This window comes from Sulfitobacter sp. 1A12157, from assembly GCF_043557345.1.
Lineage (GTDB): Bacteria > Pseudomonadota > Alphaproteobacteria > Rhodobacterales > Rhodobacteraceae > Sulfitobacter.
This window is the reverse complement of the sequence record NZ_JBIFFV010000003.1, coordinates 109809-164206: the sequence shown is the minus strand read 5'-3', so window position 1 is coordinate 164206 and position 54398 is coordinate 109809. Positions and strand designations below refer to the sequence as shown.

Sequence of the window (54398 nt, the reverse complement as noted above, 5' to 3'; positions counted from 1 at the left end):
GGGTGGAATTGCACGCCGTGTAGCGGCAACTCGCGGTGTTGCAGCCCCATAATCGTGCCGTCCTCAAGCGCTGCGGTGATCTCAAGGCAATCGGGCAGGCTCGCGCGTTCGACCACCAGCGAGTGATAGCGCGTGGCCCCAAAGGGCGAGGGCAGCCCCGCGAAAACCCCGCGCCCGTCGTGCTGCATCTGCCCCAATTTGCCATGCACGATATCATCCGCGCGCACGACCTTACCGCCGAAGGCTTGGCCCAGCGTCTGATGGCCAAGGCAGACCCCCAGAAGCGGCACGCGCGCGGCGGCGGCGGCATGGGTCAGCTCTAGGCAAATTCCCGCTTGGTCAGGGTCACAGGGGCCGGGAGACAGCAGGATACCGGCGGGGTTCATCGCCATCGCTTCGCCCACGCTGAGCGCATCGTTGCGGTGCACCTGCACATCCGCCCCGAGGCTGCCCAGATAGTGGACTAAGTTATAGGTAAAGCTGTCGTAGTTATCGATGAGCAGCAGCACAGGCAGGCATTTCTTTGTATTAGGACTGGAGAAACCGCGCCGGAGCGCGGTATAGGTTTTCGCATACATGTTCAGGCTTGAACCCCATCGTCAAGAGTTTGGGGCAAGCCAATTGAGGGGAACGCCGGGCTTTCTGGCCATGGCGCAGACAGCAGGAGTAGCGCAGATGGCACGCGGAGTTCTGAGCGGGCTGATTTGGGGCGGTGTGGCAAGCATCGGTGTGGCCGGTGCGGTGTCGCTGATGATGCCTTTGCCGCTGCCGCCGCAGGTGGGCGATGCGCCCGGATCCGGCCCCGCCCCGGCGCGGATCAATGTGACGGACGCAGGCGAGCGGGCGCGCAGCCGCGATAGCGCGCCGGTGTTGAACGCCCCCGCACCGCGCGCGGATGTGCCGCAGCAAGACAGCCTTGCCGCGCTCGACCCCGACACACAAACCTCGGCCAGCCTGCCGGAGACCGGGGGTGCCGAGGGGCTCAACACCCCCGCAGCTCCCGAGGGGCAGACGCCGATGTCGCCCGGCGCGGAAGAGCCTGTGCTGCCCAATCCGCAGGCCGCAGCGCCGGATGCCCCGCCTGCGGCGGATGAGCTTTCGATCAGCACCGAACCCGCGCAGCCGCCCGCGCCGGATGTGGCGAATATCGAAGGAGCCTTTGATGCGCCTGAGGGCATGGCCGCACCGGAGGTCGAAGAGGAAGAGGCGATCACCCTGCCAGCGGAGGAGGTCGTGATCGAAGAGCCGGAGGCTGAAGCCGGTGCGCTTGAAGACCTGCCTCGCGCTGAGGCGGAGGCCGCTGAAGCTGACCTGGCATCCCCGGCCCCTGAACCGGAGGCCACGGAAGCGGAGAGCCCCGCGCCGCCGGAAGAGGCGGAAGTTGCCGAAGCCACTCCAGAGCCTGCTGAAACAGAAACCGACAGCCGCCCGGCCATCGGCACACCTGCGACCAGCCTGTCCGATCGGGCCACGGGCGTCGTGATCAACCGCCCGGGCGCAGAGGTGGTGGCAGAGCCCGCTGAAGCTGACGAAATCGTGAATGAAGACCCGCGCCCTGTGGTGGTCAACAGCCGCGCCGTTGACCTGCCCGAGGGCAAGCCGCTGATGAGCGTGGTGCTGATTGACGATGGCACCTCGGTCACCGCAGGCAGCGCCGGGTTGGCCGCGTTGCGCAGCTTTCCCTATCCGCTGAGTTTCGCCGTAGATAGCACCCTGCCGGATGCCGCCGCGCGGGTGGCAACCTACCGCGAGGCCGGGTTCGAGGTTTTGGCCATGGTTGACCTGCCGCAGGGCGCGCAGCCCCGCGACGCCGAGACCACATTCGCCGCCACGCTCGACCAGATCGGCCCGGTGGTAGGGGTGTTGGAAGGCACCGAAAGCGGCTTTCAGGGCAGCCGCGCGCTGGCCGATCAGGTGACCGATATCCTCGCGCAATCCGGCCACGGGCTGATCACGCAGGACAAGGGGTTAAACACCATGCCCAAACTGGCGCGCAAGGCGGGTGTGCCCGCCGATCCGGTGTTTCGCGATTTCGACAGCAAGGATCAGTCGGCGCGGGTGATCCGGCGTTTTCTGGATCAAGCGGCCTTCAGAGCAGGGCAGGAGGGCGCGGTGATCATGCTGGGCCGCCTGCGCCCCGATACCGTCTCCGCCCTGTTGCTCTGGGGCTTGCAGGACCGCGCGAGCGATGTGGCTTTGGTCCCGATCTCGGCGGTGCTGCTGCGCGAGGAGTGACCCCGCGCAAAGCGCGCTTTGGCGCTAGATGATCTCGTCTTCGTCGAAGAGCGGGTCTTCTTCCAACTGACTGGCAAGTTCGTCCACCGTCGCCTCCGCCGCGCGGGGGCTGAGTTTGGCAAGATGAAAGATCGCATCGCCTTCGTTGACGATGGGCAGCATCGCCCGCCCGATGAGGATGCCGGGCGCATCGGCCAGAAGCTCGGCCTCCTCCTTGCCGAAAGGGTCCGAGACGATGGCCAGAAGATCGCCTGCGGCGACGGTTTCCCCCTCAGCCCGGAAGGTGCGCAACAGCCCGCCTGCCGGGGCGCGCAGCCAATGGGAAGCGGTGCAGATATAGGGCGCGCTGCGGGCGCGGGCGATGCCCTTGGCAGGCAGCATGTCTTGGCCGCGCATCACCCGCAGAATGCCCGCCAGACCCGCCCGCACGGCCATCTCGTCAAAGCGGAGCCCTTCGCCCGCCTCATACAGCAGGATCGGCGTGCCTTGTTTCGCGGCGACCGCGCGCAGCGATCCATCGCGCAACGGGGAGGTCAGCACCACCGGCGCGCCGAAATCCAGCGCCATTTTCTGGGTCACCTTATCCGCCGGAGAGACGCGCACCTGCGGCAGGTTGGTGCGGTGGATCGCCGCCGAATGCAGATCAATGCCGAAGTCGCAGCGCAACACCACCTCCTGCAGAAAGATATGCGCGAGCCGCGCGCCGAGGCTGCCGGTAGGCGAGCCAGGGAAACAGCGGTTCAGATCGCGCCGGTCAGGCAGGTAGCGCGAGCGGTTGAGGAAACCGAAGGAATTGACCACCGGCACCACGATCAGCGTCCCGCGCAATGCGCTGAGGTGGGGGGCGCGCAGCAAGCGGCGCGTGATCTCAACGCCAATCACCTCATCGCCATGGACCGCCGCCGAGACGAACATCGTCGGCCCGGGCCGTTTGCCGTGGAAGATTTCCAGCGACAGATGCACCGGCGTGTGATCGGGTAGGATCGAGACGGGCAGATCGACGGCAAGGCTGCTGCCGGGGGCGACGGAATGCCCCGCGATCTGGAAGGGCGCGCGGGGGGCCATGGTCAGCCGTTGCCCTTGCCGCCGAAACGCGACGCATCCGCAGCCGCGCGGCGGATCGCGCCGGATTTGTGAACCGTCTCCATGAACTCGGCTTCGGGGTCGCTGTCATAGACCACGCCGCCGCCTGCTTGGATGTAGAGCGTTTCGTCCTTCACCACGGCGGTGCGCAGGGCGATGCACATGTCCATGTCGCCACCCGCGCTGAAATAGCCCACGCCGCCGCCATAGACGCCGCGTTTCTCGGGCTCCAACTCGTCGATGATCTCCATCGCGCGGACTTTCGGCGCGCCCGAGACGGTGCCCGCGGGCATCCCGGCAAAGAAGGCATCGAGCGCGTCTTTGCCCTCTTTCAATTCGCCCACCACGTTGGAGACGATGTGCATGACGTGGCTGTAACGCTCGACGATGAACTCCTCCGTCGGGCGCACGCTGCCAATCTTGGCGACCCGGCCCACGTCGTTGCGGCCGAGATCGAGCAGCATGAGGTGCTCGGCCAATTCTTTGGGGTCGCTGAGCAAATCGGCTTCCAACGCGCGGTCCTCTTCCGGGGTGGCGCCGCGCTTGCGGGTGCCTGCGATGGGGCGGATGGTCACTTCGTTGCCGAAAACCCGGACGAGGATCTCGGGGCTGGCGCCCACCACATGGAAGCCGCCGAAGTTGAAGTAGAACATGAAGGGCGAGGGATTGGTGCGCCGCAGGCTGCGGTAGAGCGCGAAGGGCGGTTGGGTGAACCCTTGTGCCCACCGCTGGCTTGGCACCACCTGAAAGATATCGCCCGCCTTGATATAGTCGCGCGCCTTTTCCACGGCGGATTTATAGCCCTCGCGGGTGAAATTGCTGACCGGCTCCGGCGCGTCTTCCGCCTCTCCCAAATCGCGGGAGGTCTGCGGCATGGCGCGTTCCAGATCGCGCACGGCGTCCATCACCCGCTCGGCGGCTTGGGCATAGGCCGCGCGGGCGGTTTGGCCCTCGGACACCCAAGCGGGGGAGACGATGGTCACCTCGCCTTTGACCCCGTCGAGGACCGCGACGACCGAAGGGCGTACCATCACGGCGTCGGGCAGGCCCAGAGGGTCGGGGTTCACATTGGGCAGATGCTCGACCAGCCGGATCATGTCATAGCCGAGGTAGCCGAAAAGCCCGGCGGCGGCTTGCGGCAGATCGTCGGGCAGGGTGGTGCGCGATTCCGCGATCACGTCGCGCAGACGGTCAAGCGGGTCGCCGGGCATATCCACGAAGGCGTCGGCATCATAGCGCGCCGCACGGTTCAGGGCGGAGGTCTTGCCCCGGCAGCGCCAGATCAAGTCGGGCTTCATGCCGATGATCGAATACCGCCCGCGCACATCCCCGCCGGTGACGGATTCAAGCACAAAGGCATTCTCCGCCGCGCCGGTGAGTTTCAGCATCAAGGACACGGGCGTGTCGAGATCGGCGGCAAGGCGGGTGTAGACGATCTGGTTTTCGCCCGCCTCATAGGCGCGGGCGAAACTATCGAAATCCGGGGTCAGGGCCATCAAATTTGCCTATCAGGGAAAGTTCACATGCACGGCATTGATCGCGCGCTGGTCAATCTGGGGATCGGCGTCGCGCATGACGGCATTGCTGTAGATATCGAAAAGACCTTGGGCCAGCGCCTGATCCAACTGCTGCGACAAGCGGTCCATCAGCGCTTGGGTCTGGTCGTCTTCGCCCGCCGGTGTCACGGCATCGAGGCGCAGAACCACGACGCTATCGCCTGCGGGCAGAACGGCCACACCGCCTTCGGCGAGGTCAAAGACCTGATCCATGAAGTTGCCCGGCGTGCCGTCTACATAGGAGCTGCGGGTCATGCCTTCGCCAAGCTGCGGCGTGAGACCGGCGGTCTCGAACCCTCCTTCGTCGGCCAGCGTCTCGGTCAGGCTCTCGGCCTTCTCGGTCAGCGCCTCGACGATCTGGGCGTCGCGCCATGCGGCTTCGACCGCGTCGCGGGCCGCTTCGAAAGGTTCGGGGCGCGCGTCCTTGGTTTCATCCAGACGCATGGCAAAGATGCCGCCGTCTTCCAGCTGGTCGATCTGCGGGAAGTCATTCGCGCTCAGCCCCGCTGCGGCCTCGCGGAAGGCGCCATAGGCGGCGATGCTCTCGCTGCTGTCTTGGGTCCAGTCGATGGTGCCGAGGCGCATCTTGGTCTCTTGGGCCAAGTCTTCGAGCGTGGCCCCCCCGGCAAGCTGGTCGTCAATCTCCTGCGCGCGGGCTTCGACGGCGCGGGTGGCGCGGGAGATGGCGAGGGTCTCTTCCAGCACGTCACGGGCCTCTTCGAACGGCACATGCTGCGCGGGGAGGATGGCGTTCACGCGAAACAGGGCCGGCCCAAGCGTGCTGGGCAGCGGGCCTACGATGTCACCGCTTTCGGCGGCAAAGACGGCATCGCCTGCGGCATCGAGGTCGGATTTCGCAACATCGCCGAGATCGACATCCGCCAGAGCCAAGCCGCGCTCTTCAACCAGCGCTTCGAAAGTTGTGCCGTCGACCTCAAGCGCCGCGGCGGCGCGGTCTGCGGCCTCCTGATCGGCAAAGACCAGACGTTCCACCAAACGCCGCTCGGGCTGGTCGTATTCGTCGCTGCGGGCGTCATATTCGGCGCGCAGTTCTTCTTCGGGCACTTCGACTTCGTCCAGCAGGTCTTCGGGCGCGAGCCAAGCGTAGGTGATGCTTTTGCTGGCGGGCAACATGAAATCATCGGTGTTGGCGTCGTAATAGGCGCGCAATTCGTCTTCGCTGGGGGCGGGCAGGGGCGCGTCGAGGTCATCCTCGCTCAGCCGGGCCCAAGTGAAGCTGCGCTCTTCGGCGACGTAGTCGACCAGCGTGCGGGCATAGGTGTCGGGCATGGAGACGCCGCCCAGAATGGCGCGTTGCAGCAGACCACGCGCGGCTTCTTCGCGGATCGAGCGCTCGAACTCGGCCTCGCTCATCCCGCTTTGCTGGAGGGCAAAGCGATAGCCTTCGCGGTCAAAGTTACCGTCGATCCCTTGAAAGGCCGAGATCGCCACGATCTCATCGCGCAGGGTGGCGTCCCCGATGGAGATGCCCATCTGGTCGGCTTCGTGATCCAGCGCTCGGTTGCGCACGATCCGTTGCAGCACGGCGCGGTCCAGCCCCATCTCTTGGGCGCGGGCAAAGGGCAGGCTCTCACCGGTCTGCGCTTCGATCGCGCGGATCTCCTGCTGCAATTGGCGGGCGTATTGATCGACCGAGATCGACTTGTCGCCCACCGTGCCGATGCTGCGCAGATTGCCGCTGAGATTGATCGCGCCAAAGCCGCCCAGACCCAGGATCAGAAGGGCCATCAAGGCCCAGACGGCGGTTTTCGAAAAGCTGAAGCCCTTTTTGGCCATGACACGGTCCCTCGTTGATTTCGGACCTGTCTATGCGTTGCGTGGCAGGGCTGCAAGCCTGTCGAAAAGCACCTTCAGACCGGCGGCGTCGAGGTTGGCAAAGGCGATGCGCAGCTGGCTTTCACCGCGCGCGTCGCCCTCGGGTTGGAACATCGTGCCGGGCAGGCAGAGCACGCCCGCGTCGCGTACCAGATCGCGCGCCAGATCGGCCGAAGAGACCTCGAAGGGATGGCGCATATAGGCGAAATAGCCGCCCAGACCCAGAAGCTCCCAGCCCTGTGGTTCGAGCGTGGGCATCAGGTCGGCGATGGCGGCGCGGCGCGACAGGATTTCCTCGCGCTCCTCGGCCAACCATGCGCTGAGGTTCTGCATCCCCCAAAGCGCGCCGTGCTGGCCGATCTGCGCGGGGCAGATCGCGACGGTGTCGAGGAACTTCTCGACCTCGGCGAGCCGTGCGCGGCTGGCGATCAGCGCGCCGACGCGGTGGCCGGTGAGGCGGTAGGCCTTGGAGAATGAATAGAGATGGATGAGGGTGTCATGCCAGTCGGGGTCGCGGAACAGCGCATGCGGCGCGCCGGGACGGCTGTGGAAGTCGCGGTAGGTCTCGTCGAGAATGAGGGCGATGCCGTGGCGGCGGGCAAGCTCGAAGAATTCCTGTACGAGGGCGGCTGGATATTCCACCCCACCGGGGTTGTTGGGCGTGACCAGCGCGATGGCCCGGGTGCGCGGGGTGATGGAAGCGGCGGCTTTCTCGGGGTCGGGCAGCATGTCGGCCTCGACCGGCAGCGGCACCGCTTTGACGCCGCTCATGTCGAGCCACATCTTGTGATTGAAGTACCACGGCGTCGGGATGATGACCTCGTCACCCTCGCCACAGAGCGTAGCGATGGCGGCGGCGAAAGCCTGATTGCAGCCGGAGGTGATGCAGACCTGTTCGTCGGTCACCACGCCCGCGTATTTCTCGGCCGTCTGTCGCGCCAGTTCGGCGCGCAACTCCGGCAGGCCCAGCACCGGCCCGTAGAGATGCGCCTCGTCATTGCTCAGCGTGACATCGGCCATCGCCCGGCGCAGCCCCTCGGGGGGCGGATCGACCGGCGCGGCCTGGCTCACGTTGATCAGCGGGCGGTCGGGCGGGAAGTCGACGCCGTCGAGCCAGCGCCGCGCCTCCATCACCGGGGGGAAGAACGTGGTGGCGGTGCGCGAAAGCGTCATTGGGGCTCCGGGATGAGAGGTCGGATAAGTATTTAGGGCCAGAAAGAGGGAGGCTCAGTCCTTGCCGCGGTAAGGTTCGACATATTGCAGGGCCATGTCCCACGGGAAGAAGATCCATGTGTCCTGGCTCACGCCGGTGATGAAGGTATCGACCTGCGGCTCGCCCTCGGGCTTGGCATAGACGGTGGCGAAATGGGCCTGCGGGTAAAGCTCGCGGACCAGTTCGATGGTCTTGCCGCTGTCGACGAGGTCATCGACGATCAGGATGCCGGTGCCGTCGCCCATCATCTCGGCATCGGGGGATTTCAGCACCTTCGCCTCGCGGCGCTGATCGGCGGCGCCGCCGCCCGAGTGGTAGGACATGACCGAGATCGTGTCGACGGTGCGGATGTCGAGCTCGCGCGCGACGATCATCGCGGGCGCCATGCCACCGCGGGTGATCGCCACCACCGCACGCCAGGCGCCATCGTCGGGGCCCAGACCATCGAGCCGCCAGGCCAGCGCGCGGCTGTCGCGGTGGATCTGATCCCAGGAGATGTGGAAGCCCTTTTCATGGGGCAGGCGCGAGGCATCCTTGGATTTGGTCATGGTGGTCCTTTGCAGCAACTGGCGCGGGCACCCGCGCGAATTCATTTGGGCGGCTTATTCCTTGGACATGTCGGGCGCGTCAACCGCCTTCATGCCGACGACGTGATAGCCCGCGTCCACATGCAGGTTCTCGCCCGTGGTGCCGCTGCCGAGATCCGACAGCAAAAACAGCGCGGCCTTGCCCACGTCCTCGGTGGTCACGTTGCGGCGTAAGGGCGAGTTATACTCGTTCCATTTCATGATGTAGCGGAAGTCGCCGATGCCCGAGGCGGCCAGCGTCTTGATCGGCCCGGCCGAGATCGCGTTGACGCGGATGCCGTCCTTGCCGAGGTCTTCGGCGAGGTATTTTACGCTCGCCTCAAGTGCGGCCTTGGCCACACCCATGACGTTATAATGCGGCATCACCTTCTCGGCGCCGTAGTATGTCAGCGTCAGCGCGCTGGCGCCGGGCGACATCATCTTCTCGGCGCGTTGCATCACCGCGGTGAAGGAATAGACCGAGATGTCCATCGACATGGCGAAATTGCCGCGGCTGGTGTCGACATAGCGCCCGCGCAGTTCGCCCTTGTCGGAAAAGCCAATGGCGTGAACGATGAAATCGAGCTCACCCCAACGCTCTTTCAGGCTCTCAAAGAGTGCGTCAATGGATGCCTCATCGCCCACATCGCAGGGCAGGACGATATCGCTGCCAAGCTGCTCGGCCAACGGGCCTACGCGTTTCTTCAGCGCTTCGCCTTGGTAGGAAAAAGCAAGCTCCGCCCCCGCGTCGGCCAGCGCTTTGGCCACGCCCCACGCGATGGATTTGTCATTCGCCAGCCCCATGATGAGCCCGCGCTTGCCCTGCATCAGTTCGTTTCCCATTCCGCCGCCTTGTCTATGTTCTTGTCTATGTTCCGTTGAGGTTGTCTTGGTCTAGGCGATTGCAACGCTACCATCAAGACTGCACTGGCGCCTTACCCCTCGGGATCTGGCATTAGATCGGCGGCTAACTGTCGGAAATCGGGTGAGGTTGTCCTTTGAGTTGCCGGTTGTTAACAAATGCCATACCGAAGAGATCGGACCCCGGCGTAGAACCGGTGACAGGCAAAGCACTCTGAAGGAGATGCCGAATGGAAACGCGGACTGGTATTTTTGCAGGGGATGATCCCTTTGCAATTGCGCAGCGTTGGCTTTCCGAAGCAGAGGCGACTGAGCTTAACGATCCCAACGCCATCGCGCTCAGCACGGTAGATTCGCAAGGGCTGCCCAACGCCCGCATGGTGCTGCTGAAAGAGATCGAGCCAGAGGCTTTTGTCTTTTATACCAATTACGAAAGCCAGAAGGCGCAGGAACTGGACCGCGCGGGCAAGGCGGCTTTTGTCATGCATTGGAAATCGCTGCGCCGCCAACTGCGGGTGCGCGGTTTGATCAGCCGGGAGGACGGGCCGCAGGCCGATGCCTATTACGCCTCGCGCTCGCTCAAAAGCCGTCTGGGGGCTTGGGCCTCGCGCCAGTCGCAGCCGCTTTCGGGCCGCGCTGCGCTGATGGCCGAGGTGGCCAAGGTGACGGCGCAGAAGGGGGTGAACCCTGAGCGTCCGCCGTTCTGGGGCGGCTACCGGATCACCCCGCTGGAAATTGAATTCTGGGCCGATGGCGAGTTTCGCTTGCACGACCGTTTCCAGTGGCGGCGCGCAGATGTCGCGGCACCCTGGGCCGTGACCCGGCTCAACCCTTGATCTGACGGCGCGATACCCGATGAAAGATGTGTCAGAGACCCAATCGGAAACAGCAGCGATAGACGACCCTCTCGAAGGGGTGGTCAAATGGTTCGATCCGGTCAAGGGCTTCGGCTTTGTGGTCGCGGATGCGGGCGGGGCGGATATTCTGCTGCACGTCAATGTCCTGCGCAATTTCGGCCAAAGCTCTGTCGCGGATGGGGCGCGGGTGGCGGTGCGGGTGCAACAGACCGAGCGCGGCGCGCAGGCGGTCGAAGTGCTCTCTGTCGAGCCGCCTAGTGAACTGCCCGCCGCCGTGGTAGAATTCGCCGGTTTCGACCCCGAGCAACTGGCCTCGGCCCAATTTGAGCCCGCCCGCGTGAAATGGTTCGACAAGGCAAAGGGATTCGGGTTTGCAAATGTCTTTGGCTGCGCGGAAGATGTGTTTCTGCATATCGACGTGCTGCGCCAATCCGGACTTTGTGATTTGCAACCGGGCGAAGCACTTGCCATGCGTGTGATTGTTGGCGATCGGGGCCATCTGGCGGCGGAGGTAAGCTCATGGGACGCGGTGATAGACGGCTGAAGGTCGAGCGACTGGCAAGGCATATGGCAGGGGCGGCACTGGCTGGCTTGCTGCTGACCGGCGCGGCGGTGGCCGAGGTTTGCCGGGCGGATTCCGTGACGCTTCGCGGGGCGTGGGGCAAGGCCCGGTTCTCTGTCGAAGTCGCCGATGACACGGCGGAACGCGCCAAAGGGCTGATGCACCGCCGTTCACTACCACTGAGCGCGGGCATGCTCTTTATCTACGAAAGACCCCAGCCGCTGAATTTCTGGATGCGCAACACGTTGATCCCGCTGGATCTGCTGTTCATCGACGAAAGGGGCGTGGTTCAAAAAATCCACCACTCCGCCAAACCGCTGGACGAAACACCGATCCCGGGCGGCGACGATTTGCTGTCGGTGCTGGAGATCAACGGCGGCCTGTCGAAACGCCTTGGCATCACAGAAGGCAGCGAAATCCGCCATCCGGCCTTTGCCAGCAACACCCCGGCTTGGCCCTGCTAAAGACTTCGCGGATTTTCCCATTTTCAGGTCAATCGGGGCTTTTCAATTGGTGGGCTTATGGCTAAAGAAGCCCCAGTCGGAGCGTGGCGCAGCCTGGTAGCGCACCTGTTTTGGGTACAGGGGGTCGGAGGTTCGAATCCTCTCGCTCCGACCACTTTCTTCCAACGTTGATGATGTGGCGTTTCTCCTATTGGTTGAGGCGCGTCCGGCGATTGATCCGAATTCTGCACAAGATATGGTAGCTGCTGCCGCCGCATTGGCAGGTTTGCGCCTGCGCGCGCCAATATCGTGATGATTCTGCCGCGGTTCCAGGCGCTGGCGTCGGACAGGGGCGTTGGGCCGGGTGACCGTGACACAGAGTTCACCTCCGGCGGCCTGTCGCCCGGCGGGCGGTCTTGGGCTGTGGATGAATTAAACCATTTTTCCAAACACCTCCGCTAACCCGGCCCCGGCAATAGATTATTTCCAAGGCCGCCTGCCAGTCGGAGTTGCGGGTATCTCTGGGGATATCCTGAGACTGAATCACTAGGGTGTCGCGCGGGGCAAATCAGCGGCTTTCGGTCAACTGTCCGTCCTAAAATAATTCCGAAAAAAACCGTTGACCAAATAGTGCGATCTACGTCAGTTTGTGGGGGTCAAGTAAAGCGCCACAATATGTTGTGGTTAACGCGACAGGGCGCTTCGGCGGCGGGGACAGAGTATAGAACCAGCGTTTCAATCGGTTTCGGGCCGCTTGCGTCAGCAGGTGGCGCGGGGAAGCTTTGTTCAAACTGCCAGCACATCGGGGTGAGACGGCCTGCCGTGGGCATGTCGGCTTGGGATTTTAAGAGTTTGTAAAAGGGCAGCGACGATGAAGATTGAACGGAATTTCACCAAGGCCGGGCAGGATGCCTATGCGGATTTGGACTTTGTCACGACGGTGTCAGAGATCCGCAACCCTGACGGTTCGGTGGTCTTCAAGCTCGACAACGTCGAAGTTCCGAAATCCTGGAGCCAGGTCGCCAGCGACGTGATCGCGCAGAAGTATTTCCGCAAGGCGGGCGTGCCTAGCGAGACCCGCAAGGTCAAGGAAAAGGGCGTGCCCGAATTCCTGTGGCGCTCCGAGCCCACCGAGGGCGCCGAGATGGGCGGTGAGACCTCCTCCAAGCAGGTTTTCGACCGTCTGGCGGGCGCTTGGGCCTATTGGGGCTGGAAAGGCGGCTACTTCAGCACCGAAGAGGACGCCCGCGCCTATTACGACGAGATGCGCCACATGCTGGCCAGCCAGCGCGCGGCCCCGAACAGCCCGCAATGGTTCAACACCGGGTTGCACTGGGCTTACGGCATCGACGGCCCGGCGCAGGGGCATTACTACGTCGACTACAAGACCGGCAAGCTGACACGGTCAAAGTCCTCCTATGAGCACCCGCAGCCGCATGCCTGCTTCATCCAGTCCGTCGGTGACGATCTGGTGGGCGATGGCGGCATCATGGATCTCTGGGTCCGCGAGGCGCGTCTGTTCAAATACGGCTCGGGCACGGGCACCAACTTTTCATCGCTCCGCGGAGAGGGCGAGAAGCTGTCGGGCGGCGGCAAGTCGTCGGGTTTGATGGGTTTTCTCAAGATCGGCGATCGTGCAGCCGGCGCCATCAAATCCGGCGGCACCACCCGCCGCGCGGCGAAGATGGTGATCGTCGACGCCGACCACCCCGATATCGAGGATTTCATCAACTGGAAGGTGCTCGAAGAGCAGAAGGTGGCCTCCATCGTCGCCGGCTCCAAGATGCACGAGCAGAAGCTGAACCTCCTGTTCGACGCGATCAAGGCCTGGGACGGCGCCGAGGCGGATGCCTATGACCCGGCCAAGAACGCGGCGCTGAAACAGGCGATCCGCGAGGCCAAGAAAGTCGCGATCCCCGAAACTTACGTCAAACGCGTGCTGGATTATGCCAAGCAGGGCCATACCGGGATCGAGTTTCCGACCTACGACACCGACTGGGATAGCGAGGCATACAACTCGGTCTCCGGCCAGAACTCCAACAATTCGATCCGCGTGACCAACGCCTTTTTGAAGGCCGTGGAGAAAGACGCCGACTGGGAGTTGATCAGCCGCACCGAGAATCGGGTGACCAAGACGATCCGCGCCCGTGACCTCTGGGATCAGGTCGGCCATGCCGCATGGGCCTGCGCCGATCCGGGCATCCAGTACCACGACACCGTAAACGACTGGCACACCTGCCCCGAGGACGGCGCGATCCGCGGCTCGAACCCCTGTTCGGAGTACATGTTCCTCGACGACACGGCCTGCAACCTCGCCTCGATGAACCTGCTGACCTTCCTCAAGGATGGTGTCTTTCAGGTCGAGGACTATATGCACGCCGCGCGGCTCTGGACCGTGACGCTCGAGATCAGCGTGATGATGGCGCAATTCCCCTCCAAGGAAATCGCGCAGCGGTCTTATGACTTCCGCACACTGGGTCTGGGCTATGCCAATATCGGCGGCTTGCTGATGAACATGGGCTATTCCTATGACAGCGACGAGGGCCGCGCTTTGGGCGGTGCCCTGACCGCAATCATGACCGGCGTCTCCTATGCCACCTCCGCCGAGATGGCGGGCGAATTGGGCGCCTTCCCGGGCTATGCCAAGAACGCCGAGCATATGCTACGGGTCATCCGCAACCACCGCACGGCGGCCTATGGTAAGGCCGACGGCTATGAGCAGCTTTCGGTCAAACCGGTGCCGCTGGATCACGTCAACTGCCCGCAGGCAGGGCTGGTCGACATCGCCAAATCCTGCTGGGACGAGGCGCTGAAACTGGGCGAAGCCCACGGCTACCGCAACGCGCAGACCTCCGTCATCGCGCCCACCGGCACCATCGGTCTGGTGATGGACTGCGACACCACGGGGATCGAGCCTGACTTCGCGCTGGTGAAGTTCAAGAAGCTCGCCGGGGGCGGATATTTCAAGATCATCAACCAATCCGTGCCTGCCGCGCTGGAAAAGCTCGGCTACGGGTCGGCCCAAATCGAAGAGATCGTCAGCTATGCCGTGGGCCACGGCACGATCGGCAATGCGCCTGCGATCAACCACACCACGCTGGCGGGGCATGGCTTTGGCGCCAATGAACTGGCCAAGATCGACGCGGCGCTGAAACAGGCTTTCGACATTCGTTTCGTGTTCAACCAATGGACGCTGGGCGAGGCCTTCTGCACGCAAGTGCTGGGCATCCCGACGGAAAAGCTGAACGACCCGACCTTCGATCTGCTCCGCTCCCTCGGTTTCAGCAAGGCCGATATTGAGGCGGCCAATGACCACGTCTGCGGGACCATGACGCTAGAGGGCGCACCGCATCTGCGCGAGGCGCATTACGGCATCTTCGACTGCGCCAACCCCTGCGGCAAGAAGGGCAAGCGTTACCTTTCGGTGAACAGCCACATCCACATGATGGCAGCGGCGCAAAGCTTTATCTCAGGGGCGATCTCCAAGACGATCAACATGCCCAATGACGCGACGATCGAGGATTGCCAGAAGGCTTATGAACTCAGCTGGTCCTTGGGGATCAAGGCCAATGCGCTCTATCGCGACGGATCGAAACTGAGCCAGCCGCTGGCTGCCGCCCTCGTGGAAGACGACGAGGACGCCGCCGAGACGCTGGAAAGCGGCAACGCGCATGAGAAAGCCGCCGTGCTGGCCGAGAAGATCGTCGAGAAGGTGATCGTCAAAGAGATCATCAAGTCGCACCGCGAGAAGATGCCGCAGCGCCGCAAGGGATATACCCAGAAGGCCAACGTCGGCGGCCACAAGGTCTACTTGCGCACCGGCGAATACGAGGACGGCAAGCTGGGCGAGATCTTCATCGACATGCATAAGGAAGGCGCGGGCTTCCGGGCGATGATGAACAACTTCGCCATCGCGGTCTCGGTCGGTCTGCAATACGGCGTGCCGCTGGAGGAATTCGTCGATGCCTTTACCTTCACCAAGTTCGAGCCCGCGGGCATGGTGCAGGGCAACGACAGCATCAAACAGGCGACTTCGATCCTCGACTATGTGTTCCGTGAACTGGCGGTGAGCTACCTCGACCGTACCGATCTGGCGCATGTGAAGCCTGAGGGCGCGACCTTTGACGATCTGGGTCGGGGCGAGGAAGAGAACCTCTCGAACGTCAGCGAGTTGAGCGAGGGGGCCGCGAATAAGTCCTTGGAAGTGCTCAAGCAAATCAGCTCCACCGGCTATCTGCGCAACCGGCTGCCGCAAGAGTTGGTGGTGCTGCAAGGCGGGCAAAACGTCGAAGCAAGCTCTGCCTACGCGCCTCAAGTCAGCAATGGCGATGTGGCGGTCGTGGTGCCGCCCGCAGCGTCCGGCGCGGTCAGCCTCGATGCGCGGGCCAAGGCCAAGATGCAGGGATATGAGGGCGAAGCCTGCGGCGAATGCGGCAACTACACATTGGTCCGCAACGGCACCTGCATGAAGTGCAACACCTGCGGCGGCACCTCGGGTTGTAGTTGATGAGATGTGCCTCGAAAGGGGCGCGCAGGGGCAGGGCCGAGAGGCCCGCCCCGACGAGGCGGCCGGGGCGCCTTAGGCGTGGTTGCGCGAAAGGGTTAATCTTTGCGCTGCCATCCGGGTCGCGTTAACCAAAATTAAACCAGTCTCTCCCTATCAAGGTCATGAAAGGGAGAATTTGATGAAACGTCTTATTATATCGGGCTTTCTTGCCAGCACACTGGCGGGCTGTGTGGAGCCTCCGGCCTCACCGATGGAGGCTGCGGCGCGCAGAGCGGCGGCGGCAGAATTGACGGCGAAACAATGTGCGGGCTTTGCAGGCGGCTATGAAAGCGTGCGCAAGCTGCGGCATGATGCGAACCAAAACATCGCCACCGCGCGACGGCTTGGGGCGACGGATGCGACCATCGCCAAAGCGCGGGCGGATGTGCGCATGGCTTTCGATATGCAGGTCGCTTTCTCGACCCCGCAGCAGGCCTGCAACATGATGGTGGGCGAATTGGCTTGGGCCACGGGCTGAGGGCGCCTAGCGATGCGCCACGTCAAGCCAGATCGGCAAATGGTCCGAGGCGCGGCGGGTCTGGGGCGTTTCGACCACGCCGCCTTGGCGCACGGTAAGATGTTGATCCAAGGCGATGCGATCTAGAAAGGCCACGGGCATCCGCGCGTGATAGCTTTTGCCCGGCGCATGAATGGTGAACCGTTTCGCCAAACGCCCCAGCCCGACCTTTTGCGACCATTCGTTCAGATCGCCCGCAATCAAGGTCGGGCAGGCGGCACAGGCGTCGAGATGGGCGATCATGGCGCTCAACTGCTCCTTGCGCGACGGGCGCAGCAGGCCCAAATGCGAGGCGATCACGCGCAATTGGCGGGCACCGATATGCAGGTCTGCCACCATCGCGCCGCGCGGCTCCACCCCCGGCAGGGTCAGATGCGCCACCCGGTCGATCTTGGCCGAGGGCCGGACCAGAACGGCATTGCCATGCCAGCCGATGCTTACATCGCTCGGCGTGGGCACAGGGCGCAGGCCCGTCACTTTTTCGACCCGGTCGAGCGGCAGGGCCGAAGGGCGCGGGGCGCGGCGGCGGTCGGCCTCCTGCAGCACCACAACATCGGCATGCAGGCTGCGGATGATCCGCATGATCCGCTCGGGATCGCGGCGCCGGTCGGTGCCCATGGCCTTGCGGATGTTGTAGCTGACGATGCGCAGCGATTGCGGGGCGACGGCGGGGATCATAGTACGGGCGCTCCCAGACGAAACAGCCCTTCGGCCACTTTGCGGAACATCCCGCTGGGCGGTCTTTCCATGGCGCAATGCTCTGAGAGATGTTCGAACCAATCATGCAGCTTCGCGACCGAGCCCGCGTCATAGACAAAAAGCGTGACCTCGAAATTCAGCAACATGCTGCGCACGTCGAAATTGGCGGTGCCCACCAGCCCCATATCGTCGATGATCCCGGCTTTGGCATGGATCATCCCGGGCTGGTAATAGAGCACATGACCGCCTGCCTCATGCAGCTCGCGCAGATAGGCACCCCGCGCAAATTCCGCCAGCCGTTGGTTTGAGCGCTCAGGGACCAAGACCCGCACATCCACGCCGCGCCGGGCCGCTGTGGTCAAGGCAGCGCCAAGGGCTTCGGTCGGCACGAAATAGGGCGTCACCAGCCAAATCCGCGCCTCGGCCAGATGGATCGCGCGGATCAGCCCATCATGCAGCGGGTCTTCGGCGATATCGGGGCCGGAGGGCACGAGTTGCACCGTTGCCGTCCCGCCCGTATGGGCCGCGACCGAGGGGGCGGGGTCCAATGCCTCGCCGCTGGCCACGCTCCAGTCCGAGCGGAACACATCGCCGAAACTCTGTACCGCGCGTCCTTCGAGCAGAAAGGCCAGATCGGTCCAGCCGTCCTCCAGCGCCGTGGGTCCGAGGTAATGCGCGCCGATATTCATGCCGCCGGAAAAGACCCGCGCGTCATCGGCGATGATCATTTTGCGGTGGTTGCGCAGGTTCAGATGGCCTGAGCCCGGCAGTTGCAACAAAGGAGAGTAAAAGCGCACGTCGCCGCCCGCCTCGCGCAGATGGCGCAGAGCTGCGGAAGGGCCACGCAGGGTGCCCAAACGGTCCATCAGCAGCCGAACCTTCACGCCCGCCTTGGCGCGTTCGGTCAGCGCGTCGACAAAAATGCGCCCGGTTTCGTCATTGGCAACGATGTAGAAAAGCGCGTCAATCCGCTCCTCGGCCCCTTGGATCAGCGCCATCACCGCCTCATGCGCCGCGGTCGGATCGCCCAAGAGCCGCAGGTCTTGGCCATGGGCGGCGGCGGGCAGGCCGAAATACTGCATCGTCGCATCGAGCGTATGGACAGGGCGGGGCGGGGGGCCGCCGGTATCGCCTTTCAGAAAATGCACCGGCGTGTAGCGCGAGGATTGTTTGCGAAAGCCCAGCCCCAGAAATACCGGCACCGCGACCCAAGGCAGCACGATGATAAAGAGCAGCCATGCGGCAGTCGATTGCGGCGTGCGGCGTTGTTGCAAGATCACGATCGCCGCCAGCAGCGTCAGGATCACGATAATGACGACTTCCAGATGGGTGGTGATCCAAGACATGGGGTGGGGCTTGCTCCTTCTTACTGACAATACAAGCAGATAACGCGTTCGCGGGTGACAGCAAGCCTTTGGGTGGTTCCGCCCAAAAGGGGGGGGGTGAGGGGGATCGGTCCGTGCGTTTCGGGCGGATGTATGCACGCGCCGCTCTCATTCGATTTCGCATTCAAGGCGCGTTTCTCACTGCAATGAGGGCAAAGATGGCGCGGAATCTCTATTGCGGGCGTAACTAATTGACAAATCATAGTAAATCAATGGAAAGTGCCGGTCGATCAAACAGAAGACACATAACTTGAGCGGCACCGCGCCGAGGATATGTTGCAAATGTGCGACAATCAGCGCATCGCAATTCTGTGAAGTGAAAAAACTGAAACCCAACCTTACATCGGGCGTTGCGTGAGTGACCCTGCGGCGAGGATCGCGGGGTCACCTGTATTTAAGGAGCAGAACATGAAACGCACGACAACAATCGCCAGCATCGCCCTGATCGCATCCAGCGCTTTCGCGGGTGCCGCAGCAGCCGGTTCGCTGGAAGACACCACCGTTGAAGCACCGGTTTTCACTCCGGCGCCGACACCCGTGGCTGTTGATGGCGACTGGACAGGCTTCTACACCGGTCTTCAGGTTGGCCAGACCGACATCGACAGCGACAGCGGCGCCCTTGACGGTGACGATACCTCTTACGGTTTCCACGCCGGTTACGACTATGACTTCGGCAAATTCGTTCTCGGTGGCGAACTCGACTACGACAAGACCGACATCGATCTGGGCACATCCGGCGCGACAGCCGATTCCGTTGCACGCGCCAAGGTCAAAGCTGGCTACGACTTCGGCAACACACTGGTTTACGCGACCGCTGGTGCGGCCCGTGCCGACACCAGCGTTGGCGATGAAACCGGCCCCTTCGCCGGCCTGGGCGTCACCTATAAAGTGACTGATCGCTACACCGTCGGTGGCGAAGTGCTGCAGCACAAATTCGATGACGTAGGCGGCACAGGCGACGATCTGGACGCGACCACGATCTCCCTGCGCGGTTCCATGCGCTTCTGATCTGTCTTGGCGGGATGTCCCGCTTTGATGAAGGGCCGGCTTCCGAAAGGAGGCCGGTCTTTTTATTTACGCGGCGCGGCTCGCGCGCCCTTCGGCAAAGCGGCAGAGGTCGCGCAGGGCCGCCTCAAAGGCGCTGTCTTCGATCGTCATGGCCACGCGCACATGGCCCGCCGCCGCCGCGCCGAAACTCTCGCCCGGCATCACCGCGATATGCTGGTCTTCCAACAGGGCATCGGCAAATTCATTGCCGCTGAGACCGGTGTCGCGGACATCCAGCATCAGATACATCGCCCCCTGCGAGGGCACCGAGCGCACCACGTTTTGACCGCCCAAAACCCGCTGCGCCAGCGCGCGGCGGCGGGCGAAGGGGGCGCTGATTTTCTCTTCGAAAGCCGCGCCCTGGGCAAGGGCGTAGTCGCTCGCGTCCTGAATGAAGCCCGGCACGCCGTAGTTGGTATGAGTGGCAAGGTCGATCAGATCGCCGATGATGTCTTCGGGCCCAATGATCCAACCACAGCGGCTGCCGGTCATCGCGTGGGATTTCGACATGGAGCCGATGACCAGCGTTCTCTCCTCCATGCCCGGCAAGGCGCGGGGGCTGAGATGGGCGCCCTCCCAAATCTGCGTGTCATAGACCTCATCCGAGACGAGCCAGAGGTCGTGATCTTGGCAGACCTGCGCGATCTCTTCCAAGGTTTCGCGGCCATAGATCACGCCCGTCGGGTTGTTGGGCGTGTTGATCAACAGCGCCTTTGCGCCTTCGGCGGCTGCCGCCAGATCCGCACCGCGGGGCAGGAACCCGTGATCGGCACGTGCCGCGACCGCCACGGCCCGCGCCCCGGCGGCCCGCAGGGTGCCGGGGTAGGTGGCGTAATAGGGGTCGATGTACAGCGCCGCATCGCCGGGGTCGCAGACCGCCATGAATGCCGCGAAAAGCCCCGCTTGCCCGCCCGGGGTCACCACCACATTGTCCCGCGTCGTGCGCAGGCCGGTCCGCTCTTCGGCCCGCTTTGCAATCCGGTCGCGCAGGGCATCGGTGCCCGGCACGGCGGCATATCCGGTATGGCCGCCGAGGGCGCTGCGGTGCATTTCTTGCAGGATCGGGGCGGCGGTGCGGATGTCATGCTCGCCGATGGTCAGCTCGCTCACCGGCACCCCTGCCGCGATCATCGCGCGTGATTTGTGAAACACTTCCCAACCGTCGGACCCTCCGGCCAGAACCCCTTTGATGCGCGATGATCTATCCATGATGCCTCCGAAAATTTCCGCACAAGGGGGCAGAGCCTTGGGGCTTTGTCAATCCGCGCGGGGAAAGGCGGGGGCGGGCTTGCATAAAACTTAACCGGACAAGGGGCTTGGCGCAGGACGGCGCGCTTGCTACAACCCGGTTATGAACACCACAACGCTCATTATTTGCTGCATTACCCGCTGAGACATCCTCGCGGGCCGCTGTTCACGTCATTCCCATTCTGACTAAACTATGCCAAGCCCGCGTCACACCCGCGCAAGGACGCCTGCCCATGACCCGTGACCTGACGATCAAGCTGCATAACACCGCCACTCGGAAGAAAGAGGATTTCACGCCGATTGATGCGCAGAATGTGCGGATGTATGTCTGCGGCCCCACCGTCTACGACCGGGCGCATCTGGGCAACGCGCGGCCCGTGATCGTTTTCGATGTGCTCTACCGCGTGCTGCACCATGTCTATGGGCCGCAGCATGTGACTTACGTGCGCAATTTTACCGATGTGGATGACAAGATCAACGCCCGCGCCGCTGAGAGCGGGCGCAGCATTGGAGAGATCACCGCCGAGACGACGCAGTGGTATCTCGATGACATGGCCGCCGTGGGCGCCTTGGAGCCCGACCACATGCCCCGTGCGACACAGTATATCCCCCAGATGGTCGCGATGATCCGCGGGTTGATAGAGGAGGGCTACGCCTATGAGGCCGAGGGCCATGTGCTGTTCCGGGTGCGTAAATACGCCGAATATGGCGCGCTTTCGGGCCGGTCGGTCGATGACATGATCGCAGGCGCGAGGGTCGAGGTGGCGCCCTACAAGGAAGACCCGATGGATTTCGTGCTGTGGAAGCCTTCGGACGAGGGCACGCCGGGCTGGGATTCCCCATGGGGTGAGGGGCGTCCGGGCTGGCATATCGAATGCTCCGCCATGGCACATGACCTGTTGGGGGAGCGTTTCGACATCCACGGCGGCGGCATCGACCTGCAGTTCCCGCATCATGAGAATGAGATCGCCCAGTCGAAATGCGCGGGCCACGGGTTCGCCAACTACTGGCTGCATAATGAGATGTTGCAGGTCGAGGGCAAGAAGATGTCCAAGTCCCTGGGCAATTTCTTCACCGTGCGCGATCTGCTGGACCAGGGCGTGCCGGGAGAGGTAATCCGTTTCGTGATGCTCTCGACCCATTATCGCAAGCCGATGGACTGGACCAAGAAGAAGCGCGAGGAGGCCGAGAAGACCCTGCGCAAATGGTATCTTCAGGCGGCGGAGGCCGAGGCCGCGACGCCCGGGCCCGATCTGGTCGCGCTTCTGGCCGATGATCTCAACACCCACGGCGCGCTGACCGAATGCCACCGGCTCTCGGGCGCGGGCGATGCGGAGGGGCTGCGCGGTGCGCTGACGCTCTTGGGGCTGATGGACGCGCATATTCCCGATTGGGCCGCCGTGCAGGCGCTTGATCTGAGCGATGTTGAAGCCTTCCTCAGCGATGCCCGCGCCACCGCGATGGAGACCAAGGATTTCGCCGAGGTGGACCGGATCAAGAAGGCGCTGACCTCGGTCGGGATCGAGGTGCAGATGAGCAAGGACGGGGTGAAGCTGACGCCCCCGCCGGGGTTCGACCGCAGCGAGCTGGAGGGGGTGTTGTGATCCTCGCCGCTACCGCCTCCCGGCGCGCAGGCGCCATGCCCGACCTCCCCCCCCGGGAGGGCATTTTGCAACACCCGTCCCACGTGCTATGGTCAGAGAGCGGAAACTCTCAGGTCGCCCCAGGCGGCAAAGCCCTCCCGAGGTCGGGCATGGCGCCTGCGCGCCTTTGGTCAGGTTGGTTTCGGGAGAGCCGCCCCATGACCCGCGACCGCCTCACCCTCTATGACACCACCCTGCGCGACGGGCAGCAAACCCAAGGCGTGCAGTTCTCCACAGATGAAAAACGCCAGATCGCCGAGGCGCTCGACGCGCTTGGGGTGGATTACATCGAAGGCGGCTGGCCCGGGGCCAACCCGACCGACAGCGCCTTTTTCGACGCGGCCCCGCCGACGCGGGCGAGGCTCACCGCCTTTGGCATGACCAAACGCGCGGGCATGTCGGCTGAGAATGACGATGTGCTGGCCGCCGTGCTCAACGCGGGCACCAAATCGGTCTGCATCGTCGGCAAGACCCATGACTTCCACGTCAAGACCGCGCTCGGCATCACGCTGGCGGAGAACACCGACAACATCGCCAAATCCATCGCACATTTGGTTGCGCAAGGACGCGAGGCGCTTTTTGACGCCGAGCATTTCTTTGACGGCTACAAGGCCAATCCCGACTACGCGCTCGAAGCGATCCGCGCGGCCCATGACGCGGGCGCGCGTTGGATCGTGCTTTGCGACACCAATGGCGGCACGCTGCCCGATGAGATTGGCCGCATCACCCGCGCGGTGATCGCGGCGGGCATTCCGGGGGATCACTTGGGCATTCACACCCATGACGACACCGAGAACGCCGTGGCCTGCACGCTGGCGGCCATCGACGCGGGCGCGCGACAGATCCAAGGCACGCTCAACGGGCTGGGGGAGCGCTGTGGCAACGCCAACCTCACCACCCTGATCCCGATCCTGATGCTGAAAGAACCCTATGCCAGCCGCTATGAGATCGGGGTGAGCTCTGAGGCGCTGCGCGGGCTCACGCGCACCAGCCGGGTGCTGGATGAAATCCTGAACCGCGTGCCGATGAAACAGGCGGGCTTCGTCGGGTCTTCGGCCTTTGCGCATAAGGCGGGGCTGCATGCCAGCGCCATTGCCAAAGACCCCAGCACCTATGAGCATATCGACCCCGCGCTCGTCGGCAATACGCGCGTCATTCCGATGTCGAACCAAGCCGGACAATCCAACCTGCGCAAACGGCTGAGCGATGCGGGCCTCTCGGTCGCCAAGGGCGACCCGGCGCTTGGTCGGATTTTGGAGGTGGTCAAGGACCGCGAGGCGCAGGGCTATGCCTATGACACCGCGCAGGCGAGCTTTGAGTTGCTGGCCCGCGACGTGATGGGCCAGTTGCCGCATCTGTTTGAGGTGGAGCGCTACCGCGTTACCGTCGAACGCCGCCGCAATGCCGAAGGCCGGATGGTCAGCCTTTCCGAGGCGGTCGTGGTGGTCGATGTCGATGGGGAAAAACGGCTCTCGGTCTCGGAATCGCTGGACGAGGATGGCGCCGACCGCGGCCCGGTCAACGCGCTGTCCAAGGCGCTGGCCAAGGATTTGGGCAAATACAGCAGCCTGTTGGATGACATGCGTCTGGTTGACTTCAAGGTGCGCATCACCCAAGGCGGCACCGAAGCCACCACCCGCGTCATCATCGACAGCGAAGACGGGCAGGGGCGGCGCTGGTCCACCGTGGGCGTCAGCGCCAACATACTCGACGCCTCATTCGAAGCGCTGCTTGATGCGATACGTTGGAAATTGATCCGGGACCGCGCCCAATGACAGATGATATGACCGCCTTTTTCACCCTCCACCGGGATCTACCGCGCGAAGGGCCGGGGGAGCCTTCGGATGTGAGCTGGGCCGTGGAACAGGTCGATCTGCCTGCAAGGGCCGAGATTGCCGATGTGGCCTGCGGCCCCGGCAGCGACATCGGCGCCCTGCGCGCGGCGATCCCGCAGGGCCATGTAACCGCCCTCGATCAAACGGCGCATTTCGTCGACACCGCGCGGGGCCGGTTTGTGGCCGATGGCAATGTCACCCTGCTGCGCGCCGATATGGCCGCCATCGCCAATGAATACGATCTCATTTGGTGCGCCGGTGCGGTCTATTTCCTCGGCGTGACCGAGGCGCTGACCCGCTGGCGCAAATCGCTGCGCGCGGGCGGGGTTGTGGCCTTCTCCGAACCCTGCTGGCTGACGAATAGCCCGTCGGAAGAGGCCCGCGCGCAATGGGCGGATTACCCCGCGATGAGCGATGCAGAGGGCATTGCCGAGCGGGTCCGCGCGGCGGGCTATGAGGTCGTGGCGACCCGTGTCCTGTCGGATGAGGCTTGGGAGAATTACTACACCCCCTTGGAGGCGCGGATCGGAAAGCTGCGCCCCGGGGCGGAGGATGATCTGGCCGAAGTGCTCGATGCCGCCGAGGCAGAGATCGCCTGCTGGCGCGCGCATCGGGATGAGTTCGGCTATCTTCTGACGGTGGCACGCCCCGCATGACCTTCGACGCCGATCTGAACGCCTGCGCCGCCATGGTAGAGCGCGCCGACCCTTGGCGCTTTCGCGCCGCCATGGCCGCCCCCGTCGACACGCGCAAGTTGCTCTTCCCGCTCTATGCCTTCAACGTCGAGGTGGCCCGCGCCCCATGGGTCACCCAAGAGACGATGATCGCCGAGATGCGGCTGCAATGGTGGCGCGACGCGCTGGAAGAGATCGCCAAGGGCGGCCCGGTGCGGCGGCATGAGGTGACCACGCCGCTGGCCCGTGCGATCGCGCCGGAGGATGCGGACCTGCTTGACGAACTCGTCGCCGCGCGGCGGTGGGACATCTACAAAGACCCCTTCGAGGATGCCGGGCATTTCGAGCGCTATATCGACCAGACCGCAGGCCATCTGATGTGGGTCGCCGCCCGCCGCCTTGGGGCGGCGGATGAAGCGGTCGTGCGCGATGCGGCCTATGCCACTGGGATCGCCGCATGGCTCTGCGCCATTCCGAATTTGGAAGAGGCGGGCCGCGTGCCGCTGTTGGACGGCACGGCAGAGGGGGTCTCGGCCCTCGCCAAGGGGGCGCTCGACAGGCTGAAGTCGGCCCGCGCCAATCGGGGCAAGATCCCCAAGGCGGCGCGCGCGGCGCTGCTGCCGGCCGCCCATGCGGGGCCGGTGTTGCGGGCCGCGGTGGATGCGCCGGAAAAGGTCTCGCAAGCCGCGCTGCCTGACCCGCGCCGCCATTTCGCGCTGCGGGCCATGGCGTCGCGCTGGTAGGCGCTTAACTCAGCTGCGTCTCCTTGCGGCTGCGCAGCACCAGCCAGAGCAGCGAGCCGCCCGCCAACACCAAGAAGGGCACCATGGCAAGGTTCACCGCCGCCCAGCCTTCCTGCGCCGTGCCGCCCGCACAGTTCATCAGCCCGCCCGAGGCCAGCGAGGCCACAGTCACGCCGCCGAAGACCAAAAGGTCGTTCAAGCCCTGCATCCGCCCGCGCTCATGCGGCTCATGCGCGCCCGCCAGCATGGTGGTGGCCCCGATGAAGCCAAAGTTCCAGCCCAGCCCCAAAAGGATCAGCGCGACAAAGAAGTTGCCCAGTTCCACCCCCTGAAGCGCCACCAGCCCGGCGGCGGCAAGGATCGCAATGCCAAGGCCCATGATGCGCTCGACCCCGAAACGGTTGATCAGATGGCCGGTAAAGAAGGACGGCGCGAACATCGCCAGCACGTGGCCGGTGACCACATAGCCCGCGCTGTCTTGGCTATAGCCGCAGCCGACGACGGCCAGCGGGGTCGAGGTCATTACGAGGTTCATCAATGCGTATGAGACCATGGCGCAGATCACAGCGACGGCGATGCGCGGCGTGGTCAAAAGCTCCCACCGGCTGCGGCCCTTGGGCGCGTCATGGGCCGGGATCGGCGGTTTCGGAATGTCGATGAAAAGAAACAGCAGCGCCCCGATGAGGTTCACCGCCACCACGGCCATATAGGTGCCGAGAAAGGGGACAACGAGGCTCATCGACGTGGCCGTGGCAAGCTGCGGCCCGATGATGGCCGAGACAAGACCGCCAGCCATGACATAGGAGATCGCCTTGGGCCGAAAATCATCCGAGGCGGTATCGGCAGCGGCGAACCGGTAGAACCCCTGCGCCGACATATAGATGCCTGTCAGAAGCGACCCCAGCAGGAAAACCGGAAAGGAGGCGAGATAAAGCCCATAGGCCGCGACCGCGCCGCCCAAGGCACCGCCCGCCGCGCCCAGAAAGAACCCCGCGCGGCGGCCATAGCGCTGCATGATGGCCGAGACCGGCGTGGCCGAGAGCATGGAGCCCAAAACGATCATCGAAATCGGCAGGGTGGCCAGGCAGACATTGCTCGCAAGCGACTGTCCGGCAAGACCTCCGACAAGGAAAATCATCGGCATCTGCGCGCCGAGAAAGGCCTGTGCTGCCACCAGCACCGCTACGTTGCGCCGCGCGCGTCTGTCGTCGATCATGTCTGAATTCCTCACTTCCCGCCAAGGGGTAGCCCTGCCCTTGGGTAAGGGCAAGCCCGGCATCGGTTTTTGGCCCCCGATCCCGCTTGCGCCCGGCGGCAAGCTCGCCGATGATCACGCCGATGACCGCCGCCGTTCGCCCTTCGCTGACCCTTCTTTTGCTTGCTGGCACCGCCGAAGCGCGGCAGCTTGCACCCGCCTTGGTGCAGGCCGGGCACCGGGTCGCCGCTTGGCTGACCGAGCCGCCGCGCGGCAGCAACCCGATGCCGATGGCCTATGAGATGCGCGATGCCAGGGATGCCGCCGCGCTGCGGCGCGATATGGCGGGCTTCGATGCGGTGCTTGATCTTAGCCATGGGTTCGATGCGGGGCTGAGCCACGCAGGCTATGCCGCCGCCACTTCTCTGGGCAAACCCTTCGTCAGCTTTTCGCGGCCCCTTTGGCCCTTGGACAACCCGCTGCTGCAATCGGTGTCGGATGTCGCGGCCGCCGCCCGTGCCGTGCCGCCCGCCGCCCGCGTCTTTGCCGCGACCGGCTGGGCCAGCCTGCCCGCATTCCAACCGTTCAAGGGCGCGCGCCTCATGCTGCGGCAAACGAGCCGCCATGACCGCGCCGCGCCCTATGATTTTGTCGATCTGATCTTTGGCGATCCGCCATTCACCGTGGAGAGCGAGACGGCATTGTTCCGCGATTTTGGCGTCGACCTGCTGATTTGTCGCAACCTTGGCGGGCAGGCCAGCCGCCCGAAAGTCGACGCTGCCCTGTCGCTCGGCCTGCCGGTGATCCTGATCGACAGACCGCCACTGCCCGAGGGCGCGCCTTGCCTGACCGACCTCGACGCGATGCTGGATTGGGTGGCACGCCTGTGAGCCTCACGCCTCCGATCACCTGCGACGCCGATGTGGCCGAGGGCGCGGCATGGCTGGCCGAGCATGAGCCGCGTTTCGCCATGGCGCTGGCCCAGACCGGCCCGCTGCCGCTGCGCCTGCGCCCGCCCGGCTTCGCGGGGCTGCTCGACATCATCGTGGGACAACAGGTGAGCGTGGCCTCGGCCCGCGCGATCTATGCGCGGCTTGTCACGGCGGGGTTGGATCGGCCCGAAAACGTCCTGCGCGCCGGTGACGATGGCCTGCGCGCCGCAGGGCTAAGCCGCCCCAAAGCGCGCTATGTGTTGGGCTTGGCGGAACGTGATTTCGACTTTGACGCGCTGCACGGGCTGCCCGATGACGAAGCCATGGCCGCGCTGGTCGACATGCCGGGGATCGGGCCGTGGACGGCGCAGATCTATGTGATGTTCTGCCTTGGCCGCCGCGATATCTTTCCCAGCGGCGACCTTGCGCTGCAAGAGGCGGCGCGGGGGCTTTTCGATCTGCCTGCCCGTCCCAGCCCGAAAGACTTCTCTGCCATGGCCGCCGCATGGTCACCTTGGCGGTCGGTTGCGGCGCGGCTGCTCTTTGCCTACTACCGGGTGTTGAAATAAAAGGAAGGATTGTCATGACACGGGTTTTGAACGCCGAGCGCCGCGCGCCGGTCTCTGGCACCACACGGTCGGTGGTGGTGTTCCTGCATGGCTATGGCGCGAATGGCGCTGACTTGCTGGGCCTTGCCGATCCGCTGAGCGAGCATTTGCCCGACACGCTTTTCGTCGCGCCCGACGCGCCCGAGGCCTGCGCCGGTGCGCCGATGGGCTATCAGTGGTTCCCAATCCCATGGATCGACGGATCATCCGAAGAGGAATCGATGCGCGGGATGATGAGCGCGGTCGAAGACCTCGACGCCTTTCTCGATGCGCTGATGGTCGACGAAGACGTGCTGCCCGAACAGGTCGTGCTCTTTGGCTTTTCCCAAGGCACGATGATGTCGTTGCATGTGGCTCCGCGCCGCGAGGATGCGTTGGCGGGGGTCGTGGCCTTCTCGGGGCGTCTGCTCAACCCCGAAGCGCTGGCCGAGGAGGCGCGGGTCAAACCGCCGGTGCTGCTGGTCCATGGCGATGCCGATGACGTGGTGCCGCCGCAATCCTTGCCGCAGGCCGCCGAAGCGCTGCAAGAGGGGGGGTGGCAGGACGTTTACGCCCATGTGATGAAGGGCACGGGCCATGGCATCGCGCCCGATGGGCTGAGCGTGGCGCTGGCCTTCATGCGCGACAAACTGGGGCTTTAACCCTTCATCTCATCCCAAAGCCAGGGTTCGGCGAACTCAATCGAATTGCTAGCGGGGTCGCGCACATAAAGCGAGCGCGCCCCGTTGGGCCAATCAAAGCGGGTGTCGATCTCGACCCCGGCGGCCCGGAGCCGCGTCTCCATCGCGGCGATCTCATCACGTTTCATCGCAAAACAGACATGCCCCGGCCCCTGCGCCCCATGGGGCGGCACCGGCATTTTCGGATTGCCGGGCGGCTGCGCCGTGGCGGTGGGGTTGAAGACCAGCAAGACCGAAGGCCCAAGCGCAAAGAACATATGCCGGCCCGGCACCTCCTGAAACAGTTTCAGCCCCAGAACGTCTCGGTAAAACCTCCGCGCCGCGTCCAGATCCTCGACATAGACGGCGGCTTCGAGCAGGGATTGCGGGGCGGGCGCATCGGGCAGGGGGCTTTTCGACATGCCACAAGGTTACCAAACTCTGCCCATCTGTCACACCTCTGTCGTAATCTTTGGGCAAAACCGGCGACATCTAGTGGTTCACCTTTGTCTTGCCAGAGAGAAACCGCGAGATATAGTGGCTAAAACGGGCAGAGGACGCGACCAGATGGACGGCGATTTCAGGACCGAATTTACCCGCCACCCGGCGGCGCTCAAACACCACCCCGCGCTGGTGCTCAACGCGGATTACCGACCTTTATCCTATTACCCGCTGTCGCTTTGGCCATGGCAGGAAGCGGTAAAGGCCAAATGGCTCGACCGGGTCGAGATCGTTGCCGAATATGACGAGGTGGTGCGCAGCCCCTCTACGGTGATCAGGATCCCGTCGGTTGTCGTTCTCAAAGACTATGTCAAACCTCAAAAGCGCGTGGCCTTCACGCGCTTTAATTTATTTCTGAGGGATGAATTTCGCTGCCAGTACTGCGGCGCGAAGGGGGATCTGACCTTTGACCATGTGGTGCCGCGTGCTGCCGGTGGGGTGACGAGTTGGCAAAACGTGGTCGCCGCTTGTAGCCCTTGCAACCTGCGCAAAGGCTCGCGGCCCCTGCACCGCACGGGGCTTGCCCTGCGCAAACCGCCGCGGCAACCCGCCGCCGAAGAGCTGCGCAACATGGGGCGCAAATTCCCGCCCGGCCATCTGCACGAAAGCTGGATGGATTTCCTCTATTGGGATGCCGAACTGGAGGCCTGATCTCAGATATCCAGTTCGACCCAGATGGGCACGTGATCCGACGGTTTGTCGCGCCCGCGCACGTCGCGGTCGATCTGGCAATCGCGCAGTCGGTCGGCCACGGTGGGCGACAGCAGGAAGTGGTCGATGCGGATGCCGTTGTTGCGGTTCCACGCCCCGGCCTGATAGTCCCAAAAGGAGTAATGCCCCGGCCCTTGGGTACGCGCCCGGAAGGCATCCGTAAGGCCAAGGTTCACCAGCCGCCGCCATGCGGCGCGGGATTCGGGTCGGAAGAGGGCATCTTCGCGCCAGCTGTCGGGTGTGGCGGCATCCTCGGCCTGCGGGATGATGTTGTAATCTCCCGCCATGAGGAAGGGCGTTTCCTCGGCCAGAAGTGCTTCGGCACGGGCTTGCAGCCGCGCCATCCATGCGAGTTTATAGTCATATTTCGGCCCCGGCGCCGGGTTGCCATTGGGCAGGTAGAGCCCGCAGACCCGCAGGGCCATGTCGTCACCCACCACCGTCGCTTCGATCCAGCGCGCCTGATCGTCGGCATCATCGCCCGGCAGGCCGCGAGACACATCCTCAAGCGGCAGTTTCGACAGGATCGCCACGCCGTTGAAGGATTTCTGCCCGTGGGTTTCGACGTTATAGCCGCGCTCTTCGAGCATTTCGCGGGGGAAGGCCTCATCCACCGACTTGATCTCTTGCAGCACGACAACGTCCGGCTGCGCCTCGTCAAGCCAGTCGGGAAGGCCCGCCGCGCGGGCCTTGATACCGTTGATGTTGAAACTCGCGATCTTCATATCCGGCCCTCATTCGACGTCCGCCTGCTATCGCGCAATTGGCGGCGCGGAGCAAGGGGAAGGCATGCGCGCTTAAGGTGATTCTCTGACCCAATTTCCCGCTATTGTAGAGGTTCTGCGAGTGGGTCGCCCGTATTGTCTCGGTCTTGCCCTGTGGGTGGGATTTGTTTTTCTCCCCAGTCCGACAAAGAAAATCAGAATTGAGGCGAGACTGTGCAGCGACCTTAATGTGGATAGGTGTTGCAGTACAATGTGTTAGCTCAAAAACGCTTGGATTAACACGCTTAACGTGCGTCAGTTGGTCTACTACATCTTTAAATTGCAAAGCACTTTGAAAGGACCATACGATGACTGCTATTTTTGCACACGACTTCGCCCCCGTAACAGCCCTACAGACAGAGGACAATCCAATGGCGCTTGGCGCCGGTGTTGGCCTGTTCACCACCGGCCTCAACCGTGGGGGCGGCGACATGCTGTTGGGCGAGGGGGTTGAGATGTTCACCACCGGGTTACAGCAGGACCGCAGCAGCATCTCGCAAGGCGGCGGGGTCGACCTGTTCACCACTGGCCTCGCCCCGGCTGAGGTGCTGCCCTTCAGCGGCTGAAACTGTGCAAGCGGGCGGCTTTGTCGCCCGCCGTTCCCCCTGACGGAGGCCATACGGTGACCAATGTTGTTCTGCTGAGACCTGACGAACGCCAAGACCCGGCCATTCAAACGGCCCGGCTGATCCAAGCCTTTGCCGTGGGGCGGCGCGCGCAGGGGGATGTCTTTTGGCTAAAGGAGAACGCCGAGTTTCTTGGGGCGCTGGCGAGCACGGGCGCCACCCTCGACAGTGCGGCGCTTCAGCCGTTGGCTGGCTTCCATCGGGGCTGCCGGGATCTGCTGCGCGATTTCCCGCAATATTACCGTTTCATCCTGTCGATCTGCCTCGACCTCGAAGACCTCGGCCTGCCTCGGCACCACGGCGCGGGCCTTTGTGCCAAGGTTGCGCGGGCAGGGCTGGAGGGGGCGGAACTGTCGGATCTGCAACGGGCCGAGACGCGCCGTCTGCTGCGCCGCCGGGGCGTCGGGCCGCAGGTGAATGACGGGGCGCTCGGCCAACGGTTGCGCGATTTCATCGCCCGCAGCGCCACCTTTGCCATGCCCAATCGCAAGGCGGCCTATGAGTTGACCCATATCGTTTTCTACCTGTCGGACTATGGCCGCCGGTGCCCCGACCTGCCTGAGGCGGCTTTGAAAAGCCTGCATTTCACGGGGCTGCTGGCCTTTCTCGATCAGGATATGGACCTGCTGGCCGAGGTCTGCGCCGCGCTGCGTTTTGCCGGGCAAGCCCCCAGCCCGCTGTGGGAGGATGCCATTGCCGCCAGCCACCGTGCCATGCGGGTCTACGCCGATGAGGGTGCACCTTTGCGGGACGATTACCACCAATGGCTCGTCACCGGCTGGGCCATGCGGATTGCGGGCCGACCGTTGCGATCTACGCCCATCCCCAAAGGCGCATTGCGTTTTCGCACAAGTAACAAGGCGGTGGGGGCGCTGCGGCCCTTGGCAACTTGCCTCAGCGACATGGGCGCAAACCGCCGGGCCGACTGGGAGCAGATGCGCCCGCATGTGCTGTCGTATCTCTGCCCGGAAAGCCACGCGACCCTGCTGCGCGCCGAACGCGCCGGGCCGTATTTCGAAGAGTTCTTCGAGGGGTTCGCCCGGGCGCGCGCCTAAGCGCGCCCGAAAGACTTACATCGAAAAGGACGTGCCGCAGCCGCAGGCCGCTGTCGCGTTCGGGTTCTCGATGGTGAAACGCGCGCCGATCAACTCTTCGGTAAAATCGATCACGGCGTCGGCCAGAAATGGCAGGGATACGCTATCGACCACCACCTTCTGACCGCTGCCTTCCAGAACAAGGTCATCTTCGGCGGGCTCATCCAGCGCGATGTCGTATTGAAAGCCCGAGCAGCCGCCGCCTTCGACAGCGATGCGCAGGGCCTTGCCTTCGTCTGCGGCCCCGATCTCGGCGAGGCGTTCAAAGGCGCGGGGGGTGACTTTGGGGGGCAGGTTCATCTGCGGGCTCCGATGCATCGGTTTTCTTTCGCGTTCCTCTAACATATAGAAAGCACAAGGACAGGTCACAAGGACCGCGAGAGAGGACCAGCCGCGATGCGCGCAAAATTCGCCTCTGATCCGGACACCGCCAAGGGACGGTTGGTGCCGGAAGAGGAAAGCACTTTTCGCTCCTGTTATCAGCGGGATCGGGACCGGATCATTCATGCCTCCGCCTTTCGGCGGCTGAAGCACAAAACGCAGGTCTTTGTGGAGCATGAGGGCGACTATTTCCGGACCCGTCTGACCCATTCCATCGAAGTGGCGCAGGTCGCGCGGACCATCGCGGGCGCACTGCGTTTGAATGGCGAGCTGACCGAGGCCGTGGCGCTGGCCCATGATCTGGGCCACACGCCCTTTGGCCACACCGGAGAGGACGCGCTGCACAAGCTGATGGAACCCTACGGTGGCTTCGATCACAACGCGCAGGCGATCAAGATCGTCACCACGCTGGAGCGGCACTATGCCGAATTCGATGGACTGAACCTAACGTGGGACACGCTGGAAGGCATCGCGAAACACAACGGGCCTGTGACGGGCGAGGTGCCCCATGCGCTGGCCGACTATAACGCGCGGCACGACTTGGAACTGCACACCCATGCCAGCGCCGAGGCGCAGGTCGCCGCGCTCTCCGATGACATCGCCTATAACAACCACGACCTGCACGACGGTCTGCGCGCGGGGCTGTTCACCGAAAGTGAGATCGCCGAGCTGCCCATGGTCGGCCCCGCCTATGCCGAGGTTGACCGGCTCTACCCCGAGACCGACAGCTACCGCCGCCGTCATGAGGCGCTGCGGCGGGTCTTTGGGGTGATGGTCGGCGATGTGATCGAAACCTCGGCCGAGCTGCTGAATGGCTCGAGAGCGCAATCGCCTGACGACATCCGTCATCTGGGTCGCCCGGTGATCCGTTTCTCAGCCCCCGTCTGGCAAGACCTGCGCGAGATCCGCAAGTTTCTCTTCACCCGCATGTATCGCGCGCCCTCGGTGATGGAGAATCGTGAGAAGGTGACCAAGGTGGTCGAAGACCTGTTCCCGCTGTTCTTGTCACAGCCCAACCTACTGCCGCGCCATTGGGCGGCGGCAATCGAGGCGGCAGAGGATGAAACCACGCTGGCGCGGATGGTGTCTGACTACATCGCCGGTATGACCGACCGTTTCGCCCTGCAGGAACACGCCCGTCTCTTCGGCAGCGACCTGCGCAGCTTCCGCTAGTCTTCGCGGCATGGTAGTCTGCTTTTGTTGATCCATAGGTGAGTTGACATGATACAAACCCCCGTTCTGCCGGAAAGTCTGGCCGGTGACGCGACCTTCGCGATCCTCTCGGCGGGGCAGGCGCCGGGGCCTGCGGTGGTCAAACGCGCGGCGGAACTGGGGGCGGAGGTCGTGGCGATGGACCGCGATCCTGCGGTGCTGGCGCGGTTGATGAGCCAATCGGCAAAACGTGTCGAAGGGCTGGCGCTGGCGGGCGATCTTGTTGCGCGGTTTGAGCCGTTGCACCGCAATTGGGGCGGCACGCCGCTGCATATGGTGCTGAACCTGATGCCGCTCGACCCCGAAGATTGCTGCAAAGGCACGGACGCGCAGATCCGCGGGCTCTCGGCCATGGTGCGTGCCTTGGGCCGGGGTCTGGTGGCCGGGCAGGGGGCGGTGGTGACCGTCCTGGCGCGGCCGAGCCAACCTTTGGCGCTGGCCGGGCACGCCATGATCGGTGCGTTTGAAGCGGCCAATGCCGCGCTAGACAAGGTGTTCGGGCCGCGGGGGCTGCATTTCCACCTGATCACCGTGCCCGAGGGGCAGGCAGAGCTTGCAGCGGAAAGCGCGCTGTTCCTCGGCTCCGAGGCGGGGCGACGGCTCCGATCTGGGCGTTTGGACCTCGGCTGAGCGCGCCGGTTCAAACGCCACTCCCGATCTTGGGCCGCGACGGCCTGACGCTTGATTGACTGCACCCCCGCACATGATAAACGGGCGGGGAACAAGGATACCCGACATGAACCTATTTGCCGAAATTCGCCATCTCATCATTGCGACGCTGGAACAGATGGTCGCGCAGGACGCCCTGCCTGCGACCCTGAACTTTGACCCGATCACCGCTGAGCCGCCGCGCGACCCGGCCCATGGCGATATGGCCACCAATGCCGCGATGGTGCTGGCCAAACCTGCGGGCATGAAACCGCGCGACATCGCCGAAGCACTGGCCGCGCAATTGCAAAACGATCCGCGCATCACCTCTGCCGAAGTGGCGGGGCCGGGGTTCATCAACCTGCGTCTTGCGCCTTCGGTTTGGCAGAACGTCGCCCGTCAGGTGTTAAGCCAAGGCACCGATTTTGGTCGCGCGATCCTTGGCGCGGGTCAGCGGGTGAATGTCGAATATGTCTCGGCCAACCCGACGGGGCCGCTGCATGTGGGTCACACCCGGGGCGCGGTCTTTGGCGATGCGCTGGCCAGCCTGCTGGATTTTGCGGGCTATGACGTGACGCGGGAATACTACATCAACGATGGCGGTGCGCAGGTCGATGTGCTCGCCCGGTCGGTCTATCTGCGCTACCTCGAAGCCAACGGCAAAGAGGTGGCCTTCCCCGATGGCACCTATCCCGGCGACTACCTGATCCCGCTGGGCGAGGCGCTGGCCAAGATGTACGGCGACAAGCTGGTCGACCAGCCGGAAAGCGAATGGCTGGACGATATCCGCGAATTCGCCACCGATGCGATGATGAACCTGATCCGCGACGATCTGGCGGCATTGGGTGTCGAGATGGACGTCTTCTATAGCGAAAAATCGCTCTATGGCACAGGTCAGATCGAAGCGGCCATCGCCTCGCTCGAAGCTAAGGGGTTGATCTACGAAGGCGTGTTGGAGCCGCCCAAGGGCAAGAAGCCCGAGGATTGGGAGCCGCGTGAGCAGACCCTGTTCAAATCCACCGAACATGGCGACGATGTGGACCGCCCGGTCAAGAAATCCGATGGGTCTTGGACCTATTTCGCCCCCGACATCGCCTATCACTACGACAAGGTCAGCCGTGACTTCGACATGCTGATCGACGTCTTTGGCGCGGATCATGGCGGCTATGTCAAACGGATGAAAGCCGCTGTCTCGGCGCTCAGCGACGGTCATGTACCGCTCGACATCAAGCTGACGCAACTGGTGAAGCTCTATAAGAACGGTGAGCCCTTCAAAATGTCCAAACGGGCAGGGACATTCGTGACCCTACGCGACGTGGTGGATCAGGTCGGCCCCGATGTGACGCGTTTTGTCATGCTGACGCGCAAGAACGATGCGATGCTCGACTTCGATTTCGACAAGGTGCTGGAGCAAAGCCGCGAGAACCCGGTTTTTTACGTGCAATACGCCCATGCCCGGGTCGCGTCGATCCTGCGCAAAGCCGAAGAGGCGGGGATCGAAGTGGCGGACGCCACGTTGCTGGACGCGGAGCTGTCCAAGCTTGACCATGAGGCCGAGATCGGCCTGCTGCGCAAGCTTGCCGAATGGCCCCGTTTGGTCGAGACCGCCGCGCGCAGCAATGAGCCGCACCGGGTGGCCTTCTACCTCTATGAACTGGCCTCTGACTTTCACAGCCTCTACCACTTGGGCCGGTCCGAGGATGGCTTGCGCGCCTTGCAAGAAGGGGACGCACCCACCTCGCAGGCAAAAATCGCGCTGTCGCGTGCCGTGGCGATTGTAATTGCGGCGGGTCTTGGTATTCTCGGGGTCACACCGGCGCAGGAGATGCGGTAACCGCACCAGCGCGCCGAAAACAGGCAACCCCATGACCAGACCCGCGTGGCGATGTATCACGCCGGGCAAAGAGGCAGAGATGGCAGATTTCACGTCTTCCCCGACGACGGCGGGCTATGCGCCCGATTCCGCGCATAGCTACGCAGTGGGCAGCGCGCCCAAGACCCTGACAATGCTCACCAATATCGCGGGCGCCGTGGTGTCCTTGGCGCTGGTGGCGGGGATCGGTGTTTGGGGCTACAAACTGCTCGTGCGTGACGTGACCGGCATTCCGGTGGTCCGCGCGATCGAAGGCGAGATGCGCGTGCGCCCCGAAGAGCCGGGCGGTGAATTGGCGCGCCATCAGGGGCTTTCGGTCAATGTCGTTGCCGCCGAAGGCAGCGCCGGGCGCCCGGCGGATGAGCTGCGCCTCGCGCCGCGCCAGATCGAATTGCAGGACGAAGATCAGCCTGTTCAAGTGGCGATGGTTGCCGCAAAGTCACAGGGTACTGCGACCCCAGCCGTGGCGCGTGAGGATGACGGTGACCTGATCGACGCCTCCGCCGCGATCCGCTCAGGCAATGTCCAAGACCTCGTGGCGCAGCTGACCAATGGCGTGGCCCCGCTTACCGGTGAAGAGGCCATCGCGGGCAATCCTGTCGATGCCGCCGTGGCGATGGCCTTGGCCGACACTTCCGTGCAGCCCAAAGTGGTCAAGGCCGTGCTGAACGCGCCGGGCGTGCGCAACTCCCTGCGCCCGCGCCGCCGTCCGGCGGGCGGTGCCGTGGTGACCCCCGCCGCCGTGCAACGCAATCCCGTCGCCACCGCCACCCCCGAAGTCGATCCCGCATCGCTGCCCGTCGGCACCCGCATGGCCCAGCTTGGCGCCTTTGACAGCCCCGAGGTCGCCCACGAACAATGGGACCGTTTGCAAGGCCGTTTCGGTGCCTATCTCGAAGGCAAAAGCCGCGTCGTGCAAAAGGCCACCAGCGGCGGGCGAGTCTTCTACCGCCTGCGTGCCATGGGCTTTAACGACATCGCCGACGCGCGCCGCTTCTGCTCGGCCCTCGTGGCCGAAAACGCGGATTGCATCCCGGTGGTGATGCGCTGATGCGCCCCTTCGGGGCCACGATCCTCGACGCGACGGGCCATCGGCTCAGCGGCGAGGAAAAGGCGTTCTTTCGGGACGTGCGGCCCTTTGGCTTTATCCTCTTCGCCCGCAACATCGACAGCCCCGACCAGCTGCGCGCGCTCTGCGAAGAGATGCGCGAGGCGGCAGGGCATGAGGCCGTCATCACCATCGACCAAGAAGGCGGCCGCGTGCAGCGCATGCGCGCGCCGCATTGGCGCGATTGGATGCCGCCGATGGACCTCGCCGCCCGCGCCGGCGATCAGGCGCGCCGGGCCTTTTACCTGATGTACCGGATCGTCGCCCATGAGCTGCACAGCGTCGGGATCGACAGCAACTGCGCCCCGCTGATCGATGTGGCCGGGCCAAACACGCACCGTTTCCTGCGCAATCGCTGCTATGGCGAAACGCCGGGGCAGGTGGCCGAGATTGGCCGCGCCGTGGCCGATGCGCTGCTGGCCGGAGGGGTCTTGCCAGTGATGAAACACATGCCCGGCCATGGCCGCGCGACGCTTGACAGCCACCATGATCTGCCCCGCGTCGCGGCCCGCCGGATCGATCTGGAGGCGGTCGATTTCGCCCCCTTCCGCAGCCTGCGCGACCTGTCGATGGGGATGACGGCGCATCTGGTCTATGACGCGCTGGACGACGACGCCCCGGCGACCCTCTCGCCCGAGGTAGTGCGGCTGATCCGCGAAGAGATCGGCTTCGACAACCTCGTGATGACCGATGACATTTCGATGAAAGCGCTACAAATGACCCCGGCGGAGAGCACCCGCGCGGCCCTTGCGGCAGGCTGTGACGTGGCACTTTTCTGCAACGGCCCGCTTGAAGAGCGCCGCGCGGTGGCCGAAGCGGCGGGTGAGATGACCCCCGCCGCCCAGACCCGCGCCCTGCGGGCCATGGATGCGCGGCAAACCCCCGATGACGTTGACATCGACGCCCTCAGCGCCCAGCTTGAGGCGCTTCTGGGCGGGACATTGCATGGCTGACACGACATTTCAGGAAGACCGGGGCGGGGCAGGCAGCACCGTGGCCGACCGGCTGGCCGCCGAAGCCTTCATCATTGACGTCGAAGGCTATGAAGGACCGCTCGACCTGCTGCTGTCGCTCAGCCGCACGCAAAAGGTCGATCTGCGCAAGATCTCGGTGCTCCAACTGGCGCGGCAGTATCTGGCCTTTGTCGACCGCGCCAAGGAGCTGCGGTTGGAACTGGCGGCGGATTACCTCGTCATGGCCGCTTGGTTGGCTTTCCTCAAGTCGCGTCTGCTGCTGCCGCCGGACCCGACCGAAGAGGGCCCATCGGGCGAAGAAATGGCGGCGCATCTGGCGTTCCAACTGGAACGTTTGCAAGCCATGCGCGACGCCGCCGCGCGTCTGATGGCGCGCGATCAGCTTGGCCGGGACTTCTTTGCCCGGGGCCAGACTCAAGAGATCACCAGTGTCAAAAAGGTCACCTATACCGCGACCCTGCTGGACCTGATGCAGGGCTACGCGCGCACCCGCACGCGTGAGGATTTTCGCCCTTTCGTGATGGACCGCGACAAGGTCTTCACCATGGAAGAGGCGCTAGAACGGATGCGCGGGCTGATCGGCTATGCGGGCGATTGGGGCGATCTGAACAGCTACCTGCCCGAAGGGTGGGAAAGCGATCCGGAGCGCCGCCGCTCGGCCACGGCGGCGACCTTTGCCGCCTCTTTGCAACTGGTCAAAGAGGGGCATATGGAGATCCGCCAAAAAGAGATCTTCGCCCCCATCCAACTGCGCAAGAAGGATTGATGCGTGCCGGAAGAGATTGAAACAAAAGAAAAGAAACTGTTCGACGCGCCCTCGCTCGCCGAACAGGAGCGTATGATCGAAGCCGTGCTTTTCGCCAGTTCCGAGCCGATTACCCTGCGTGAACTCGAAGCGCGGCTGCCGCGCGGCTCGGACGTGGGCGAGGCGATGGCCTTTCTGCGACACCGGTATCAGGGGCGCGGCGTGCAGGTGATGAAAGTTGGCGATGCCTATGCCTTTCGCACCGCGCCCGACCTTGGCTTTCTGATGCACCGCGAGACGGTCGAGACCCGCAAGCTCAGCCGCGCGGCGATCGAGACTTTGGCGATCATCGCCTATCACCAGCCCGTCACCCGCGCCGAGATCGAAGAGATTCGCGGCGTATCGGTATCGCGCGGAACGGTCGACCAGTTGCTCGAGATGGCGTGGATCCGCTTTGGCCGCCGCAAGATGACCCCGGGCCGTCCGGTCACCTTTGTCGTCACGCAGGAGTTTCTGGATCACTTCGGTCTGGAAAGCGCGCGGGATCTGCCGGGGCTGAAAGAACTGCGCTCTGCCGGATTGCTGGAGAACCGTCCGCCCGCCGGTCTGCTCCCCTCTGTGGGCGATGGCGAAGACGAGCCGGAAGCGACCGAAGGGCAGAGCGAGCTGTTCGAGGATTGATCGGCGGCGCGCCGCGCACTTACGCGGCGCGGAAATGCTTCGACAGTTTCAGCCCCTGACCTTGGTAGTTCGACGCGATGTCGGCGCCGTAAAGCTGGCTGGGGATCTGCGCCATATGCTCATAGACCAAACGGCCCACGACCTGCCCATGCTCCAGCACGAAGGGCGCCTCGTGACAGCGCACTTCAAGCACCCCACGTGAGCCTGCGCCGCCTGCCTCGGCATGACCGAAGCCCGGATCGAAGAAGCCCGCGTAATGCACGCGGAACTCTCCGACCATCGCCAAATAGGGCGCCATTTCAGCGGCATAGGCCGGCGGGATCGTCACCGCTTCGCGGCTGACAAGGATATAGAACGCGCCGGGGTCGAGGATGATCTGACCGTTGGTGCTATGCACCTCTTCCCAATATGCGGCGGGGTCGTAGTGGCCAATCTTGTCGAGGTCGATCACCCCGGTATGCGGCTTTGCGCGGTAGCCGACGAGGCTGGTGCCGGGCAGCCGCAGATCGACGGAGAAGCCCAAGCCCTCGTCGATCACGGCGGTCCCATCCACCAGCGGCGTCTTGGCATGCAGCGCGCGCAGCGCGTCGTCGTCGAGGGTCGCATCCCCACTGCCGAAACGAACCTGATTGAGCCGCATCCCGGGCCGTACCAGCACCGAGAAAGAGCGCGGGCAAATCTCGGCATAGAGCGGGCCGGTGTAGCCCGGCGCAATGCGGTCGAATTCGGTGCCGCCATCGGTGATGGTGCGGGTCAACAGGTCGAGCCGCCCGGTTGAGCTTTTCGCATTCGCGACGGCAGAGACGCCCTCGGGCAGCGCCAGCCGCTCCATCAGCGGCACCACATAGACGCAACCCTTTTCCAGCACGGCCCCTTCGCTGAGGTCGACGCGGTGCATCTCGAACTCCGTCAGACGATCCGAAACCTTGGCCCCATGCCCGGCAAGGAAAGACGCGCGGACGCGATAGGCGACGTTGCCGAGGCGAAGGTCAAGACTGGCGGGCTGGATCTGGGCAGAGGTGACCGCGGGATCGGCGGCAATGGCGCCGCTTTCGATCATCGCTGCAATCTGCTGGTTGGGGAGCACCCCGTTCATCGCATTGGGCATCGGGCGCGGCCTTCTTAAATGACAAACGCCCGCGCGTTAGCGGCGCGGGCGTTTTGTTGTAGTCGGTTGGTCGGGCTAGCAGGACTCGAACCTGCGACCTTCCGTCCCCCAGACGGACGCGCTACCAGGCTGCGCCATAGCCCGACTACGTGGGCTTCATACCCGATCTCGCAGGGGGTGCAAGAGGGAATTGCCAATCTTTTCATCGCGATTAGAAATTTGTTTCCGCGCCGGCATCGGCGGCCATGCGCGCGCGCAATTCGGCCAGATCCAGCAGCAGACCGGCGACCTGCGGTTGCACGTCACGGGGCAGACGATGGACGCGGGCGCCTACGCTCAGCAGCCCAGGCCGGGCGGGGAAATCGGCTTCGGGGGTGAAATCGGGCAGGTTGATGATCGCGGGTTTCGGTGTGTCGTCTTCGGGGGCTTCCGCCTTGGCCTCAGCAGGGGCGGATGAAGACTTTGCGGTCTCTTCGGGCTCAACCGCCAGCGGGCGCTTGAGGAACTCAGGGAGGCCGGGCTCAGACGCAGATTCCGGCTTGGGCTCCTCTAGAGTCTCATCTTCGGACGCAGGGAGTTGCGGCGCATCGGGTGTGGCGCTGTCAGAGGGAGCCAGCGGATCGGGGGTGGCCCGTGGGTGATCGTCGGCGGGGGGCACTGGCGAGGGGCGTTGTGCTGTCGCGGGGGCGGGCTCTTCTACCTCCGCCGCGCTCTCCTGCGGGGTATCAACCGGCTCGGCCGTCTCCGCGCTCCCCTCATCCCCGCGCGCTTCCGTCTTCGCGCCGAAATTCAGAACCACACCGGTCTCTGGCCGGATAATGTCCGGTTTGCGCGCAGGGCGCGGCTCCACGAAGTCCAACTCGTCAAGCGGGGCGGAGAGGGCGGAGACATGGGTCATCCCTTCCTCACGCAGGATCTTCTGAACGCCTTTGATGGTCAGCCCATCGTCATGCAGCAACTTCTTGATCCCACCCAGCAGCAGCATATCGGCAGGGCGGTAATAACGCCGCCCGCCCGCCCGTTTGATGGGTTTCACTTGGGTAAACTTACTCTCCCAAAACCGCAGAACATGGGCTTGGATACCGAGCCAGTCAGCGACTTCGGAGATGGTGCGAAAAGCGTCCGGCGATTTGACCATGGGTCAGGACTTGTTGCCTTCGGCAACCCGGTCTTTCATCAGATGCGAGGGGCGGAAGGTCAGCACCCGGCGTGGGTTGATCGGAACCTCTTCGCCAGTTTTCGGATTGCGGCCCACACGCGCGGTCTTGTCGCGGACCGAGAAAGTACCGAAAGAGGAAATCTTGACCTGTTCCCCATCGACCAGAGCGTCGGACATATGCTCTAGCACGGCTTCGACCAGCTGAGCACTCTCATTGCGAGAAAGACCGACCTCACGAAATACAGCTTCGCTTAAATCCATGCGCGTCAATGTCTTGTTCGGCATTATATCCCCCATGCTTTCCAATAGCATATGCTGCTCAGATTTTTAGAGTCAACATCAATGCCCGGATCGAGCACGATTCGGCAGAGATTTTCCGCGTTAGCTCAGGGACTTACCAGCGCAGGACGACAGAGCCCCACGCCAGACCACCGCCGATGGCTTCGGTGACGATCAGATCGCCCTTGTTGATCTGACCACGCTCACGGCCCACCGACAGCGCCAGTGGGATCGAAGCGGCAGAGGTGTTGCCATGGTCCTGCACGGTCACGACAACGCGTTCCATCGGCAGGTTCAGTTTCTTGGCGGTGCCTTGGATAATCCGGATATTGGCCTGATGCGGCACGATCCAATCCACATCCTCGGCGCTGACACCCGCGCGCTCCATGGCGGTATTGGCGGTCGCGGCGAGTTTTTCGACCGCATGGCGGAACACCTGATTGCCCTGCATTCGCAGATAGCCCGTGGTGCCGGTGCTGACTCCGCCATCGACGTAGAGCAACTCGCGGTAGCGCCCGTCGGAATTCAGGTCAGTCGCGAGGATCCCGCGATCCTCGGGCGTGCCTTGCCCCTCTTGCGCCTCAAGCAGCAGCGCGCCCGCGCCGTCACCAAAAAGCACACAGGTCGACCGGTCGGTCCAGTCCATGATGCGGCTGAAAGTCTCGGCCCCGATCACCAGCACATTGCGCGCCTGACCGGAGACGATAAGCGCATTGGCGTTTGCCAGCGCATAGACGAAACCCGCGCAAACCGCCTGCACGTCAAAAGCGAAACCGCTGGTCATGCCCAATTCGGCCTGCACCATGGTCGCAGCCGAGGGGAAGGTCAGATCGGGGGTGGAGGTGGCCACGACGATCGCGTCAACCTCCGAGACATCGCGCCCCGCGTCTTCGAGTGCGCGGCGCGCGGCGGCGCTGGCCATGGAAGAGGTCGTTTCACCTTCGGCGGCGAAGTGGCGGCGTTCGATGCCCGAGCGCGAGCGGATCCATTCGTCATTCGTGTCGAGGGTCGCTTCAAATTCGGCATTTTCCACGACACGGGCGGGCAGGTAGTGGCCACAACCAGTGACAACGGCGCGCAGGCTCATTTGACGGACTCCTCAGCTGGCAGCGTCGCGGCGACGCGAGCGGCTAGCTTGTCATTGAATTTATTCTGCGACAACTGCGCGGCGAGTTTGATCGCAGCGGAGATGCCGGTCGCATCGGCGGAGCCGTGCGACTTTACCACCGTGCCGTTCAGGCCCAGAAACACGCCGCCGTTTACGCGGCGCGGATCGATCTTTTTGCTGAGGCGGCGCAGAGAGGTATAGGCCAGCAGCGAGGCGAGCCGCGACAGGGGCGAGTATTTGAATGCTTCGCGCAGGCGGTTGCCGATCATGCTGGCTGTGCCTTCGCCGGTCTTGATCGCCACATTGCCGGTGAACCCATCGGTCACGATGACATCGGCGCGGTTACCCGAGATATCGCCGCCCTCGACGAAACCGACGAATTCGAACCCGGTGGCATCGCCTTGGGCGCGAATCAAATCATAGGCTTCTTTGAGTTCGGTGCGGCCCTTATGCTCTTCGGTGCCGACATTCAGCAGGCCCACACGGGGGCGCTGCAAATCCATGCCGTTGCGGGCGTAGGAGGTGCCCATGAGCGCGAAGCGCAACAGATCGTCGGCATCGGCGCGCACATCGGCGCCCACGTCGAGCATCACGTTGAAGCCCTGCGGGTTGGAAGAGGGGTAGAGCACGGCAATTGCAGGGCGATTCACGCCTGGCAATTTGCGCAGTCGGATCATCGACATCGCCATCAGCGCGCCGGTATTGCCGCAAGAGACAGCCACAGCCGCCTCTCCGCTGCGCACGGATTCGATGGCGGACCACATGGAACTGTCCTTGCCGGTGCGCACGACTTGGCTGGGCTTGTCGTTCATCGTGACGACATCCGTGGCGTGACGTATCTCGCAACGGCCCGACAATTCACCACGTTTGGCGATCAATGGCTCCAACTGGTCACGCGGACCATGCAGAATGAAACCGATATCGGGATTTGCTGTCGCGGAAAGCGCACACCCGGCAACAACTGCTGCCGGGCCTTCGTCACCCCCCATCGCGTCGACCGAGATCAGGGTGTGTCCGGCTTTCGCGTTGGGGTGATCGGGCTGGGCCGTCATCAGTGCGAATGCCTCACTGCCTAAGAGAAAACCTTAAAAACTACCGCAGCTTATGCTGCGTCGTCTTCCAGGTCCACTTCTTCGGTCAGGGCGACAACTTCGGCGTCGTCATAGTGACCGCAAGCCGCGCAGATGTGGTGGGGGCGCTTCAGCTCACCGCAGTTCGAACATTCGTTCGGGTTCGCCGCAGAGAGCGAATCGTGGGCGCGGCGGTTGTTGCGGCGGGATTTGGATACTTTATTCTGTTGGACAGCCATGTCTGGTGCCTTTGCCTTCGGGGTTGCTGACTTGGCAAAGCAGGCCGCAACCGTGTTTCAATTCGGACCCCGTTTCGGGCGTGACGACGCTTTAGGGCCGCAGCCGCGCAATGTCCAACCTTAATTCGGGTGAGGGCGGCAAAATAACGCGAAACCGGCACGATGCAAGCGCGAATTTCCGCGGTTTTCCGCTTGTTTCCTTAGGTTTCGTCTTTCTTCAGCGCATCGCGCAGCGCGCCCAAGCCCGCAAAGGGCCGCGCGTCTTCGTCGGTCATCGGCTTTTGACCCGGTTCGGCATGGACCATCTGGCCCAGTTCCGCATCGCCCTTGCGGGGATATTCCGGCACCTCCAGCGCCAGCGCCTCGATCATGACCTGCGCGGGGTCGATCCATTGGCCCAAAGGCTCTGTCGTATCGTCCTCGGGCATCTCAACCTCCTCTTCTTCGGGGAGTTCGAAATCATGGATGAAGCGGCGGGTGATATCGGCGTCGATCCGCGTGGTCACCGGCTCGAGCGTCACCACGCAGGGCTGCACCACAGTTGCGCCGAGTTTCCCGTCAAGCTGCCAGTCCTGCTTGCCGAGCGGTTTGATGCTGCCCGAAAAGCTGAGTTTGCGCAGGGCCGAAAGGTCCAGCTCCTCGGCAATCTGCGCCAGCGCTTCTGCTTCAGGGCGCAGCGCGAAGGCGTTCGGCTCCGTCTGAGACAGGTCCGCGACCCGAAGAGCGGTGGGCGTAGGTGATTTGCGCGACATGAGATCCGACTTTCGTTTCTTGTACACTTGGGGTGCCTTGGTGTATGCGAAATAAAAGCCATAATCCGTCAGGGCAAGAGGGCAGACCAAATGCGCAAAACCAAACAGACCGGCAAGACGTACCTCCGGATCGCGGGTATGGGCCTTGCACTGCTTTTGACCGCCTGCAGCCCGCAGTATGAGAACCACGGCTATGTGCCGCCGCAAGACCAGCTTGAGCAGGTCGTCGTGGGCAGCGATACCAAGGAAAGCGTCGCGCAGAAGATCGGTGTGCCCACTGTTTCGGGTGTTTTGAGCGATGATAGTTACTATTACGTTAAGATGCGCAAACGCGCGCTCGGCTTTATGGCCCCGAAAGAGATCGAGCGTGAGGTCGTGACCGTCAGCTTCAACGAGGCCGGTGTGGTGTCGAATGTCGAACGCTTCGGGCTTGAGCGCGGGCAGGTCGTGCCGCTGTCGCGTCGCGTGACGACATCGCCGGTGGCCGACAACACCTTCCTGCGCCAGCTTCTGGGCAACCTTGGCCGCTTCAGCCCGTCGGCCTTCGGCAGCTAAGTTCCTCTTGCCATGCCCTGGCAGCGGGGCAGGGCCGCGGATAAGCGAAGGCGACCTCGCAGATGACCCAAGCGCCCCCGGGCCGATATCTGACGCGCGAAGCCCTCACGCCCGGGGACATCACCCGGGCGCAGGCGCTGCGGACGCAGTGTTTTCAGACCGGGACCGCCGACCGCGATGCATTCGACGCGGCCGCACGACATTTTCTGATAGAGGATCGCGACAGCGGCACATTGGTCTGTTGCTTTCGCCTGACGCGGTTTCAAGGCGCGGAACTGGCCCAAAGCTATGCCGCGCAGTTTTACGATCTGAGCCGTCTCGAAAACATGAAAGGCACCCTGCTGGAACTGGGCCGCTTTTGCATCCACCCAGTGTGGCAAGACCCCGACATTCAACGCCTCGCTTGGGGGCAATTGGCGCGGGAAGTCGATGACATTGGGGCGGCGCTTTTGTTTGGTTGCTCGTCCTTCGCGGGCACCGATCCGACCCGCTACCGCGATGCCTTTGCCCTTTTGAAACAGCAGCATCTTGCCCCCGCGGGGTGGCGTCCCGGCATTAGGGCGGCTGAAGTCCACCCCTATGCCCGCGACAGCCGCAGCCCCGACCACCGGCGCGCGCGCCAGCAAATCCCGCCGTTGCTGCGCAGCTATCTGGCGATGGGGGGCTGGGTCAGCGACCACGCGGTGATCGACCGCCAGATGGGCACGCTGCATGTCTTTACCGGGTTGGAGATCGCCGCGATCCCGCCCAACCGCGCGCGGCTTTTGCGGGCGCTGGCCTAGCGCGCTCACGCCTTTGGACATTGACCTTGCCCGCGCCGAAAGATAGCTGGCAGACATGGCACGCGCACCCCTTTTACAACTCACCGACATTTCGCTGACCTTTGGCGGCGATCCTGTTTTCGAAGACCTCTCCCTCGTGGTTCAGACCGGCGATCGGTTGGCCTTGGTGGGCCGCAACGGCTCGGGCAAATCGACGCTGATGAAGGTCATGGCCGGGCTGGTGGAGCCCGACAGCGGGGCGGTCGTGGCCGGGCCCGGCGTCTCGGTCGGCTATATGGAGCAGGAGCCGGACCTCTCGGGGTTTGAGACGCTTGGCGACTTCGCCGCTCATGGGCTTGATCCGGGCGAGATGTATAAGGTGGAACGCGCAGGCGAGGGGCTGAAGTTTGACCCCGCGCGCCCTGTGGCCACCGCATCGGGCGGGGAGCGTCGCCGCGCGGCGCTGGCCCGGCTGATGGCCGAAGAGCCGGAGCTGATGCTGCTGGACGAGCCGACCAACCATCTCGACATCGAAGCGATCGCATGGCTCGAATCCGAGCTAAAGGGCACCCGCACCGCCTTTGTCATCATCAGCCACGACCGTGCCTTCCTGCGCGAACTGACCCGCGCGACCCTCTGGGTCGACCGCGGCAGCGTCCGCCGTCAGGACATCGGTTTCGAGGGCTTCGAGGCCTGGCGCGATCAGGTCTGGGAAGAAGAGGACATGCAGCGCCACAAGCTGAACCGCAAGATCAAGGCCGAGGCGCGGTGGGCGGTCGAGGGCATCTCGGCCCGGCGCAAACGCAATCAGGGCCGGGTGCGCGCGCTTCAGGAGTTGCGCGCCGAACGCTCGGCGCAGATCAAGCGGCAAGGCACGGCGGCCATGGCGCTGGAGGCCGGGCCGAAGTCGGGCCGCAAGGTGATCGAAGCGAGCGGCATCGCCAAGAAATTCGGCGACAAACAGATCCTGCGCGATTTCTCGATCACCGTACAGCGCGGCGATCGGATCGCGCTGGTCGGGCCAAACGGCGTGGGCAAGACCACGTTGCTGAACATGCTGATCGGCAAGGAAGAACCCGACGCGGGCGAGATCAAACTGGGCACCAATCTGGAACTCGCGCTGTTCGATCAGGCGCGTGCGCAGCTTGACGGCGACATGACCCTTTGGGACAGCCTCACCGGCGATCCTGAAATGCGTGTCTCGGGCAAGGCCGATCAGGTGCTGGTGCGCGGTCAGCCGAAACATGTGGTCGGCTACCTCAAGGAATTCCTCTTTGACGAAGCACAGGCCCGCGCCCCGGTCCGTTCGCTTTCGGGCGGCGAAAAGGCGCGGCTGCTCTTGGCCAAGATCATGGCGCGCTCCTCGAACCTTCTGGTGCTCGACGAGCCGACGAACGATCTCGACGTCGAGACGCTCGACCTCATGCAGGAACTCCTGGGCACCTATGACGGCACCGTGCTGCTGGTCAGCCACGACCGTGACTTCCTCGACCGCGTGGCGGCGACCACCATCGCGATGGAAGGCGATGGCCGCGCCACCGTCTATGCGGGCGGCTGGTCGGATTATCTGGCACAGCGCGGGCAGGATGATTTTGCACAGAGTGTAGCAAAATCCAAGCCGAGCAAGGCCGAGCCGAAAGCGGAGAAAAAGCAATCCGCGGGCGGTCTCAGCTTTACCGAAAAGCACCGGCTCGAAGCCTTGCCCGCTGAAATCGAGCGGTTGGAGGCCGAGATCGGTAAGCTTGAGGAACTGCTCAGCGATGCGGAGCTTTTTACCCGTGAGCCGGTAAAATTTCAGAAAGCCACCGATGCGCTGGTGCAGCGGCATGAAAAGCTCTCTAACGCCGAAGAAGAGTGGATGGCGCTGGAGGAAAAGGCGCAGGGCTAACGCCGCGCCTGTGCCAAAGCGATCTGCGGGTGGTAGCCGTTGCGAAAGGCTGCGACGACGCTCGGCGGGGTGAGGAGGGTGACGCGGCCCTGCGGGCGCCGCCGCGCGGCCCCATAGCCCTCCGGCGCATAGGGGTGAAGGGCATCGCCGCGAAGGACGCCGCTCTGGCCGTCGTGATCCAAAACGAAACTGCCGTCGGGCAGATCGGCCGCTTCTACATCCACATGGCGGCGCTGACGAAAAACGCGCGGCATGGCGCGTTCGGCGTGCAATTGACGGTCGAGTTCCGCGGCGGGGCCGGGGAGGTCGCAACACGCGCGAAACCGCCGATAATCCGCAGCACGGCATTCCGCGCAGGGGCGGTGACCGGCGGCAAAGGCCACGGCCTCATCAAGAAAAAACAGCTCGGTATAGTGGCGGGGGGCCATCAGCTTGCGGCGGCGCCCCTTGAAGCTGGGCCGACAGCAGACCCAATTCTGATGCGCCCAACGGCGTTTGGGGTGCAGGCCGTTTTCGTCATGCAGGATGCCACGGTTGCCCATGAAGCTGCCCCGCGCCGGGTGGGCGATGATCTCCCCATCAGGTTGCACGCGGTTTTGCAGCGGCATCAACGCATCCTGAGCGCGCCGTCGAGGCGGATGACCTCGCCGTTGAGATAGCCCATTTCGACGATGAACCCGGCCAGCCGCCCGTATTCAGACGGATCGCCAAGGCGCGGCGGGTTGGGCACATCCTTGGCCAATTCGGCCTGCACCTCTTCCGGCAGCCCGGCCAGCATCGGTGTTTTGAAAATACCCGGCGCGATGGTCATCACGCGAATCCCCTCCTTGGCCAGATCGCGCGCCATCGGCAGGGTCATGCCCACGATCCCACCCTTGGAGGCCGCATAGGCGGCTTGGCCCTTTTGCCCGTCGAAAGCGGCGATGGAGGCGGTGTTGATGATCACCCCGCGCGCGCCGTCGTCTTCGGGGGTGTTCTTGGCCATGGCCACCGCCGCGAGCCGTGCCACGTTGAAGCTGCCGACGAGGTTGATGTCGATGGTGCGCTGAAAGGCGTCAAGCGGATGTGGCCCGTCGCGGCCCGTGGTTTTGATCCCAAGTGCGATGCCCGCGCAATTCACCGCCGCGGTGATCCAGCCCATCTTTTCTTGGGCATAGTCCACCGCTTCCTGCACCGAGGTCTCATCCGTTACATCGGTCAAAACGTAGTGGCCGCCGATCTCTTTCGCGATGGCTTCGCCCCGGGTGGCGTCACGGTCCAACAGGGTGACCTGCGCACCCTGCGATGCGAAATAACGCGCCGTGGCTTCGCCAAGCCCCGATGCGCCCCCGGTAACGATGGCGGCTGTACTGTCTAGTTTCATGATGGCTCCCCCCCGATATGAACACTTGTTCAGTTCAACACGAAGTTTCACCCCATGCAAGGGATGGCGTCACGGTTGGAGTGCGGCTGCGCCAGGGAAGACGGGGCAGACCGCAGCCCGCCCCGTGAGAGTTCAGCCGACCTGCACCAGCGCGTGGCGCTTCTTGCCCGCGCTGAGTTTGACCGGAGAGGACAGCGCGCCTGCGTCCAGCATCAGGCCCGCATCCGTGAGCGGCCTGTCGTCAATCCGCGCGCCGTTCTCGGCGATCAGACGCTTGGCCTCCTTGCCAGATCCGGCAAGCCCCGATTTCACCAGCAATTGCACGATGGAAACCCCATCGCCCACATCCGCCGCCGACAGGGTCAGGGTAGGCAGGTCATCGCCCACGCCGCCTTTTTCAAAGACTTCGCGCGCGGTGGCTTCGGCGGTGCGGGCGGCCTCTACCCCGTGGAGCAGACCGGTGACCTCATTGGCCAGACGCACCTTCGCCTCGTTGATCTCAGACCCGGCCAGCGCGCCCAGACGGTCGCATTCCTCGACCGGCAGCTCGGTGTAGAGCTTGAGGAAACGGCCCACGTCGGCATCGGTGCAATTGCGCCAGAACTGCCAGAACTCATACGGGCTCAGCATATCGCCATTCAGCCAGACCGCACCGCCCGCCGATTTGCCCATCTTCTTGCCATCGCTGGTGGTCAAGAGCGGCGAGGTCAGGCCGTACACCTCGCCGTCGATCACCCGGCGCGTCAGGTCGATGCCGTTGACGATATTGCCCCATTGATCCGAGCCGCCCATCTGGAGAATGCAGCCATAGCGGCGGTGCAGTTCCATAAAGTCATAGGCTTGGAGAATCATGTAGTTGAACTCGAGGAAAGACAGCGATTGCTCGCGGTCCAGCCGCGATTTCACGCTCTCAAAGCTCAGCATCCGGTTGATCGAGAAATGCCGCCCGATGTCGCGCAGGAAGTCGAGGTAGTTCAACCCGTCGAGCCATTCCGCGTTGTTCAGCATCAGGGCGCCAGTCTCACCCTCGCCGTAGTCGAGGTATCGGGCAAAGACCTGACGGATGCCTTCGATATTGTCGTCGATCGCCTCGGGCGTCAGCAGCGGGCGCTCGTCCGAGCGGAAGGATGGATCGCCCACCTTGGTCGTACCGCCGCCCATCAGGGTGATCGGCTTGCCGCCGCATTTCTGCAACCAGCGCAGCATCATGATATTGACCAGATGCCCCACATGCAGCGATTTGGCCGTGGCGTCATAGCCCACATAGGCCGGGGCCGCGCCTTGTCGCAGGGCTTCGTCCAACCCCTGATAATCGGTGCAATCGGCCAGAAAGCCGCGCTGCATCATCGTGTGGATGAACTCCGATTTGGGATGGTATGTCATGGTGACTTGCCTCAAAACTGTATTGCGGGGCAATCTATATGCGCACGAGCGGCAAAGGAAAAGGCCATGAATAGGGCCAAGCACAGGCAAGATGCCGGAACCGATGTGGTGACGGCTTTGGGAATGATGTCGGGCACCTCTTTGGATGGGGTGGACGCCGCGATTTTGCGCACCGATGGGCATGACATCACAAGCTTTGGCCGCAGCGCCTATCGCAGCTATTCCGCCGAAGAGCGGCGGCTGATCGCCGCGGGCTTCGGCAAGTGGCACGGGGCCGAGGTCGAGACGGCCGCCAAGGCGGTTGAGGCTGCGCATCTGGCGCTCTTGACCGATCTGCTGAAAGATACGCCTGAGGTCGACCTCATCGGTTTTCACGGCCAAACGCTGGCCCATGCCCCGCGCCTGCAGGGCACGCTGCAGGTCGGAGACGGGGCGCTATTGGCCCGAGAGATTGGCCTGCCCGTGGTCTGGGATTTTCGCAGCGCCGATGTTGAACTGGGTGGTGAGGGCGCACCGCTGGCGCCGTTCTTTCACCACGCCTGCGCGCGCTACGCCGGGCGCAAAGGGCCGGTGGCCTTCCTGAACCTTGGCGGCGTGGGCAACCTCACATGGGTCGACCCGCGCGTGACCCGCCCGGAGGAGGAGGGTGCCTTGCTGGCCTTCGACACTGGCCCCGCCAATGCGCCGATCAACGATTTGATGCAGACCCGGCTTGGCCAAGACTATGACGAAGGCGGCAAGCTGGCTGCGCGGGGCAGGGTGGAGCAGGGCGCCTTGGAACTGTTTCTGGCCGAGCCTTACTTCGCGCGCATGCCCCCCAAATCCCTCGATCGGAATGATTTCGCCGAGATGGTGGCCCTTGTCGGAGAGCTGTCCGACGCTGACGCCTGCGCGACCCTCACCGCCATGTGCGCGGCTGGCGTGGCCGAGGCGATGCAGCATTGTCCAGCCCCGCCCGAACGCGTCTTTGTGACGGGCGGCGGGCGGCATAATCCGGTGCTGATGCGAATGCTGGATGTCAGCCTCGACTGCCCCGTCGCCCCGGTGGAGGAGATCGGGCTTGATGGCGATATGCTGGAGGCGCAGGCCTTTGCCTATCTGGCAGTACGTGTGGCGCGCGGGCTGCCCACCTCTTGCCCCGGTACGACCGGCGTCCGCGCTGCGGTCGGCGGGGGCACCGTGAGCCGCAGCTAAGGCGCGCGGCCCGAAACCCGAATTTGACGAAAATTTACCGGCGCGGGCATATCAAGGCGCGATCGTGCAGCCGCTATGCCGCCCTATTGGCAATCGCGCCCACTTATTAACAAAATTACAAAAAATTGAGCTTCGGCGCAATTTTCTTTAAACCTGCGCGCAATTTCCCGCGTAGGTTCACTGTGGGGGCCAAGGGTCGAAGGCATTCGACCGGCTTAGAGAAGGAGATTCAATATGACTATCTTTCACACAGATGCTTTCAAAAACAGCCTTGCTGTCACGGCAGTGACGCTCATGCTCGCGCCCGCCGCGCAGGCCGAAATTGGCCTCGGGGTCGGGGTCAGCGTCGGGGGCCACGGCGGCCACGGCGGCAGTGACGGCATCGGCGCCGGAGTTGGTGCTTCGGTCGGTGGCAGTGGCGGCATCGGGGCCGGGGTAGGTGCCTCGGTCGGCGGTGACGACGGTGTGAACGCGGGCGTCGGCGCCACGGTGGGCGGCGGTAGCGGTCTGGGCGCCGGGGCTGGCGTCTCGGTCGGCGGGGGCAGCGGGCACAGCGGAACGGATGACCCCGATAGCACCCCCACCGCGACCGCAGGCCGGGCCACAGTGAATGGCGACAGCAGTGCGACCATCCCAAAGCCGATCAATATCGCGACCCTTGTTGGCGCGCCGGTCTGGAGCAAGGACAGTGTCTTGGTGGGCATGATCGAAGAGGTCGCCCCGGGGCCAAACGGCAAGGTCGACGCGGTGCTGCGCCTCAACGCGGCTCTGGGCACCGACCGGGACATCATCCGCATGCGCATCGCGCCGCGCCTGTCGGACCGTGGGGCGCTGATGCTGGGGTATTCGAAGCAGAAGTTCCTCCAGCTCTTCGCCGGATAAACCGCGCGGAAAGGAAAGACGGGGCGGCAATCTGGCCGCCCCGTTTGCGTTATTCGGCAGGCGCGGTCACATCCCTTAGCGGCATCTCGAAGAAACAGATCGCATCCCGCGTGAAATCCGGCATCGGCTGGTAGGGCCCGCGCTCAACAAACCCAAGCGAGCGATAGAGCGCGCGGGCAGGGGCAAAGCCCACGGAGGTATCGAGATAGACCTTCTCGAACCCATCTTCCCGCGCCTGATCGACAAGGCGCTGACAGATTGCCCGGCCCGCCCCGGTGCCACGGGCAGCACCGGTGACAAAGACGCGTTTGATCTCGCTCTCCGTCTCACTCAGCGCATGGGACATGCCACAGCCCAGGGGGATGCCATCCCGCTCGGCCAAGAGGATGATGCCGC

At 63.8% G+C, this 54398-nt stretch carries 54 protein-coding genes and 2 tRNA genes (2 of these 56 cut by a window edge); 30 read left to right on the top strand and 26 right to left on the bottom strand.

All coding sequences use genetic code 11. The features are described 5' to 3' along the window. Positions 1-509 carry the 5' portion of an anthranilate synthase component II gene (locus tag ACGYLC_RS07435; RefSeq protein WP_394402659.1) on the bottom strand. It extends 73 nt beyond the left edge of the window, so the window shows 509 of its 582 coding nt (coding positions 1-509); its start codon is at positions 507-509; its stop codon lies off the left edge, out of view. Positions 510-675: 166 nt separating this feature from the next. Here ACGYLC_RS07435 and ACGYLC_RS07430 point away from each other — a divergent pair, with 166 nt between their 5' ends. Beyond that, positions 676-2235, top strand: a complete 1560-nt coding sequence (locus ACGYLC_RS07430; protein WP_394422382.1) for a divergent polysaccharide deacetylase family protein — start codon at positions 676-678, stop codon at positions 2233-2235. Positions 2236-2259: 24 nt separating this feature from the next. Here the strand turns inward: ACGYLC_RS07430 and ACGYLC_RS07425 are convergent, their stop codons facing one another. From ACGYLC_RS07425 to fabI, 6 genes are read right to left on the bottom strand one after another with little or no spacing between them, the layout of a single operon-like run. Further along, positions 2260-3300 (bottom strand): succinylglutamate desuccinylase/aspartoacylase family protein, encoded by a 1041-nt coding sequence (locus ACGYLC_RS07425; RefSeq protein WP_394402661.1) that lies wholly within the window; start codon positions 3298-3300, stop codon positions 2260-2262. Positions 3301-3302: 2 nt separating this feature from the next. Then, positions 3303-4814: an anthranilate synthase component I gene (gene trpE / locus ACGYLC_RS07420; protein WP_394422381.1), complete on the bottom strand. Its 1512-nt coding sequence runs from the start codon at positions 4812-4814 to the stop codon at positions 3303-3305. A gap of 12 nt (positions 4815-4826) precedes the next feature. Next, positions 4827-6671: a peptidyl-prolyl cis-trans isomerase gene (locus tag ACGYLC_RS07415; protein ID WP_394422380.1), complete on the bottom strand. Its 1845-nt coding sequence runs from the start codon at positions 6669-6671 to the stop codon at positions 4827-4829. Between the two features lie 30 nt (positions 6672-6701). Continuing rightward, positions 6702-7883: an aminotransferase gene (locus ACGYLC_RS07410; protein WP_394422378.1), complete on the bottom strand. Its 1182-nt coding sequence runs from the start codon at positions 7881-7883 to the stop codon at positions 6702-6704. 54 nt (positions 7884-7937) lie between these two features. Next, on the bottom strand, positions 7938-8471 hold the full coding sequence (gpt, locus tag ACGYLC_RS07405; protein WP_067261592.1) for a xanthine phosphoribosyltransferase: 534 nt from the start codon (positions 8469-8471) through the stop codon (positions 7938-7940). Positions 8472-8525: 54 nt separating this feature from the next. Next, entirely contained in the window at positions 8526-9332 is an 807-nt protein-coding gene (gene fabI, locus ACGYLC_RS07400) for an enoyl-ACP reductase FabI (protein ID WP_067261594.1), read from the bottom strand. 248 nt (positions 9333-9580) lie between these two features. Here fabI and pdxH point away from each other — a divergent pair, with 248 nt between their 5' ends. The 6 genes from pdxH to ACGYLC_RS07370 all read left to right on the top strand — a co-directional run bounded on the left by pdxH (position 9581) and on the right by ACGYLC_RS07370 (position 16236). Beyond that, positions 9581-10186 (top strand): pyridoxamine 5'-phosphate oxidase, encoded by a 606-nt coding sequence (gene pdxH, locus ACGYLC_RS07395; RefSeq protein WP_394422377.1) that lies wholly within the window; start codon positions 9581-9583, stop codon positions 10184-10186. Positions 10187-10205: 19 nt separating this feature from the next. Further along, positions 10206-10751, top strand: coding sequence for a cold shock domain-containing protein (locus tag ACGYLC_RS07390; protein WP_394402669.1), 546 nt, complete (start codon positions 10206-10208; stop codon positions 10749-10751). A 23-nt stretch (positions 10752-10774) separates the two neighbouring features. Beyond that, a complete protein-coding gene (locus ACGYLC_RS07385; RefSeq protein ID WP_394402701.1) occupies positions 10775-11233 on the top strand; it encodes a DUF192 domain-containing protein in 459 nt (152 codons plus the stop codon). 77 nt (positions 11234-11310) lie between these two features. After that, positions 11311-11387 (top strand) — tRNA-Pro (locus ACGYLC_RS07380). 696 nt (positions 11388-12083) lie between these two features. Further along, positions 12084-15719: a vitamin B12-dependent ribonucleotide reductase gene (locus ACGYLC_RS07375; RefSeq protein WP_394422375.1), complete on the top strand. Its 3636-nt coding sequence runs from the start codon at positions 12084-12086 to the stop codon at positions 15717-15719. A 178-nt stretch (positions 15720-15897) separates the two neighbouring features. Next, positions 15898-16236 carry a hypothetical protein gene (locus ACGYLC_RS07370; protein ID WP_394402671.1) on the top strand — a complete coding sequence of 113 codons (339 nt, stop codon included), beginning with the start codon at positions 15898-15900 and terminating at the stop codon, positions 16234-16236. 6 nt (positions 16237-16242) lie between these two features. On the opposite strand, the gene ACGYLC_RS07365 is transcribed toward ACGYLC_RS07370, so the two are convergent. Together ACGYLC_RS07365 and ACGYLC_RS07360 are read right to left on the bottom strand one after the other, a co-directional pair. Continuing rightward, on the bottom strand, positions 16243-16953 hold the full coding sequence (locus ACGYLC_RS07365) for an endonuclease/exonuclease/phosphatase family protein (protein WP_394402672.1): 711 nt from the start codon (positions 16951-16953) through the stop codon (positions 16243-16245). Then, the gene (locus tag ACGYLC_RS07360; RefSeq protein ID WP_394422373.1) at positions 16950-18320 is read right to left on the bottom strand and encodes a phosphatidylserine/phosphatidylglycerophosphate/cardiolipin synthase family protein; all 1371 of its coding nucleotides are present in this window, start codon (positions 18318-18320) and stop codon (positions 16950-16952) included. Before ACGYLC_RS07360 ends, ACGYLC_RS07365 begins: the two co-directional genes overlap by 4 nt. A gap of 447 nt (positions 18321-18767) precedes the next feature. On the opposite strand from ACGYLC_RS07360, the gene ACGYLC_RS07355 reads away from it, so the two are divergent. Beyond that, positions 18768-19367, top strand: a complete 600-nt coding sequence (locus tag ACGYLC_RS07355; RefSeq protein ID WP_394402675.1) for an outer membrane protein — start codon at positions 18768-18770, stop codon at positions 19365-19367. Positions 19368-19433: 66 nt separating this feature from the next. Here ACGYLC_RS07355 and ACGYLC_RS07350 read toward each other — a convergent pair whose 3' ends face one another. Beyond that, positions 19434-20615, bottom strand: coding sequence for a pyridoxal phosphate-dependent aminotransferase (locus ACGYLC_RS07350; RefSeq protein WP_394422371.1), 1182 nt, complete (start codon positions 20613-20615; stop codon positions 19434-19436). A 272-nt stretch (positions 20616-20887) separates the two neighbouring features. On the opposite strand from ACGYLC_RS07350, the gene cysS reads away from it, so the two are divergent. The 4 genes from cysS (at position 20888) to ACGYLC_RS07330 (ending at position 25549) form a co-directional block, all read left to right on the top strand. Continuing rightward, positions 20888-22258, top strand: coding sequence for a cysteine--tRNA ligase (cysS, locus tag ACGYLC_RS07345; protein WP_394422370.1), 1371 nt, complete (start codon positions 20888-20890; stop codon positions 22256-22258). 197 nt (positions 22259-22455) lie between these two features. Continuing rightward, positions 22456-24072: a citramalate synthase gene (gene cimA, locus ACGYLC_RS07340; protein WP_394422369.1), complete on the top strand. Its 1617-nt coding sequence runs from the start codon at positions 22456-22458 to the stop codon at positions 24070-24072. After that, complete coding sequence (locus ACGYLC_RS07335; RefSeq protein WP_394422367.1) at positions 24069-24788, top strand: class I SAM-dependent methyltransferase; 720 nt, start codon at positions 24069-24071, stop codon at positions 24786-24788. Before cimA ends, ACGYLC_RS07335 begins: the two co-directional genes overlap by 4 nt. Beyond that, positions 24785-25549, top strand: coding sequence for a squalene/phytoene synthase family protein (locus ACGYLC_RS07330; protein WP_394422366.1), 765 nt, complete (start codon positions 24785-24787; stop codon positions 25547-25549). The genes ACGYLC_RS07335 and ACGYLC_RS07330 overlap by 4 nt, the downstream gene beginning before the upstream one ends. Before the next feature lie 4 nt (positions 25550-25553). Here ACGYLC_RS07330 and ACGYLC_RS07325 read toward each other — a convergent pair whose 3' ends face one another. Then, the gene (locus ACGYLC_RS07325; protein WP_394422365.1) at positions 25554-26765 is read right to left on the bottom strand and encodes an MFS transporter; all 1212 of its coding nucleotides are present in this window, start codon (positions 26763-26765) and stop codon (positions 25554-25556) included. Between the two features lie 122 nt (positions 26766-26887). Here ACGYLC_RS07325 and ACGYLC_RS07320 point away from each other — a divergent pair, with 122 nt between their 5' ends. The 3 genes from ACGYLC_RS07320 to ACGYLC_RS07310 are packed head-to-tail and all read left to right on the top strand — an operon-like array spanning position 26888 to position 28925. Beyond that, positions 26888-27634, top strand: a complete 747-nt coding sequence (locus ACGYLC_RS07320) for a precorrin-6A/cobalt-precorrin-6A reductase (protein WP_394422364.1) — start codon at positions 26888-26890, stop codon at positions 27632-27634. Beyond that, complete coding sequence (locus ACGYLC_RS07315; RefSeq protein ID WP_394422362.1) at positions 27631-28245, top strand: DNA-3-methyladenine glycosylase family protein; 615 nt, start codon at positions 27631-27633, stop codon at positions 28243-28245. Before ACGYLC_RS07320 ends, ACGYLC_RS07315 begins: the two co-directional genes overlap by 4 nt. A gap of 14 nt (positions 28246-28259) precedes the next feature. Continuing rightward, positions 28260-28925 carry an alpha/beta hydrolase gene (locus ACGYLC_RS07310; RefSeq protein WP_394422360.1) on the top strand — a complete coding sequence of 222 codons (666 nt, stop codon included), beginning with the start codon at positions 28260-28262 and terminating at the stop codon, positions 28923-28925. On the opposite strand, the gene ACGYLC_RS07305 is transcribed toward ACGYLC_RS07310, so the two are convergent. Beyond that, the gene (locus ACGYLC_RS07305) at positions 28922-29365 is read right to left on the bottom strand and encodes a VOC family protein (protein WP_394422359.1); all 444 of its coding nucleotides are present in this window, start codon (positions 29363-29365) and stop codon (positions 28922-28924) included. The genes ACGYLC_RS07310 and ACGYLC_RS07305 overlap by 4 nt on opposite strands. Positions 29366-29510: 145 nt before the next feature. Here ACGYLC_RS07305 and ACGYLC_RS07300 point away from each other — a divergent pair, with 145 nt between their 5' ends. After that, a complete protein-coding gene (locus ACGYLC_RS07300; protein ID WP_067265843.1) occupies positions 29511-30095 on the top strand; it encodes an HNH endonuclease in 585 nt (194 codons plus the stop codon). Positions 30096-30097: 2 nt separating this feature from the next. Here ACGYLC_RS07300 and xth read toward each other — a convergent pair whose 3' ends face one another. After that, the gene (xth, locus tag ACGYLC_RS07295) at positions 30098-30880 is read right to left on the bottom strand and encodes an exodeoxyribonuclease III (RefSeq protein WP_394402693.1); all 783 of its coding nucleotides are present in this window, start codon (positions 30878-30880) and stop codon (positions 30098-30100) included. A 347-nt stretch (positions 30881-31227) separates the two neighbouring features. Here xth and ACGYLC_RS07290 point away from each other — a divergent pair, with 347 nt between their 5' ends. Together ACGYLC_RS07290 and ACGYLC_RS07285 are read left to right on the top strand one after the other, a co-directional pair. Next, positions 31228-31485 carry a hypothetical protein gene (locus tag ACGYLC_RS07290; RefSeq protein WP_394422357.1) on the top strand — a complete coding sequence of 86 codons (258 nt, stop codon included), beginning with the start codon at positions 31228-31230 and terminating at the stop codon, positions 31483-31485. 56 nt (positions 31486-31541) lie between these two features. Continuing rightward, on the top strand, positions 31542-32600 hold the full coding sequence (locus ACGYLC_RS07285) for a DUF6902 family protein (protein ID WP_394422356.1): 1059 nt from the start codon (positions 31542-31544) through the stop codon (positions 32598-32600). A 15-nt stretch (positions 32601-32615) separates the two neighbouring features. On the opposite strand, the gene ACGYLC_RS07280 is transcribed toward ACGYLC_RS07285, so the two are convergent. Next, complete coding sequence (locus ACGYLC_RS07280) at positions 32616-32939, bottom strand: iron-sulfur cluster assembly accessory protein (protein ID WP_067265985.1); 324 nt, start codon at positions 32937-32939, stop codon at positions 32616-32618. Between the two features lie 96 nt (positions 32940-33035). Here ACGYLC_RS07280 and ACGYLC_RS07275 point away from each other — a divergent pair, with 96 nt between their 5' ends. The 7 genes from ACGYLC_RS07275 (at position 33036) to scpB (ending at position 40261) form a co-directional block, all read left to right on the top strand. Beyond that, positions 33036-34193, top strand: coding sequence for a deoxyguanosinetriphosphate triphosphohydrolase (locus tag ACGYLC_RS07275; protein ID WP_394422355.1), 1158 nt, complete (start codon positions 33036-33038; stop codon positions 34191-34193). Between the two features lie 48 nt (positions 34194-34241). Further along, positions 34242-34862: a hypothetical protein gene (locus tag ACGYLC_RS07270; RefSeq protein ID WP_394422353.1), complete on the top strand. Its 621-nt coding sequence runs from the start codon at positions 34242-34244 to the stop codon at positions 34860-34862. 106 nt (positions 34863-34968) lie between these two features. Further along, positions 34969-36714, top strand: coding sequence for an arginine--tRNA ligase (gene argS / locus ACGYLC_RS07265; RefSeq protein WP_394422352.1), 1746 nt, complete (start codon positions 34969-34971; stop codon positions 36712-36714). A 79-nt stretch (positions 36715-36793) separates the two neighbouring features. Further along, positions 36794-37804, top strand: coding sequence for an SPOR domain-containing protein (locus ACGYLC_RS07260; RefSeq protein WP_394422350.1), 1011 nt, complete (start codon positions 36794-36796; stop codon positions 37802-37804). Then, entirely contained in the window at positions 37804-38814 is a 1011-nt protein-coding gene (gene nagZ, locus ACGYLC_RS07255) for a beta-N-acetylhexosaminidase (RefSeq protein ID WP_394422349.1), read from the top strand. Before ACGYLC_RS07260 ends, nagZ begins: the two co-directional genes overlap by 1 nt. Beyond that, positions 38807-39601 carry a segregation and condensation protein A gene (locus ACGYLC_RS07250; RefSeq protein ID WP_394403554.1) on the top strand — a complete coding sequence of 265 codons (795 nt, stop codon included), beginning with the start codon at positions 38807-38809 and terminating at the stop codon, positions 39599-39601. Before nagZ ends, ACGYLC_RS07250 begins: the two co-directional genes overlap by 8 nt. Positions 39602-39604: 3 nt before the next feature. Then, entirely contained in the window at positions 39605-40261 is a 657-nt protein-coding gene (scpB, locus tag ACGYLC_RS07245) for an SMC-Scp complex subunit ScpB (protein WP_394403553.1), read from the top strand. A gap of 19 nt (positions 40262-40280) precedes the next feature. Here the strand turns inward: scpB and ACGYLC_RS07240 are convergent, their stop codons facing one another. The 8 genes from ACGYLC_RS07240 to ACGYLC_RS07205 form a co-directional block, all read right to left on the bottom strand. Further along, positions 40281-41357: a 2'-deoxycytidine 5'-triphosphate deaminase gene (locus ACGYLC_RS07240; RefSeq protein WP_394422576.1), complete on the bottom strand. Its 1077-nt coding sequence runs from the start codon at positions 41355-41357 to the stop codon at positions 40281-40283. Positions 41358-41436: 79 nt separating this feature from the next. Then, a tRNA-Pro gene (locus tag ACGYLC_RS07235) sits at positions 41437-41513 on the bottom strand. Positions 41514-41580: 67 nt separating this feature from the next. Further along, on the bottom strand, positions 41581-42507 hold the full coding sequence (locus ACGYLC_RS07230) for a MerR family transcriptional regulator (RefSeq protein WP_394422347.1): 927 nt from the start codon (positions 42505-42507) through the stop codon (positions 41581-41583). A 3-nt stretch (positions 42508-42510) separates the two neighbouring features. Further along, positions 42511-42813 (bottom strand): integration host factor subunit alpha, encoded by a 303-nt coding sequence (ihfA, locus tag ACGYLC_RS07225; RefSeq protein ID WP_067265868.1) that lies wholly within the window; start codon positions 42811-42813, stop codon positions 42511-42513. A gap of 109 nt (positions 42814-42922) precedes the next feature. Further along, positions 42923-43894 (bottom strand): beta-ketoacyl-ACP synthase III, encoded by a 972-nt coding sequence (locus ACGYLC_RS07220; RefSeq protein WP_394422346.1) that lies wholly within the window; start codon positions 43892-43894, stop codon positions 42923-42925. After that, on the bottom strand, positions 43891-44967 hold the full coding sequence (gene plsX, locus ACGYLC_RS07215) for a phosphate acyltransferase PlsX (RefSeq protein ID WP_394403550.1): 1077 nt from the start codon (positions 44965-44967) through the stop codon (positions 43891-43893). Before plsX ends, ACGYLC_RS07220 begins: the two co-directional genes overlap by 4 nt. 50 nt (positions 44968-45017) lie before the next feature. Next, on the bottom strand, positions 45018-45224 hold the full coding sequence (rpmF, locus tag ACGYLC_RS07210) for a 50S ribosomal protein L32 (protein ID WP_067265873.1): 207 nt from the start codon (positions 45222-45224) through the stop codon (positions 45018-45020). 200 nt (positions 45225-45424) lie between these two features. Continuing rightward, the gene (locus tag ACGYLC_RS07205) at positions 45425-45976 is read right to left on the bottom strand and encodes a DUF177 domain-containing protein (protein ID WP_067265875.1); all 552 of its coding nucleotides are present in this window, start codon (positions 45974-45976) and stop codon (positions 45425-45427) included. A gap of 90 nt (positions 45977-46066) precedes the next feature. Here ACGYLC_RS07205 and ACGYLC_RS07200 point away from each other — a divergent pair, with 90 nt between their 5' ends. The 3 genes from ACGYLC_RS07200 (at position 46067) to ACGYLC_RS07190 (ending at position 49180) form a co-directional block, all read left to right on the top strand. Beyond that, positions 46067-46531, top strand: coding sequence for an outer membrane protein assembly factor BamE (locus ACGYLC_RS07200; protein ID WP_394422345.1), 465 nt, complete (start codon positions 46067-46069; stop codon positions 46529-46531). Between the two features lie 62 nt (positions 46532-46593). Beyond that, on the top strand, positions 46594-47313 hold the full coding sequence (locus ACGYLC_RS07195; RefSeq protein ID WP_394422344.1) for a GNAT family N-acetyltransferase: 720 nt from the start codon (positions 46594-46596) through the stop codon (positions 47311-47313). A gap of 55 nt (positions 47314-47368) precedes the next feature. Then, positions 47369-49180: an ABC-F family ATP-binding cassette domain-containing protein gene (locus ACGYLC_RS07190; protein WP_394422343.1), complete on the top strand. Its 1812-nt coding sequence runs from the start codon at positions 47369-47371 to the stop codon at positions 49178-49180. On the opposite strand, the gene ACGYLC_RS07185 is transcribed toward ACGYLC_RS07190, so the two are convergent. The 3 genes from ACGYLC_RS07185 to tyrS form a co-directional block, all read right to left on the bottom strand. Then, entirely contained in the window at positions 49177-49788 is a 612-nt protein-coding gene (locus ACGYLC_RS07185) for a hypothetical protein (protein WP_394422342.1), read from the bottom strand. The genes ACGYLC_RS07190 and ACGYLC_RS07185 overlap by 4 nt on opposite strands. Further along, a complete protein-coding gene (locus ACGYLC_RS07180) occupies positions 49788-50543 on the bottom strand; it encodes a 3-hydroxyacyl-CoA dehydrogenase (RefSeq protein WP_394403546.1) in 756 nt (251 codons plus the stop codon). The genes ACGYLC_RS07185 and ACGYLC_RS07180 overlap by 1 nt, the downstream gene beginning before the upstream one ends. Positions 50544-50675: 132 nt before the next feature. After that, a complete protein-coding gene (gene tyrS / locus ACGYLC_RS07175; protein ID WP_394422341.1) occupies positions 50676-51926 on the bottom strand; it encodes a tyrosine--tRNA ligase in 1251 nt (416 codons plus the stop codon). A 66-nt stretch (positions 51927-51992) separates the two neighbouring features. Here tyrS and ACGYLC_RS07170 point away from each other — a divergent pair, with 66 nt between their 5' ends. Next, positions 51993-53120 carry an anhydro-N-acetylmuramic acid kinase gene (locus ACGYLC_RS07170; RefSeq protein ID WP_394422340.1) on the top strand — a complete coding sequence of 376 codons (1128 nt, stop codon included), beginning with the start codon at positions 51993-51995 and terminating at the stop codon, positions 53118-53120. A gap of 234 nt (positions 53121-53354) precedes the next feature. Continuing rightward, positions 53355-54002, top strand: a complete 648-nt coding sequence (locus tag ACGYLC_RS07165) for a hypothetical protein (protein WP_394422339.1) — start codon at positions 53355-53357, stop codon at positions 54000-54002. A 49-nt stretch (positions 54003-54051) separates the two neighbouring features. On the opposite strand, the gene ACGYLC_RS07160 is transcribed toward ACGYLC_RS07165, so the two are convergent. Continuing rightward, on the bottom strand, positions 54052-54398 hold the 3' portion of the coding sequence (locus tag ACGYLC_RS07160) for a GNAT family N-acetyltransferase (protein ID WP_394422338.1). 190 nt of this gene lie beyond the right edge of the window; 347 of the gene's 537 nt are visible here — the last part of the coding sequence; its start codon lies off the right edge, out of view; the stop codon is at positions 54052-54054.

Bases quoted from the DNA above. Each gene is read 5' to 3' on its own strand.
- ACGYLC_RS07370 (WP_394402671.1), top strand. From the start codon at position 15,898: ATGAAACGTCTTATTATATCGGGCTTTCTTGCCAGCACACTGGCGGGC.
- pdxH (WP_394422377.1), top strand. From the start codon at position 9,581: ATGGAAACGCGGACTGGTATTTTTGCAGGGGATGATCCCTTTGCAATT.
- ACGYLC_RS07425 (WP_394402661.1), bottom strand. From the start codon at position 3,300: ATGGCCCCCCGCGCGCCCTTCCAGATCGCGGGGCATTCCGTCGCCCCC.
- ACGYLC_RS07280 (WP_067265985.1), bottom strand. From the start codon at position 32,939: ATGAACCTGCCCCCCAAAGTCACCCCCCGCGCCTTTGAACGCCTCGCC.
- ACGYLC_RS07305 (WP_394422359.1), bottom strand. From the start codon at position 29,365: ATGTCGAAAAGCCCCCTGCCCGATGCGCCCGCCCCGCAATCCCTGCTC.
- ACGYLC_RS07270 (WP_394422353.1), top strand. From the start codon at position 34,242: ATGATACAAACCCCCGTTCTGCCGGAAAGTCTGGCCGGTGACGCGACC.
- gpt (WP_067261592.1), bottom strand. From the start codon at position 8,471: ATGACCAAATCCAAGGATGCCTCGCGCCTGCCCCATGAAAAGGGCTTC.
- ACGYLC_RS07365 (WP_394402672.1), bottom strand. From the start codon at position 16,953: ATGATCCCCGCCGTCGCCCCGCAATCGCTGCGCATCGTCAGCTACAAC.
- ACGYLC_RS07180 (WP_394403546.1), bottom strand. From the start codon at position 50,543: ATGAAACTAGACAGTACAGCCGCCATCGTTACCGGGGGCGCATCGGGG.
- plsX (WP_394403550.1), bottom strand. From the start codon at position 44,967: ATGACGGCCCAGCCCGATCACCCCAACGCGAAAGCCGGACACACCCTG.
- xth (WP_394402693.1), bottom strand. From the start codon at position 30,880: ATGAAGATCGCGAGTTTCAACATCAACGGTATCAAGGCCCGCGCGGCG.
- ACGYLC_RS07205 (WP_067265875.1), bottom strand. From the start codon at position 45,976: ATGTCGCGCAAATCACCTACGCCCACCGCTCTTCGGGTCGCGGACCTG.
- trpE (WP_394422381.1), bottom strand. From the start codon at position 4,814: ATGGCCCTGACCCCGGATTTCGATAGTTTCGCCCGCGCCTATGAGGCG.
- ACGYLC_RS07170 (WP_394422340.1), top strand. From the start codon at position 51,993: ATGAATAGGGCCAAGCACAGGCAAGATGCCGGAACCGATGTGGTGACG.
- ACGYLC_RS07330 (WP_394422366.1), top strand. From the start codon at position 24,785: ATGACCTTCGACGCCGATCTGAACGCCTGCGCCGCCATGGTAGAGCGC.
- ACGYLC_RS07325 (WP_394422365.1), bottom strand. From the start codon at position 26,765: ATGATCGACGACAGACGCGCGCGGCGCAACGTAGCGGTGCTGGTGGCA.
- ACGYLC_RS07350 (WP_394422371.1), bottom strand. From the start codon at position 20,615: ATGGATAGATCATCGCGCATCAAAGGGGTTCTGGCCGGAGGGTCCGAC.
- ACGYLC_RS07250 (WP_394403554.1), top strand. From the start codon at position 38,807: ATGGCTGACACGACATTTCAGGAAGACCGGGGCGGGGCAGGCAGCACC.
- ACGYLC_RS07410 (WP_394422378.1), bottom strand. From the start codon at position 7,883: ATGACGCTTTCGCGCACCGCCACCACGTTCTTCCCCCCGGTGATGGAG.
- ACGYLC_RS07185 (WP_394422342.1), bottom strand. From the start codon at position 49,788: ATGCCGCTGCAAAACCGCGTGCAACCTGATGGGGAGATCATCGCCCAC.
- ACGYLC_RS07165 (WP_394422339.1), top strand. From the start codon at position 53,355: ATGACTATCTTTCACACAGATGCTTTCAAAAACAGCCTTGCTGTCACG.
- ACGYLC_RS07310 (WP_394422360.1), top strand. From the start codon at position 28,260: ATGACACGGGTTTTGAACGCCGAGCGCCGCGCGCCGGTCTCTGGCACC.
- ACGYLC_RS07220 (WP_394422346.1), bottom strand. From the start codon at position 43,894: ATGAGCCTGCGCGCCGTTGTCACTGGTTGTGGCCACTACCTGCCCGCC.
- ACGYLC_RS07375 (WP_394422375.1), top strand. From the start codon at position 12,084: ATGAAGATTGAACGGAATTTCACCAAGGCCGGGCAGGATGCCTATGCG.
- ACGYLC_RS07275 (WP_394422355.1), top strand. From the start codon at position 33,036: ATGCGCGCAAAATTCGCCTCTGATCCGGACACCGCCAAGGGACGGTTG.
- ACGYLC_RS07195 (WP_394422344.1), top strand. From the start codon at position 46,594: ATGACCCAAGCGCCCCCGGGCCGATATCTGACGCGCGAAGCCCTCACG.
- ACGYLC_RS07260 (WP_394422350.1), top strand. From the start codon at position 36,794: ATGGCAGATTTCACGTCTTCCCCGACGACGGCGGGCTATGCGCCCGAT.
- ACGYLC_RS07240 (WP_394422576.1), bottom strand. From the start codon at position 41,357: ATGAACGGGGTGCTCCCCAACCAGCAGATTGCAGCGATGATCGAAAGC.
- argS (WP_394422352.1), top strand. From the start codon at position 34,969: ATGAACCTATTTGCCGAAATTCGCCATCTCATCATTGCGACGCTGGAA.
- ACGYLC_RS07360 (WP_394422373.1), bottom strand. From the start codon at position 18,320: ATGTCTTGGATCACCACCCATCTGGAAGTCGTCATTATCGTGATCCTG.
- ACGYLC_RS07335 (WP_394422367.1), top strand. From the start codon at position 24,069: ATGACAGATGATATGACCGCCTTTTTCACCCTCCACCGGGATCTACCG.
- ihfA (WP_067265868.1), bottom strand. From the start codon at position 42,813: ATGCCGAACAAGACATTGACGCGCATGGATTTAAGCGAAGCTGTATTT.
- ACGYLC_RS07430 (WP_394422382.1), top strand. From the start codon at position 676: ATGGCACGCGGAGTTCTGAGCGGGCTGATTTGGGGCGGTGTGGCAAGC.
- ACGYLC_RS07415 (WP_394422380.1), bottom strand. From the start codon at position 6,671: ATGGCCAAAAAGGGCTTCAGCTTTTCGAAAACCGCCGTCTGGGCCTTG.
- ACGYLC_RS07200 (WP_394422345.1), top strand. From the start codon at position 46,067: ATGCGCAAAACCAAACAGACCGGCAAGACGTACCTCCGGATCGCGGGT.
- ACGYLC_RS07355 (WP_394402675.1), top strand. From the start codon at position 18,768: ATGAAACGCACGACAACAATCGCCAGCATCGCCCTGATCGCATCCAGC.
- rpmF (WP_067265873.1), bottom strand. From the start codon at position 45,224: ATGGCTGTCCAACAGAATAAAGTATCCAAATCCCGCCGCAACAACCGC.
- fabI (WP_067261594.1), bottom strand. From the start codon at position 9,332: ATGGGAAACGAACTGATGCAGGGCAAGCGCGGGCTCATCATGGGGCTG.
- cysS (WP_394422370.1), top strand. From the start codon at position 20,888: ATGACCCGTGACCTGACGATCAAGCTGCATAACACCGCCACTCGGAAG.
- ACGYLC_RS07300 (WP_067265843.1), top strand. From the start codon at position 29,511: ATGGACGGCGATTTCAGGACCGAATTTACCCGCCACCCGGCGGCGCTC.
- cimA (WP_394422369.1), top strand. From the start codon at position 22,456: ATGACCCGCGACCGCCTCACCCTCTATGACACCACCCTGCGCGACGGG.
- ACGYLC_RS07320 (WP_394422364.1), top strand. From the start codon at position 26,888: ATGACCGCCGCCGTTCGCCCTTCGCTGACCCTTCTTTTGCTTGCTGGC.
- nagZ (WP_394422349.1), top strand. From the start codon at position 37,804: ATGCGCCCCTTCGGGGCCACGATCCTCGACGCGACGGGCCATCGGCTC.
- ACGYLC_RS07385 (WP_394402701.1), top strand. From the start codon at position 10,775: ATGGCAGGGGCGGCACTGGCTGGCTTGCTGCTGACCGGCGCGGCGGTG.
- ACGYLC_RS07390 (WP_394402669.1), top strand. From the start codon at position 10,206: ATGAAAGATGTGTCAGAGACCCAATCGGAAACAGCAGCGATAGACGAC.
- ACGYLC_RS07290 (WP_394422357.1), top strand. From the start codon at position 31,228: ATGACTGCTATTTTTGCACACGACTTCGCCCCCGTAACAGCCCTACAG.
- ACGYLC_RS07190 (WP_394422343.1), top strand. From the start codon at position 47,369: ATGGCACGCGCACCCCTTTTACAACTCACCGACATTTCGCTGACCTTT.
- tyrS (WP_394422341.1), bottom strand. From the start codon at position 51,926: ATGACATACCATCCCAAATCGGAGTTCATCCACACGATGATGCAGCGC.
- ACGYLC_RS07230 (WP_394422347.1), bottom strand. From the start codon at position 42,507: ATGGTCAAATCGCCGGACGCTTTTCGCACCATCTCCGAAGTCGCTGAC.